Genomic DNA, 55,501 nt, shown 5'->3' with positions numbered 1-55,501 from the left:
CTGTTCGCGACCGGCAACGACGCCGCCAACCGCGAGGCGGTCGCCGCCGTCCACGCCGACAAGCTCGACCTGGTCGGCCTCGCGATCTACGGCCCCCGCGGCGACGTCGACAAGGTCGTCAAAGGCGCGGTCCTACACCCTTAGGCCGGCCCTTAGGCCGCACCCTTGGGCCGCGCCCGCACGTGCATCCGTTCCCCCTGTGGGCCGAACAGGCTCAGCACCTCGGCCGGCTGGTCGTGCGGGTTGGTGATCGCGTGCGGGGTCCGGGTGTCGAACTCGGCGACCTCGCCCTCCTCGATCGTCAGGTCGTGCTCGCCCAACTGCAGCCGCACGCGGCCGGAGAGGACGTAGAACCACTCGTACCCCTCATGGCGTTGCAGCTCTTGACCCTGGGGTGCGTAACGGGCCGGGATGATCTGTTTGTAGGCCTGCATGCCGCCGGGCCGCCGCGTCAACGGCAGCCAGGTGACCGGGCCGCGGCGGATCGGTCGGGCGTGCACCCGCGGGTCACCCGTCTCGGGCGCGCCGACCAACTCGTCGAGCGCCACCTGGTGGGCCCGGGCGAGCGGCAGCAACAGCTCCAGCGTCGGCCGCCGCTGCCCGGCCTCCAGGCGGGACAGGGTGCTGACCGAGATGCCGGTCGTCGCGGACAGCTCGGCCAGGGTGACGCCGCGCTGCCGGCGCAGCGCCCGCAGCCGTTCGCCGACATTGCGCGGGTCCATGCCGTCAAATTTGCCAGAGCGGCAACGAAAATTGCCACCGGCCGGGTCGGCGGGGCACCGTCGAAGGCATGGAAACCTATGACGTGATCATCATCGGCGGCGGCCCCGCCGGGCTGGCCGGCGCGCTCACCCTGACCCGCGCCCGCCGCCGCGTGTTGGTGGTCGACGACGGCACCCCACGCAACGCGGCCGCCGGCCACGTGCACAACTACCTCACCCGTGACGGCACGCCGCCCGCGGAACTGCTCGCCATCGGCCGCGCCGAGGTGGCGGGCTACGGCGGCGAATTCCTCGCGGGCACGGCCACCGCCGCCAAACCGTCCACCGCCGGCTTCACGGTGACGCTCGACGACGGCCGCGTGCTCGGCGCCCGCCGGCTGCTGGTGACCACCGGCCTGACCGACGAACTGCCCGACGTCCCCGGCCTGGCCGGCCGCCTCGGCGACGACGTGCTGCACTGCCCCTACTGCCACGGCTGGGAGGTCCGCGACCGGGCGATCGGCATCATCGCGACCAACCCGATGGTCGCTCACCAGGCCCTGCTCTGGCGCCAGTGGACGGCCGACCTCGTGGTCGTCCTCAATGGACAGCCGGCACCGGGCCCGGAGGAGGCCGCGCAACTGAAGGCCCGGGGTGTCCGCGTGATCGACGACCGGGTCACGCTGCTGGACTCCGACCGCACCGCCCACCTGGCCGGCGGCACCACGCTGACCCGAGACGCCTGGGTCGCGGCGACCCGGATGGCCGCCCGTGACGGCCTGCTGGCCGACCTCGGCGCCGAGATCGAGCCGGTGAAGATGGGCGACCACGTGATCGGCACGGCGGTCAAGGCCGACCCGAACGGCGCCACCACCGTCCCCGGCGTCTGGGTCGCCGGCAACATCTCCGACCTACGCGCCCAGGTCATCGTCAGCGCCGCCGAGGGCCTGACCGCCGGTGCGATGATCAACGCCGACCTCGCGATGGAGGACGCGCGCCTGGCCACCGGCTGAACTCCCCTCTCGCCGCACGCCACCCACGCGCCGCGTCACTGCCCGATCCTCGCCGGCCGGCGTCGCGCGGCCACGTCCCGACACCACCAGAGCTTGGCTCCCGCGGCCCGGCGCGGCCGCGGGTCGCTAGACCTTGGATCCCGCGGCCGGGGACTGGCGGTCACCGAGGTTGACTGCCACCCGGCGTTGCCGGCGCCGGCCCTGGGGAGCTGCGGCTGCGAAGCATGCCCAGATCTTCCCAGCCGTCGATCACGTCGCCGAACCCGCGGGCCCGCGCGAGCCGCTCGATGTCGGTGAACCACGCCGACGCCGGCTCGGCGATCAGCCGCTCAGCCGTCCACGGCGCGGGCAGCGGGTAACGGGACAGTTCCCAACGCAGGTACTTGTTGTAGGGCCGCACCCGCCCGTGCAGCGCGAACAGCGTCCACAGCAACCACGGCCCCGCCTCGGTCTCGTCGAGGCGCGCCAGGTCGTCGTGGCCGTCCCGCCGGCTCTTCGCGGCCCGGTAGACGAAGTTGATGTAGCCGTCGAGTTGCTCGCGCACGAACGCGTCGGCCTCGGCCGGCGCCAGCGTGGCCTGCGCGGCCACCAGCGCGGCGATCCGCCCATCGAGACGATCGAGCAGGACGACCGCGCCACGGTACGCGTACCGCGCCCACCGGTCCGACACGTCGGCCAGTTCGTCGACCGTCATGACGGCGGCGTCCAGCGAGGGCGTGAGCGAGGTGACCCACCGGCCGTCGCGCTCCCGCACCACCACGAACACGTCATGGTCGGAGTCCGGCCCGGCCGTCCCGCGCGCCCGCGACCCCGACAGGATCAGCCCCACCACGGCCGGGTCCGCGGTGGCGCGCGCGACCAGATCGTCGTAGCCGCTCACGGACGGTCCACCCGCGGCAACGTCGGCCAGCGCCAACTCGCCCAGTGCGGCCAGCTCTCGAACCCCTCCGGCGGGGCGGGCAGCGGCGCATAGCTGAGCTCCGCCTCCGTCGGCGGCTGGAACAGCGCCAGGAAGCGGTCGTGGTCGGCGTCGCTCATCGCGAAGGTGGACCCGGGTTCCTCCCGCCACCGCAGCTCGGCCCGCGCCCGCCGCTGCGCCTCACCCAGCTCGAGATACCGCAGCTCGAACCCCGCACCGGCGGCCTCGGCCACCGCCCGGATCGCGTAGCGCTCCTCGCTGGACCAGCACCCGAAATCCAGGATGACCGAGGCCCCGCTGCGCAGCACCTCGTACGCGGTCCAGATCATCCGCCCCTCGAGAATGTCGCGCCGCCCACCGGCATCGTTGTGCCCAAACAACGGCGCCATCCACTCGTCGGGGGTCAGGCGCAGCACGCGCCGCTCCTCGGCGATTCGCTTCGCCAGCGTCGTCTTCCCGGAACCCGGCAGCCCGACGGTCAACACCAGCGTCGGCACGGAACCCTCACAGCCGCCGTACGCGCAGCACGCACGTCAGCATCGGCAGGGTGAACTCGCCGGCGGCGGTCTCCGGCCGGCTCTTCAGGAAGGCGCGGATGCGGCCGAGCGTGGCCGCCCGTTCCGGTTCCGGCATGACCAGCATCCCCGCCCGCGTGGCCAGGGTGGCGACGAGCGAGTCGGCGGTGCGGCGCTGCCCGTGCGCGAACTCGGCCTGCTCCGGCGACCCGAACCGCGCCGGCCCGCCGTCCTTGGGCAGGTGCGCGGACGCCGTCTGCGCGCGCCAACTGACCGGCGTGTCGCGCGGGCCGATGGCCGCGCTCCCGCTGACCCTCGCCAGCTCGGCGACCCACTCGACCCGGTCGTCCAGCACGTTCCACAGCCCGGCCAGCACGCCGCCGGGTGCCAGCACCCGGGCGATCTCCGGCCCGGCGACGGCCATGTCGAACCAGTGCATCGCGTTGCCGGACACCACCGCGTCGACGGACGCTTCCGGCAGCGGGATCGCCTCGGCGCTGCCCGGCAACGCGCGCACGCCGGGCAGCGCCCGGCGCAGTTCGGCCAGCATCGCCGGGTCGGGCTCGACCGCGATGACGTCGGCGAGCCGGTCAACGGGCGACCGCCCGTCAACCCCTGGCTCGAGAAACCCGCCTACGAGCACGCCGCCCCCGGCGCCGGGATCGAGGAGTCCGTCGACCAGCGTGCCGGTGAGCTTGCCGGTTCCGGCGCCGAGGTCGAGAACCCGGGTTCCCGGGGCGGCGGCGAGCGCCCACCGGACCGCGGCCCGCGCGTAGTCGGGGCGGTGTTCGGCGTACGCGGTCGCCGCCGCGCCGAACGAGGAGGCGTGGATGTCGGCCGGTGTCATGCCTGGCAGCGTTTCACAGCCGGACCAGGTCGGCGATCTCCTCGGGCAGGCCCGGGGAGAAGAAGATGTGACCCATGCCGGGTACGACGTGCAGGCGCGCGCCCGGGATCGCGGCGGCCAGGGCCTGGCCGTGTGCGAGCGGGAAGACCGGGTCCTGGTCGCCGTGCAGGATCGTGGTCGGGGCGGTGATCGACGAGAGCGGAGCGCGCAGGTCGGCGCCGACGATCTGACAGGCCCGGTCGTGGTTGCCGGCCGCGGCCGGGTCGACGGCCCGCGACCAGGCCAGCTCGAGCATCGCGCGGGCGCCCGGCTCGTCGAACGGCCGGACCGTCCCGTTGAAGACCCGGAACAGGGCCACGTCGGACTCCACTCCGCGCGGCAGCCCGGCCGCCACGTGCGCGAGGAACGCCGGTGACGGCGGCGGCAGGTCATCGGGTGCGGGCGGCTCACCGGCGCGCGCCCGGGCCTGGGCCGGCCGCGGGTCGTAGCCCATCGGCGAGCTGCCGATCACGGTCAGCGACAGCACCCGGGCGGGCTCGTGCACCGCCAGCCACTGCCCGAGCATCCCGCCCATCGAGGCGCCGGCGACGTGCGCGGCGGGCAGCCCGTAGCCGTCGAGCACGGCCAGGCAGTCGCGGGCCAGGTCGCCCAGCGTGTAGGGATGTTCCTCGAAGTCGACGGTGCTCGACCGGCCGGTGTCGCGGTGGTCGAACCGGATCACCTGAGCGCCGCGGGCCACGAGCCGGTCGACCAGCGCGTCGGGACAGGTGATGCCCTGCGCGGCCGAACCCATGATCAGCAGAACCGGCGGGTCGTCCGGGTCGCCGGACCGTTCGGTCCACAGCCGCAACGGCCCCGACGGCACGAACCGCTCCCGTGTCTCCAGCATGCCGAGCACCGTAGGGCCCGATCCGCGGGCCGGCCACCGGATTTCGGCCGTACACCATAATGACAGTTATGGTGTACGGCCTTGGGCGCTGAATTAACGGATTACTGATAACGGCAATTCGATAATCCCGCGAGATGGGTGCCGAGGCGGGTGCGGGGAGGGATTTCGTCAGCCCAGGGCGAGGCTGCGCGGCGCCAACCGCTCCCGCTCACCGGGCCCGAACGACAGCCGTCCGGTGGCCTTGCGCAGGAACGTGGTCCGGTCCAGGCCGACCTCGGCCAGCCGGGCGTCGGCGTCCTCGTCCAGCAGCAGGTCGGTGAGCACCTCGGCGGTTGCCGGCGTCAGCCACGGCGGGCGGTCCAGCGCCGCGGCCAGGTCAAGCCCGTGGATGCCGACCTCGACGATCCGGGTGACCAGGAAGTCGGTCAGAGTCATCGCGTCGCCGTGCCGGGTGAGCACGACGCGGCCCGGGGCCTCCGCGGCACACAGGTCGGCCACGGACCGCCAGGTGCGGTCGAACTCCGCGAGCAGCGCGGTCGCCGACCCCGCACCGCTGGCGCGGGACAGGCCCAACGCCACCCGGGCGGCGTTGACCGGCGGTGAGAACCGCTCCCCGGCCCGGTAGTAGTCGACCGCGCTCACCGACGCGGCGACCGGCGCCGGTGCGGCGAGCATCCCCGGCACCCACGCGATGACCGTGACCACGTGCCCGAGCAGCCCCGCGACGTTCCACGGCGGGCACCCCGTCGGCCGTGCCCACTGCGCGTCAGCGAGCCCACCCAGCGAAGACGCCAGCCGCGCCGCCTCCGCGCGGAACGCGGCCAGCACCGTCAACCGGCGAGCACCTCGGCGAACCGTTCGGTGTCGATGTTGCCGCCCGACAGGATCACGCCCACCCGCCCGCGGACCTGGCCGGTCAGCACCGCCGCCAGCCCGGTCGCGCCACTGGGCTCCAGCACGATCTTGAGGCGGTCGAACGCGAACCGCATCGCCTCGCGGATCTGGTCGTCGGTGACCAGCACGATCTCGTCGACCAGCCGCCGGTTGACCGAGAAGGTCAGCTCGCCGGGGATGTCGGCGGCCTGCCCGTCGGCGATCGTGCGCGGCACCGGGATCCGGACCCGCTCGCCGGCGGCCAGGGACCGCCGGGTGTCGTCGCCGTCGACCGGCTCGACCCCGACGACGCGGATGTCCGGCCGCAGGCCCTTCGCCGCGGTCGCGGTGCCGGCGATCAGCCCACCGCCGCCGACCGGGGCCACCACCACGTCGAGGCCGTCGACCTCGTCGAGCAGTTCCAGCGCCGCCGTGCCCTGGCCGGCGATCACGTCGGGATGCTCGTACGGCGGGATGAGCGTCAACCCCCGCGACTGCGCGAGGGCCGCACCCAGCGCCACGCGGTCCCCGGTGTAGCGGTCGTAGGTCTGGATCTCGGCTCCGTAGCCGGCGACGGCGGCCCGCTTCGACGCGGGCGTGTCCGCCGGCATCAGGATCACCGCGCTGCTGCCGCGTTCGCGTGCCGCCAGCGCGACCGCCTGGGCGTGGTTGCCCGACGAGTAGGCCGCGATGCCCCGCGCCAGTTGCGCCGCCGTCAGCCGCGACACCGCGTTGTAGGCCCCGCGGAACTTGAACGCGCCGATCCGCTGCAGGTTCTCGCACTTGAGGAACACCTCGCCGCCGGCGCGGGCGTCGAGGGTGCGGGAGCGCATGACGGGCGTACGGTGCGCGACGCCCTCGATCCGGACCGCGGCGGCGCGCACGTCGTCGAGGCTGGGCGCGGGCGGTTCGGGTAGCGGCACGGCGGCGATCCTAAACGATCCGGTCCGCTCAGCGCCGCAGCAGTTCCACGGCCCGCGCGACCGTCGTGCGCAGGGCGGCCCGGGACTGGTCGGTGTCGTCAAGCACATCGAACGCGTGCTGGCCGTCCGGCACGTCGATGATCTCCAGGGGTGCCTTGGCGGCCGCGGTGATGAACTCGTCGACGAAGCCGGCCAGCAGCGGGCGCTCGCGGCCGACCCGGGTCAGCACGATCGCCGGCGCGTCAGCGCCGGCCGACGCGACCGCCTCGATCGGCGTGAACCGCGGGTCGAGGCGGAGCCGCTCCTGCTCCGGCAGGTGCGGTGCCGGCGAGGCCAGCAGCGGATAGCTCAGGAAGATGGCCCGGAGCCAGGCCGGGCGGTCGCGGAGCCAGTCGGCGCTGAGCAGGCCGCCGCCGGAGAACACCCAGTAGACGACCCGGTCGCCGTCGACGTCGGGGTGGGCGCGCAGCGTCTCGGCGGCGACCGCCACGTCGGCGGCGGCGCTGACCGCGTCGACGGTCGGGCCGTCGGGGGTGTCGACGACGTGCAGCCGGTGGTCGACGACCGCGGCCGCGACGCCGGCCTCGACGAGCAGGGCCGCGTAGCCGTGCTTGACCGGCCAGCCGCGCGGCGGGGTGCCCAGATCCGCGGGGATCGGCCCGCCGTGGATGAGCAGCACGACCGGGTGTGGCCCGGGACCGGCCGGCAGGTAGAGGTCGAGGTTGCCGGCCAGCGCGACCGGTTTCGGGAGATCGGGGTGATCGATCACGAATGGGAGCAGGAACCGCGGTATCTCGTTCACGCCCGGCAGTGTGCCCGCCGGCCGGCCCGGACGCGAGCGAGAATCGGTCGGTGGCCGACCTCGAACCCTTGCTGCGCGACCTGGCGCCACAGGTGCTGAGCGCGGTGCTGCGCCACTTCGGCGACTTCGACGCGGCCGAGGACGCCGTCCAGGAGGCGCTGCTCGCCGCCGCCACCCGGTGGCCCGCCGACGGGGTGCCCGACAACCCGCGCGGCTGGCTGGTCACGGTCGCGTCGCGGGCCCGGATCGCGGCCTGGCGCCGGGACACCGCCCGGGAGCGACGCGAGGAGACGGTCGCCCGGATGCCGGCGCCGGCGCCCGGGCCGGCCCGCGACGACACGCTGACCCTGCTGCTGCTCTGCTGCCATCCCGCGCTGACCCCGGCGTCGCAGGTGGCGTTGACGCTGCGGGCGGTCGGCGGGCTGACCACGGCCGAGATCGCCCGGGCGTTGCTGGTCCCGGAGGCCACGGTGGCGCAGCGGATCAGCCGCGCCAAGCAGAGCATCCGCGCGGCCGGCGCGCGGTTCACCCCGCCGCCACCCGAGGAGCGGCCGGCGCGGCTGGCGGCCGTACTCCACGTGCTGTATCTGGTCTTCAACGAGGGTTACACCGCCAGCTCCGGGGAGCGGCTGCACCGGGTCGAGCTGACCGCGGAGGCGATCCGGCTGGCGCGGCAGGTGCACGACCTGCTGCCCGGCGACGGTGAGGTGGCCGGGCTGCTCGCGCTGATGCTGCTGACCGATGCCCGCCGGCCGGCCCGCACCCGCGCCGACGGTGCGCTCGTGCCGCTGGCCGAGCAGGACCGCACGCTCTGGGACCGGGCCGCGATCGCCGAGGGGGTCGACCTGGTCAGCGCGGCGCTGACCAGCACCGCGGTCGGGCCCTACCAGCTCCAGGCGGCGATCGCCGCCGTGCACGACGAGGCGCCGGCCGCCGCCGACACGGACTGGCGGCAAATCCTTGGTTTGTACGACGCCCTCGACCGGATCGCGCCGGGGCCGATGGTGACGCTGAACCGGGTGGTGGCCGTGGCGATGGTGCACGGGCCGGCCGCGGGCATCGAGGCGCTGGAGGGCGCCGGGCCGATGCTGGAGGGCCATCACCGGGTGGCCGCGGTGCGGGCGCATCTGCTGGAGATGGCCGGTGACCGGGCGGGCGCGCGGGCGGCCTACGAGCAGGCGGCGCGGCAGACGCTCAGCGGGCCGGAACGTGCCTACCTGCGGGGGCGGGCGGATCAGACCTCGACGTAGCCGCCGGTGCGCCAGTAGAGGCCGGCCTCGCGGGCCATCAGCCCCGTGTCGATCAGGTAGCGGCGCAGCGAGACGTAGTCGGGCTCGTAGAACGCGCGCAGGGCGGCGTCGACCTCCTTCTCCGGGAACTTCTTCCCCGGCTCGAAGACGGTGACGATGTGCTCCAGCACGACCTGGCGTTTGGCGGCGCGCGCCGGGATGGAGGTGAGCCGGCCGTCGCGGAGGAACGCGCCCAGGATGCGCTCACGGCGTTGGTCGAGGTCCATCCGGCCACCGTATCCGCGCTCCATCGGCGTCGGCATCCTGGTTTTCTAGCGCTTGCCGATGAACGCCTCGATGCCGTCGAGCAGGCGCTGCAGGCCGAAGTCGAAGGCGCGGTCCGGGTCGCCGAGCCCGTAGGCCTCGCCGGCGGCGGCGCCGACCCGGGCCGCGAGGGGGAAGCGCTGCGGGTCGAACACCTTCTCCAGCAGCGGACCCTGCACCTCCCACCACTGGTCGTCGCTCATCCCGCTGCGGGCCGGCGCCTGGGCCGCTTCGACCGCCGCCTGCCCGGCGCCGGTGACGTACGCCAGCACCGCGGTCAGCAGCGTGTCGATGTCGACATCGGACAGCCCGGTGCCGTCGAGCGCGCCGAGTTCGTAGTCGTATTTGGCCAGCAGGTTGGGGCCCATCGGCGGCCGGGCGGTGCCGACCTGGAGCAGCCACGGGTGGGCCCGGTAGAGGGCCAGGTTGGCCCGGGCGACGTGTTCGAGCTTCGCCCGCCAGCCGCCGGGCAGGGCCGGCCGGTCGATCTCGCCGAGCACCTGGTCGATCATCAGGTCGACGAGTTCGCCCTTGCCGGGCACGTAGGTGTAGAGCGACATCGCGCCCACGCCGAGCCGCTCGGCGACGCGGCGCATGGACAGCGCGCCGAGCCCGTCGGTGTCGGCGATCTCGATGGCCGTGGCGACGATCCGGTCGACCGACAGGCCGCTGCGCCCCTCCCGGTCGGCGGCGCGCCAGAGCAGCGCCATGCTGCGCGTCGGGTCGCCGGTTCCGGTGTGTTCGACAGCCATCGTTGGCACCTCGTTCCGTACGGTGTACCGTACGCCGTACGGAGTGCTCCGTACAGCGTACCGATCATAAGGGGTGGCCCATGGAAGCGGTGACGGCGCACGGCCTGCGCCGGCGGTTCGGCACGGTTGACGCGCTCGCCGGCGTCGACCTGGCGGTGCCGGCGGGCTCGGTGCACGGGCTGCTCGGCCCGAACGGCGCGGGCAAGACCACGCTCGTGCGGATCCTGACCACGCTGCTGCGCCCGACCGGCGGCACGGCGGCGGTGGCCGGCTTCGACGTCGGCCGCGACCCCGACCGGGTCCGCGCCAGCATCGGCCTGGTCGGCCAGCACGCGGCCGTCGACGAGATCCTGTCCGGGCGGCAGAACCTGGAGATGTTCGGCCGCCTCCACCACCTGGGCGGGGCCGTCGCCCGGCAGCGGGCCGGCGCGTTGCTGGATCGGTTCGGCCTGGCCGACACCGGGTCGCGGCCGGTCAGCACCTACTCCGGCGGGATGCGGCGCCGGCTCGACCTGGCCGCCAGCCTGATCACGGCGCCGCCGGTGCTGTTCCTCGACGAGCCGACCACCGGCCTGGACCCGCGCAGCCGCACCGAGGTCTGGGACGCGGTGCGCGCCCTGGTCGCCGGCGGCACGACGGTGCTGCTCACCACGCAATACCTGGAGGAGGCCGACCGGCTCGCCGACCACGTCACGGTCATCGACCACGGTGCGGTGGTCGCCTCGGGCACCCCGTCGGCGCTGAAGGAACGGCTCGGCGGCGACCGGATCGACCTGGTCGTGCACGACGCGGCCGACGTGCCGGCCGCGGCGGCGCTGCTGGCCCGGATCACCGGGAACGCCCCGGACACGTCGGTGGACGACCGCCGCGTGGGCGTCGCGGTCGCCGACCGGATGGCCGCGCTGACCGCCGCCATACGCGCGCTGTCGGATGCTGATATCGCGGTCGAGGACGTGACCCTGCGCCGGCCCACCCTCGACGAGGTCTTCCTGCACCTGACCGACCGCGAGCGGGTGGCGGCGTGAACCGGCTGCGCTGGGCGCTCGCCGACGGCGCCACACTGACCCGCCGCGACCTCGACCACTGGGCCCGGCAGCCGGCCCAGGTCGTGATCGGCCTGCTGTTCCCGGTGATGATCATGCTGATGTTCGGCTACCTGCTGGGCGGCGGCATGACGGTGCCCGGCGGAGGCTCCTACCGCGAGTTCCTGATTCCCGGGACGCTGGCGCTGACCATGGTGTTCGGCCTGGAGGGCACCTTCCAGGCGATCAAGAACGACGTCGCGAAGGGCGTCACCGACCGGTTCCGCTCGATGCCGATGGCGTCGTCGGCGGTGGTCGTCGGCCGAAGCGTCGCCGACCTGCTCAACGCGGTGGTCTCGCTGGCCGCCCTGGTGCTGTGCGGGCTGGCGGTCGGCTGGCGCTGGCATTCCGGCCTGGCCGCGGCGCTGGCCGCCGTCGGCCTGCTGCTCCTGCTGCGGTTCGCGATGCTCTGGATCGGAATCTGGCTGGGCCTGGTCGTCCGTGGCGAAGGCGCGCTGGTGGCGGTGCAGATCGTGGTCTGGCCGCTGGGCTTCCTGTCCAGCACCTTCGCGGCGCCGTCGACCATGCCGGGCTGGCTCGGCGCGATCGCGTCCTGGAACCCGCTGTCGTCGACGGTCGGCGCGGCCCGGGAGCTGTTCGGCAACCCCGGCTGGGGCGGTTCGTCCTGGGTGGAGCAGCACGCGATCCTGCTGGCCGTCCTCTGGCCGGCCGCGCTGATCGCGATCTTCGCCCCGCTGTCGGTCCACCGCTACCGCGGCCTGGACCGCTAGGTCGCCGCGTCACCGGCATCCGTCCCTTCCTGGGCGCGGCGCGGCGTGCCGCGCCGCGGCGGTCGGGTCGGTAGCGTGCCTTCACCGTGGACACCGTTGCCGCCGAGACCCGGCCCTGCGCCCACTGTGGCCGCCCCGTCGCCCAGAACGTCGGTGCCGGGCGCCCCTTCCGCTACTGCCGCGACAACGACGGCGAGTGCCAGAAGGCGTCCCGCAACGCCCGGATGCGCCAGCGCGGCGCACCCGGGCTGACTGGTCAGATCGCCCGCACCTGGGAGGTCGTCGACCGGCTCGACCAGGTCGTCGAGACGCTCTCCGACGCGCTGCACGCCGAGTTGTCGCCGGCGGGGGTGGAGAGCCGGATCGCGCAGGTCCGCGCCGAGGCGGCCACCGCCGTCGCCGCCGCACAGACCGAGCGCGACGACGCCCGCCGGGCCGCCGAGCAGGCCGGCGCCGACGCCAACGCGGCCCGCCAGGACCGCGACGGTGCCCGCCGGGACGCGGCCGCCGCGCAGGCCACGGCCGAGGCCGCCCGCCGCCGGGCCGACGAGGCCAGCGCCGTCGCGCGGGAGGCCGAGCGGCTCCGCGACGCGGCACAGCAGGCGGCGTCGGCGGCCGCGGCGCTGCGCGCCCAGGCGGAGGCCGACCGCGACACCGCGCGCCGCGACGTGCGGGCGCTGCGTGGCGAGTTGGACGCGGCCGGCCGCCAGGTCGCCGACCTGACCCGGGACCGCGACACCGCCCGCGCCGACGCCCGCCGCGCCACCGACTCGGCCGCGGCGGCGCTCGAGCAGGCGGCCCGGTTCCAGGCCGAGGCCGAGAGCGCCAACCAGGCCGCCGCCGAGGCCCGCGCGGCGGCCACCGCCGCCGACCGGGAGCTGGCCGCGGAACGCGACCGGGCCAAAGACCGCGAGCAGGTGCTCGCCGCGGAGCGCGAGCGGGAGCGTGACCGGGCGAAGGAGCGCGAGCTGGCGCTGGGCGCCGAACTGCGGCAGGTGCGGGACGCCGCGGACATCGCACAGGCCGACCTGCGGGCCCGGCTCGCCGACGCCGCCGCCGAGCGCGACGCCGCCCGGGACCGGGCCACCCAGCTCGCCGCCCAGGTCGGCGACCTCGCCGCGGCCCTGGCCGCCCTCGGCGCGGCCCGCACGGCCGGCGCGGCCCGGACGGCCGGCGCGGACCGCCCGGCCGGCGCAGACCGGACGACCGGCTTGGACCGGACGACCGGCGCGGACCGAGCCGCCCCGCACACAGCGGACCTGCCGGCGCAGCCCATTGCGCGGTGAACGCGGTGACGCATCTCGCATCCACTGAACGGCCGTTTACCCCGGAACATCCCGGACAATCGGATCAATGAGCCGGAAAACTCGCGACGCGCGTCGCCGTGAAATCGCTCATGAACGCGCGTCTGCCGCTACGCTCTGACCGTTTACGACGACGTACCTTTGTAAGGAGCGGGACGCGCGTGGGCACCGGGAATCTTTCCGGGTTCGCCTGTCGTTGTTTCGTGTGGACGACAAGCAAGACGACCGAGGGGAAGAGCCGATCATGGGCGAGCGCATGCTGCGCGGCAGCCGTCTAGGCGCAGTCAGCTACGAATCCGACCGCAACACCGAGCTCGCCCCACGTCAGACCCGCGAGTACCTGTGCGCGAAGGGGCACCAGTTCGAGGTGCCGTTCGCAGTCGACGCCGAGGTCCCGATGACCTGGGAGTGCAAGTTCGACGGCAGCGTGGCACGGCTGGTCGACGGCAGCGAGCCGGAGCAGAAGAAGACCAAGCCCCCGCGTACCCACTGGGACATGCTCCTGGAGCGGCGTTCGATCGCCGAGCTCGAGGACATCCTGGCTGAGCGGCTCGAAGAGGTCCGAGCCCGGCGCGGCGGCAAGTAGACAAGCAGCAGCGAAAAGCTCCCGCACCCCGTTGAGGCGGTGCGGGAGCTTTTTCGTGTCTGTCTGTCAGCGGCGCGGGCCGTGCTCCACGATCTCGCCCTCGATGACCGGGCCGGGGCCGGGCTCGCCGGTGCTGGTCGGCGGCGTCGTCGTCGGGTGGATCCCCGGGCCGGGCTCCGCCGTGCCGGTCACGGTCGGGCCGGACGGCACCGGACCTGGGCCGGCGGTGCCACCGCCGTCTCCCTCGGGCGGCCGGGGCGCGCCCCGGCGCACCCGCACGCGGCGCGGACCGAACAGGTCACCGGCCGCGGCGGAGGAGATCCGCCGCTCGGTCGCCCGCCGGGCCACCACCCGGGCGATCTGCCGGCCCGGCGGCACCGCCAGCAGGATGCCGAGCGCGGCCGTCACGAGGCCCGGGATCGCCAGCAGCACACCGGCGCCGAGCCCCACCAGACCGTCGGTGACCTGGTTGCCCGGTGGCCGGCCGGCGTCAGCCGCGGCCCGGAAGCCCCGCCACGCCCGCATTCCCTCGCGGCGCAGCAGCAACACGCCCGCCGCCGAGGCGGCCAGCACCAGCAGCACCGTGAAACCGAAGCCGATCCAATGCGCGACCAGCACGAACACGGCGATCTCGACCACCGCGGTGATCAGGATCGCCAACGGCAGCCAGCGGGCCAGCCTTCCTCGTCGCATCAATCCAGCATGACACGCGTGCGCACGGGTGGCGTCAGGGTCGCGTCAGGGTTTGTCACTGGTGTCGCGGCGGCCGAACAGCGCGTCACGGCGGGACCGCAGGCCCCACACGGTGACCCGCATCAGCGCCTCGCGGACGATCGACGAGCTCATCTTGCTCGCGCCCCGTTCACGCTCGGCGAACGTGATCGGCACCTCGACGATCTTGAATCCGGCCTTGTGCGTACGCCACGTCAGCTCGACCTGGAACGAGTAGCCCTGCGAGGCCACCGTCTCGAAGTCGATCTTCTCCAGCACCGGGATCTTGTAGACCCGGTAGCCGCCGGTCGCGTCGCCGTGCGGCATGCCCAGCGCCAGGCGCACGTAGGTGTTGCCGACGCGGGAGATCAGGAAGCGGTGCCAGGGCCAGTTGACCACCTTGCCGCCCGGCGTCCACCGGGAGCCGATCACGGCGTCGGCGGTGCGGGCGGCGTCGAGCAGCACCGGAAGCTGCTCCGGGGCATGTGACCCGTCGGCGTCCATCTCGACGACGGCGTCGTAGCCGTGGTCGATCGCCCACCGGAAACCCTGCACGTAGGCGGCACCCAGGCCCTGCTTGCCGGGCCGGTGCAGGACGTGGACGTGGTGGTCCTCGTCGCTGATCCGGTCGGCGATCCCGCCGGTCCCGTCGGGGCTGTTGTCGTCGGCAACGAGGATCTCGGCCGCGGGCACCGCCCGCCGGATCCGCCCGACGATGATCTCGAGGTTGTCGGCCTCGTTGTAGGTGGGCACCACGACGAGCACCCGTCCCACGCCCGGGTAGCCCTCCGTCACGTCGCCAACCGGCGTGTTGCCCTCGCTCACCCTGACTCCGTTCGCGTCCCGTCGGCCTCGTCCGCCGCTGTCGTGGTCTGAGCTGTCCCTGGTGTACCCAGTTCTGCCCCGGTAGGTGTCACGTGCACGGGCCGGCGGCGCCGGATCACGGCCGCGGCGACCAACGTGGCCACCGCGAGGCCGGACAGCACCATCTCGGGCCAATACCCCAACTGCGTTGCAAGCGTACGCGTTGCGCGTGGAGTCATCTCGGCGACCAGGACACCCGGGGTGTTGAAGCCCGTTTCCTGACTCACCGACCCGTCGGCGCCCACGAACCCCGACACGCCGACCGTCGAGGCCATCAGCGCGTCACGGCCGTGCTCGACGGCCCGGAGCCGGACCATCGCGAGCTGCTGCCGTGCCTCGGACTCGTCGAACGTGGCGTTGTTGGTCTGCACCGCGAGGATCCCGGCGCCGCCGGTCACCGTATCGCGGACGATCCCGTCGTAGGCCACCTCGAAGCAGATCACGTCGCCGATCGTGGCCGGTCCCATGTCGAGCACGCCCGGGGTCTGGCCGGCGACGAAGTCGGACCGGACCCGGTCGACCTCCTTGCTGACCATCCGGGCGATGTCGCGCAGTGGGATGTATTCGGCGAACGGGACCGGGTGCCGCTTGACGTACATCCGCGACTCGTCGGGCCCCTGGCCGGGCAGCCAGACCACGCCGGCGTTGCGGACCTGGTTCTCGCCCGGACCGCGCAGCACCGCGCCGACCAGGATCGGCGCCTTGACCGAGTCGGCGGCACGGCTGATCTCGGCGGCCGCCTGCGGGTCGAGGAACGGGTCGACGTCGCTGGAGTTCTCCGGCCAGATCACCAGATCGGGCTGCTTCTCCTGCCCGGTGGTGACCCGCCCGGCCAGCTGGAGGGTCCCGTTGACGTGGTTGTCGAGCACGGCCCGGCGCTGCGCGTTGAAGTCCAGGCCCAGCCGCGGCACGTTGCCCTGCACGATCGCGACCCGCACCGGCGGCCCGCTGGCCGACCCGCCGACCGGCACCAGCAGCCCGGCGGCAGCGAGGGCGACCGCACCGGCACCGAGCAGAACGCTCGCGGGACTCAAGCGCGGCCGGATGGCCGGTGTGCCGCCACGCGGCCATGCCGCCGCGACGAGCAGGCCGCCCACCAGGGCGACGACGAAGGTGACCAGGGGCGCGCCGCCGAGGGCGGCGAAGCGCAGCGCGGGTGAGTCGCCCTGGCTGAAGGCGAGCCGGCCCCACGGGAACCCGCCGAACGGGAGCCGGTCGCGGGCGGCCTCCTGGCCGACCCAGAGCAGCGCGGTCAGCAGCGGCCAGGTCCAGCGGTGCCGGTCGACCAGCGGGCTCGCGTAGGCGGCCAGGGCGCCAAGCAGCGCGATGAACAGCGACTCGGCGACGAACAGCAGCACCCACGGCAGCACGCCGGTGTGCAGGTTGGTCCACTCCAGCAGTGGGCCGAAGAACACCAGCCCGGCGATCAGGCCGAGGCCCGCACCGGCCCTGACCCGGCGGCGGTGCACGGCGGCGGCCAGCAGGGCGACGGCGACCGGGGCCAGCCACCACAGGTCGTAGCGGGGGAACGCCAGCAGTTGCGCCAGACCGGCGGCGAGGGCCATCGGGACGGCGGCCCGGACCGGCAGCGGCCGGGGTGCCGGCGACGGCGCGGCGGTCTCCCGCTCCGCCTCGACCATGGTCACCATCGTTCACCCATGCGGGAAGGGTACGGCAGCCAACCACCAAGATCGCGAGCCGTCCGACAACAGAAATCGGGGCGTGACCTCGCGGTCACGCCCCGATGCTCCCAGGCCCTTCCCCGGCCGGTGTGGCAAAGGCTGTCCGCGTGACCTTCGTTCCGACCTGACGACGGTTGGCTACCCCCGCCGGGCCGTTGTCTACTGGCCGCACGTTCCCCCTTGCCCGTACACCGGTATCGGCGACCTGATCGTTCGTGGCGGCTCGGTGCGCCGCCCCGCGCCGGCCGTCCCTCGACCCGCTGGACCTGGCCGCCGCGGCAGCCGGATGGTCGCGGACCACCGGCCCCGCTCGGCCAGCGGGTGTGAGGAATGAGCGAACGACAGGCCACTTCCCGTGTAGGACTCAACGACGGTACGCGGCGCACCCCCGGCCCTGTCAACCGTTGTGTGACACCGGATTCAGGCCGCCCGGCGTGTCGCGTCGGCGTGTTGGGAATGGCCATTTGATCGGCGCCGACGGATGCCCGATCATGCCCCCCGCAGGTGCCGATCAAGCAACGCCCGGGCCGCGTTCGGATGGTCGGCGGCGAGCAGCCCGGCCGCCGCGAGCACATAGGACACGTCGACCACCGCCGTCGCGGCCCGCGGCACCGCCCACCCGCCCGCGTAGTCGGTCAGCACCGCTTCGAGCACCTCGGCGGCTTCGCCGGGCGTGGCGTGCCGCAACACCCCACCTGACCCGACCAGCATCCGCGCGTCGCGAAGATCACGCCCGGCCCGACCGGCCGGGCCCCGGGCGTGCCGCCGCACGGCCACGGTGGCGGCCAGCGCCGCGATCCGCCGGTCGACGGCCCGCTCAGCCTCATCAGACGGCACGAACCCGGGCGTCGCGGCCCGCGCCTCGGCCGCCGCCTCCAACGCCGCCAGGCCGAGCTCTGAGGCCGGCCTCCGCGTCGCCGCCGCAGGCCGCGGACCCGTCGCGGTGGCGGCGCCCGGCTTACCCGCCGCGGTGGCGGCGCCCGGCTTACCCGCCGCGGTGGCGGCGCCCGGCTTACCCGCCGCGGTGCGGTGACTCGGGCCGCCGGGCAGGCCCGGTTCGCCCGCCGCTGGCCGCGGACCCGTCGCGGTGGCGAGCCGGCCCGCCGCGCCCCGCGGCGTCAGCGCCGCGGCCGCCCCCGCCGACTCCGCGGACGTCGCGTCCAGGAGCCGCTCGGCGACCGCGGCGCGGATCACGTCGGGCGCGCTCCAGCGCATGCCCAGGTCACCCTCGACGGTTCGCGACCGCCACATCGTGCCGGCGACGTCGTCGGTGCGGCCGTCGGGGGTGAGCACCGAGTAGACGTCGGTGGTGGCCCCGCCGACGTCGACCACCAGCAGGTCGCCGCCGGTGTGGTCGGCCAGCGCCTCGACACCGGTCAGCACCGCGTCCGGGGTCGCCGCCCGGACCAGCGACGGGAACCGCCGGCCCCGGGACAGTCCCTTGCCACCGATCACGTGGGACAGGAACACGTCGCGGATCGCGGCCCGGGCCGGCGCCGGCTCGAGCACCCCGATCCGCGGCAGCACGTTGTCGGTCGCCGTGACCGGCACCCCGGCCGAACTCAGCACGGAAGCCAGCGACTCGCGGACCGAGGCGTTGCCGGCCAGCACGACCGGCACCCGCCAGCGGGCCCGCGCCAGCCGGCGGGCGTTGTGCTCGAGCACGGCCGCGTCACCGCCGTCGGTGCCGCCGACCAGCAGGACCACGTCGGGCAGTGCGGCCCGCAGCGGCGCCAGCGAACCCAGCGGCCCGGCCGACACGTGCACCACCCGGGCGCCGGCGGACAGCCCGACCCGGTGCCCGGCCTGCGCGGTGACCAGCGACTCGTAGCCGACCACGGCCAGCCGCAGGCCGCCGCCGGCCGACGAACACACGTACCAGGAGGACGGGGGAACGGTGACGCCGGTCGCGGCCGCTGCCGCGTCGAGGCCGTGCAGCACGTCGGAGCCCGCGGTGGTCGGGTGGTCGGCCGCCGCGACGACCGCACCGCCGTCGAGGTCGACGACCACCACCTTGGTGTAGGTCGACCCGACGTCGGCGCACAGCGCCAGGCTCACGGCTTCGGCGGGACGACCACCGTGCCGATCGCCGTCGTCGCCACCACCGGCGGTTCGAGCACCTCGGCCGCCGACGAGCCGTGCTGCGGCCGCGCCCGGCAGACCACCCGGCACTCGAACTCGATCACCCGGCTGCGGTTGCCGACGTCGACCACCCGGGCCTCCACGTCGAGGATGTCACCGGCCCGCACCGCCGCCCGGAACTGGATGTCCTGGTAGGACGCGAACAGCCCCTCGTCGCCGTCCATCCGGATGCACACCTCGGTGGCCACGTCACCGAACAGGCCGAGCACATAGGCGCCGTCGACCAGGTTGCCGCCGTAGTGGGCGTGCGAGTAGGGCACATACCGCCGGTGGGTGACCACGAGATCCTTCACGCCGCGACCTCCTTGTCGGCCAACAGCGCGTGCACCAGGTAGGAGGCCACCTCACCCGGTGTCGTACCCCGTCCGAAGATCCGGTCCACGCCCAGCTCCCCCGCCATCGTCTCGTCGAACCGCGGCCCACCGACCACCAGCAGCGGCCGCCTGCCGGCCGGCAGCGCCTCCCGGAAGGCCGCCGACATCTCCCGGGTGTTGTGCAGGTGCGCGTCGCGCTGGGTGACCACCTGCGAGACCAGCACCGCGTCGGCCCGCTCCCGCTGGGCGGCCGCGATCAGCTCCGGCACGGTCACCTGCGCGCCGAGGTTGGTCACCTTCAGCTCCCGGTAATATTCCAGCCCCTTCTCGCCCGCGATCCCCTTCACGTTGAGGATCGCGTCGATCCCGACCGTGTGGGCGTCATCGCCGATACAAGCACCGACCACCGACAGTTTCCGGCGCAGCCGCCGCTTCACCACGGCGTTGACCTCCTTGGCCGACAGGAGGGGATAGGACCGCTCGACCACCTCGACCTTGGACACGTCGACGAGGTGACCCACCCGGCCGTAGACGACGAAGAAGGTGAACCCGTCACCCATCTGCTTCGCGTGCACGAGCATCGCCGGGTCCATGCCCATCTTCGCGGCCAGCTGCAGCGCCGCGCCCTCGGCCCGCTTGTCGTGCGGGAGCGGCAGCGTGAACGACAGCTGCACCATCCCATCCCCGGTGGTGTCCCCGTACGGCCGTACGATCTCGCTCACTGCCCCGCCTCCAACAGCTCGGTGGCCGGGTTGAAGTAGCCGTCCGCGTGGCGCGCCACGCCGGACAACCCCTTGCCCCGGTCGGGCGGCCGTTTCATGATCCCGAAGGTGCCCTCCGCGATGGCGGTCAGCAGCGAATCCCCTTCGATCTTCGACAGCAGATCCACCGCCGAGGCCAGCACCTGGTTGGCCCGCTGCTGGATGAACCCGCCCGGCGCCGGCACGAAGTCCTCGTGCAGCCCACCGGCGGCGTTGAGCACGTAGCGCACGTTCTGCAGGGCGATGTCGCGGTCTGACAGCCACGGCGTCACGACCGCCTCGGTCATCATCCCGACCAGCAGGATGCCCTGCCCGGTCATCGTGCCGGCCAGGTTGAAGAAGCCGTCGAGCAGGTTGCCGCGGAACACGTCGCCGGTCATGTGCTTGGTCGGCGGCATCCACTTCAGCGGCGCGTCCGGGAACAGCTCACGGGCCAGCAGCGCGTGCGCCAACTCCAGCCGGAACGACTCCGGCACGTCCGGGTTGATCTCGAACGCGTGACCGAGCCCGAGCTGCCAGTCGGCCAGCCCCGCCTCGTGCGCGAAGAACTCGTTGAGCAGCTGCGAGACCGTCACCGTGTGGGCCTCGTCGACCGCGTCGGCGGTGGTCAGGTAGTTGTCCTCACCGGTATTGATGATGATCCCGGCCCGGGCGTGCACCTGCCGGGAGAACCGCTGGTCGACGAACGTGCGGATCGGGTTGATGTCGCGGAAAAGGATCCCGTACATCGAGTCGTTGAGCATCATGTCGAGCCGTTCCAGGCCCGCCAGCGTCGCCATCTCCGGCATGCACAGCCCGGACGCGTAGTTGGTCAACCGGACATACCGGCGAAGCTCCCGCGACGACTCGTCCAACGCCGCCCGCATCAACCGGAAGTTCTCCTGCGTGGCGTACGTACCCGCGAAACCCTCCCGGGTCGGCCCCTCCGGCACGTAGTCGAGCAGCGACTGCCCCGTCGACCGGATCACCGCGATCACGTCGGCACCGGCCCGGGCCGCCGCCTGCGCCTGCGGGATGTCCTCGTAGATGTCGCCGGTCGCCACGATCAGGTAGATCCACGGCCGCTGCTTCGGGTCGCCGAACTTCTTGATCAGCCGATCACGCTCGGCCCGGCGCCGGTCGATCGTGCGCAGGCCCGCGGCCGTCGCCCGCCGCGCCGCCTTGCGGGCCGCGGTCGCTTCCCTGCCATCGGGTACGCCGAACCGCACACTGCCCGCCGCCGCCTTCTGCGCCAGCAACGTCAGGTCGGCCGGGGTCAGGCCCTCCCGCGCGAGCGCGTCGAAGACAGGCAGCGCGACACCGTGCGCCAGGCCGACCTCGTCGACGACCGCGTCGACCAGCCGGTTGACCCACGGGATCCCGTCCGGGTCGGCACCGGTCACCCCGGCCAGCCGCAGCACCGCCCGCTCCACCGACACCGTCGTGTGGCTGCGGGCCAGGTCGACGACCGGCTGCCCGGCCCGGCGGGCCAGCTCCCGGGCCCGGGACACGAGCGCCGGGTCGAGATCCAGCTTCGCCATCCGCTCACTCACTCCTCGAAGATCGTCACTCCGCGCACGACGGTGCGCAGGCACCGCGGCAACGGCGTCGGGTCGTCGGGACCCCGCTCGTCGGGCACCTGGGACACCAGGTGCGGCAGGCCGCCGGCATGCCCGGCCGGCGTCTGCCAGACCGCGAACGTCGCCGGTGCGTCCTTGGCCAGCACACCCTCGCCGTCGCGGTGGATCGAGCGCCAGCCGCCCTTGGTGTGCGCGGCGAACGCCGACCGCAGGGCCATCCGGTGCGCCGGGTTGAAGTGCGACATCGCGGCCCGCACCGAGCCCCACGGGTCCATCGGCGTCACCGGCGCGTCCGAACCGAACGCCAGCGTCACACCGACACCGTGCAGGGCGCCCATCGGGTTGGCGTCCATCGAGCGGGCCACGCCCAGCCGCTGCGCGTACATCTGCCTCGGTCCGCCCCAGAGCCGGTCGAAGGCCGGCTGCATGCTCGCCGTGATGCCCATCTCGACGAACGCCGCGATCATCGGCTTGTCGACCAGCTCGGCGTGCTCGATCCGGTGCCGGGCCTGCCGGACCACGTCGACGCCGAGCACCTTCGCCGCGCCGGAGAAGCCCTCCAGCACCTCGGCCAGGGCCGCGTCGCCGATCGCGTGGAAGCCGCCCTGGGTGCCGTGCCGGGCGCAGTCGACGATGTGGTCGCGGGCCTGCTCGGCCGTGACGTAGGAGAAGCCACAACCACCACCACCCAGGAACGGTTCACGCAGGTACGCCGTGCGCGAGCCGAGCGCCCCGTCGGCGTAGAGGTCACCGCCCGCGCCGACCGCGCCGAGCTCCTTGGCCTTCGCGGCCGCCATCAGCTCGCCCCACCAGCCGAACACCTCGGGCAGGCCGTGCTCCGGGCCGGCCAGGGCGAGCAGGCCGGTGAAGTCGTCTTCGTCGGACGTGCCGGGGCCGCCGCACTCGTGCACCGCGCCGATGCCGAGCTGCCCGGCGCGGGTCAGCGCGGTCCGCTGCGCCGCTTTGCGCTGTGCGGCCGACAGCGAGCCGAGCGCGATCTCGCGTACCGCGTGATGGGCTTCCTCCCGCACCCAGCCGGTGTCGCTGAAACCGGGCTCACCCGCCGCCCGCGGCGCCGCCGCCAGCAGGGCGCTGGAGGCCAGGGCGCTGTGCACCGACGCCTGTGTCAGGTAGACGCGGCGGCCGCCGGCGACCCGGTCGAGCTCCGCGGCGGTCGGCGGGACCTGCTCCGGCCACTTCGACTCGTCCCAACCGTGGCCCATGATGATCGCGTCGGCCGGCTGCGTCGTCGCGTAGAGCGCCACCGCGTCGAGCAGCTCGCCCGCCGACGCCGCCGCGCTCAGGTCCAGGCCGGTCAGCACAAGCCCGGTGTCGGTGGCATGCACGTGTGCGTCGACGAACGCCGGCGTGACCAGCGCACCGCCGAGGTCGACGGTGACATCGGCGGCCGGCGCGTCGGCGTCGGGACCCAGCCAGGCGATCCGGCCCGCACGCACGAGCAGCGCGGTCGCCTGGGGCTCGGCCGGCGCGTAGAGCGCGCCGCCCGTGTAGAGCGTCGATTCCATGGGTTCAGTCTGCCCGCAGGCGTTGCTCGAAGAGGCTCCGAACGGCCGGCTCGGCGCGCAGCAGGTCGAGCGCGAACTCGGCGTGACCGGGCACGTACCCGTTGCCGACCAGCATCGTCACGTCGGCCGCGAGACCCTCGGCGCCCAGCGCCGCGGCGGCGAAACTGGTCGCCATCGAGAAGAAGATCACCGTGCCGCCCTCGTCGGTGGCCAGGATCGCACCGTGCTCGCAACCCGGCACGTCGACACAGACCACGGTGATGTCGGCCGGCTTGCCCAGCGCCCGGGTGACCGCCTCGGCCAGGGCGACCGGGTCGCGGGCGTCGGCGACCGCGACCTCGTCGGCGAGGCCGGCCGTCCGCAGCCGGTCGGCCTCGTCGTCGGTCGGCACGATCCCGACCGTGCGCCGCGCGCCGGCGCGCCGGGCGGCCGCGAGCGCGAGCGAACCGCTCTTGCCCGCACCGCCGAGCACCGCCACCGTGTCGCCGGCCGCATGCCCGGGGGCCGCCTTGCGGTCGGTGACCACCCTGCTGGTCAGCGCCGGCGCGCCGCAAACGTCGAGCACCGCGAGAGCGAGCCCGGCGGGAAGGTCTTCGGGGAGCTTCGCCACGATCGACCGGGCGAACAGGATCGCGTGCCCCTCGGCCGGCACCTGCTCGCTGCCACCGTCCCAGCCCTTGAGGCCGTCGGTGATCCGCAGCGGGGTCAGCGTCAGCGACACGAGCGTGGCGACGTGGTCACCGACCGCGAGTCGCAGCGGGGAGCCGGGGCCGACCTCCTCGACCACGCCGATCAGCATCCCGCCGGAGCCGGTCACCGGGTTGTGCATCTTGCCACGCTCTTCAACGATGCCGAGCACCTCGGCGCGCACCGCGTCGCCGTCACCGCCGTGTTTCTCCCGCAACTGTCGGTAGCTGGCGGCGTCGAGATTGAGTCTTTCCACCCGAATCCGCACCTCGTTCGCCCCGATTTCGGGACGATTGTCCACACGCCACGCTGCCTGCGGCAGGACGCCGGCCGGCTCGACGACGCGGTGCAGACCGACCGGTGAGGTCACGGGAGGACTCCTTGATCAAATCGGCGTGGCAGGAAAACTTACGGCAGAATAGTTTGTGGACGAAAGATTTTCCAGTAGCCTTCGCTCGCTGCGGTACACCCCCACCGCCGGAAAGAGGAGGAGCACGTGACGGTTGACCTCGGATCGCGTACCCCCGACGCGGCTCCCACCGGGACGGGCACCGGCCAGCCCTACGAATACCGGCGGCGGCCGCTCGTCGAACCCGACTGGACCCGTTTCCCCGGCTGGCGACACGTCACCCGGGACCAGTGGGAGTCCGCGCAGTGGCAACGGGTCAACTGCGTCAAGAACGTCAAGCAGCTGCAGGCCGTACTCGGTGATCTCGTCGGTGAGACCTTCTACAAGGACCTCATCGAGGACCAGAAGGCCCTCGCGACCATGTCGATGCTGGTCACGCCGCAGATGCTCAACACCATGATGTCCGGCGGCACGATGAGCACCGAGGCGTTCTACCTCGACCCGGTCCGCCGCTACATGATCCCGGTCGCCTCCGACCGGCGCACCGACTGGCCGTCACACCCCTACGCGTCGCGCGACTCGCTGCACGAGCACGACATGTGGGTCGCCGAGGGCCTCACCCACCGCTACCCGACCAAGGTGCTCGCCGAACTGCTGTCGACCTGCCCGCAGTACTGCGGCCACTGCACCCGGATGGACCTCGTCGGCAACTCCACACCGGCGGTCGAGAAGCTCAAGCTGACGTTGAAGCCGGTCGACCGCTATGCCGCGCATATCGACTATCTGAAGGCCCACCCCGGCGTGCGCGACGTGGTCGTCTCCGGCGGCGACGTGGCCAACGTGCCATGGCGCAACCTCGAGTCCTACCTGATGAGCCTGCTGTCGATCGAGACCGTGCGCGACATCCGGCTGGCCACCAAGGCGCTGATGGGCCTGCCCCAGCACTGGCTGCAGCCCGACGTGGTCGAGGGCCTGGAGCGGGTCGCCCGCACCGCCGCCCGGCGCGGCGTCAACCTGGCCATCCACACCCACGTCAACCACGCGCAGTCGCTGACACCGTTGGTGGCGCGGGCGGCACAGACCGCTCTAGAGGTCGGCGTCCGGGACGTGCGCAACCAGGGCGTGCTGATGCGCGGCGTCAACGCGACCACGGCCGACCTGCTCGACCTCTGTTTCGCACTGCAGGGCGAGGCCGGCATCCTGCCCTACTACTTCTACATGTGCGACATGATCCCCAACGCCGAACACTGGCGGGTCCCGGTCTGGCAGGCACACCAACTGCAGCACGACCTGATGGGCTATCTCCCGGGGTACGCGACCCCACGGATCGTGTGCGACGTGCCGTTCGTGGGCAAGCGCTGGGTGCACATGCTGACGGAGTACGACCGGGAGCGCGGCATCTCCTACTGGACGAAGAACTACCGCACCTCGATCGAGACCGCCGACGGCGAGGCGCTGACCAAGCGCTTCCCGTACTACGACCCGATCGACACGCTCCCCAAGTCCGGCCAGGACTGGTGGGCCACGCAGGCATGAAAGAAGGGCCCCCGGTTCGGGGGCCCTTCTCCTGTTTCCGGGTCTTGTGTCTCCAGGATCAGCTCAGCGCGTCCTTGATGTCGCGGCCGGCGTCCTTGACGTGCTCGCCCGCCTGCTTCGCCTGCGCGCTCGTCTGGTCGGCCTGACCCTCGGCCTGAAGCTGCTCGTCGTCGGTCGCGTCGCCGGCCCGCTCCTTGGCGCCGCCCTTGAGTTCCTCGACCTTGTTTCGCACCTTGTCGGTGAAGCTCATCGTCACTCCAGTTTGGTTCGCCGATCTGTTTCCATCGGACAACCAATAGATTCCCGAACCGGGCACGGGCGAAACCTCAGCTTTGTTGCGCGATGACCACCTCGGCCAGGCGCGGCAGAAAGAACTCCCAGCCCTCACGGTGACTACGCGCCTCGTCGCGGTCGATCCGGCTGCTCTGGTCGTAGTCACCCTGCGCCAGCCGCAACACCGCACCGGCGTCGACATTGACATCGACCCGCCGCGCCGGCAGCTCCGGGGCGTGGTCCCAGGCCCAGGAAAACCCGAACCGCCCGGTGGCCTGGTCGAGGTCGGTGACGACGCCACGCATGGTCTGGCCGAGCCTGTCGAAGTAGGCGACGTAGCGCCCACCGATCTCAGGCTCCACGGTCAACTCGGCGCCACCCCACCAACGCCGCACCGCGGCCGGGTCGAGGAACGCCCCCACAACCTCGCTGGGTGTCGCACCAGGCACCTCGACCGTGACCCGCAACCAAGGGTCCGTCGCAGTCGGCATCGAAACGTGCACGCCACTCCCCCGTCGTAGCCGTCGCCTTCAGTCTGTCAGCCGGCGCACACCCTGTAAGGCATCCTAGGATGGAAGGTGCGGAGGGCCGATACCGCCTCGGTACGGCAAACGTTGGGTGACGGGCCTTCCGCGAAGTATTCGATGGTCAGCACGGTCGCGGCCCACACGCGTCCGTGCCTCCAGTGGGCCGGGCCACGCCAGGCACGGCCTGGGCACCGGCAGGGCAAGCTGCCGCAGTGGCCTCGGGGGCGCCGCCTGCAATGGCGTGAGCCGCAGCAGGCGGCGCGGCCCGAGCGGCGTGAGCCGCAGGGGCGGCACGGCCCGCAGGTGCGGCCCCTCGCGGCGAGCCGCACGCGGCACCGCCAGGCTCAGCCGCAGCGGCCTCGGCCGCAGACGCGGCACTGCAGTGGGCCGCCTGCTTACGCGGGCACACCGCCCTTCCCCGGACCCGGACTACTTGGGCTGGGCCCGGCCGGAGAACCGCGGCCTAGACCCAAACAGGGCCTCCGCCGCATGACCGCGCCCGGTCAAGAAGCGCCGGCGACGTTGGCAGTGAAAAGGCCGGCGCCACACCGCCTATGGCGTCCTAGGATGATGTTAATAGGCGGCGGAGGGGGGCCGCCTTGGCGGCCGCCTCGGCTACCTCGGCGGCGGGGTCGCTGCCCCAGGTGATGCCGCCGCCGGCCCAGAGGTGTAGGCGGTCCGCGTCGGCCGCGGCCGTGCGGATGGTCAGGCCCAGGTCCAGGTCGCCGCCGGCGTCGATCCAGCCCAGTGCGCCCATGCTGGGGCCGCGGCCGACCGGTTCCAGGGCGGCGATCTGCTCCAGCGCTGCCAGTTTCGGTGCGCCGGTCACCGAGCCGCCGGGGCAGGTCGCGCGCAGCAGGTCGGCCAAGCCGATTCCGTCTGCCAACTCGGCCGAGACCACCGATTCGGCCTGCCACAGGTCGCTCCACGTGCGGATCGCGAACAGTTCGTCCACCCGTACGGAGCCGGTGCGAGCGACCCGGCCCAGGTCGTTGCGGGCGAGATCGACGATCATGATGTGTTCGGCCCGCTCCTTCGCCGACGCGAGCAGTTCCCGCCGGCCCTCGGCCGTCGCCTTGCGGGTGCCCTTGATCGGCTTGGTGGTGACCCGGCCGCCGGCGACCTTGATCAGGGTTTCCGGTGAGGCGCAGCCGATCGCCCAGCCGGCGCCGGTCAGCACGCCGCCGTAGTGCGCCCCGGGCAGCCCACCCAGCCTGGCCAGCGCGGGCAGCGGGTCCCCGACGTACGGCGCCGAGGCGTGGCCGACGACGTTGACCTGGTAGACGTCGCCGCGGCCGATCGCCTCGCGGGCCGCTGCCACCGCGGCCGCGTGCTCCGCCGGGGTCCAACTTGGCTCCCACTCCCCCAGCCGCCATTCGCGGGCGGCCGGCGACGAGCCTGGCGCGGGCTCACCTGTCCCAAAATGCTCATATACCACTGCGACCAGATCCGGCACAGCGGGTGCCGGCGTGGGCTTCGCCACAGGGCCGCGCTCGACCATGGCCGCCGCCCCCGCTGCGGAGATCAGAATGGCGGCGCCGCAGAGTGAGACGGACTCGCTTTTGGCTACGGAGCGTGACAGGCTTGGGGTTGAGAACGACCGCACGTTCAGTCCGTCAGCGGTGAGGAAATCTTCGAGATGCTGGGCCGGATCGCCACCCTCCGTGGAGCGCCACTCCATACGGGAGCGCTCTCTTATACGGAGAGTGCATGTGGCGCCTACGCCAGCAAAACCGGTAGCAGGATGTGGGAGCGTTTCCACGCCGATCGGTCCGAAGTTACTCATACGAAGGGTGGATTCTTCCGTGCCAGCGCCGTTAGTTGCTCGTACGCTCCCCGCCCAAGGGAGTAGCGTCCGCTACTGGTCATGTGAACCATGACACAGCACCCCCATCGTCCGGAGACCCAGATGTGCCAGCACCAACCGAATTGCCCCTCCGCCGAAGCCACCGATCGCGACGCCGCCACCACCGTCGCGTGCTTTCCGGAGCAGGGCTGGAGCCTGCTCTGCAACGGCGTGATCCTCTTCGAGGACACCGGTGAGCTGCTCCCCGACGGCCGCACCATCGCGCCCCACCGTGGCCCCGCCCGCCACGCCCTCGCGGCCTAGCCGCACAAAAGCCACAAGAGCCACAAAAGCCACCAGGGCCACAAGAGCCACGAGCACCACAAGCACCACAAGCACCACCCCGGAGCCACCAGCGGCAGCGCCCTAGAAGCCAGAGCCTAGGCCCCCCGCCCGAGGGGGAACCCAACGAGTTCCCCCTCGCGAGCGAGCACCCCCGAAGGCGAGACCGCGGCCTACTCGAACGCCTCCGGCGGCGGGCAGGCGCACACCAGGTTCCGGTCGCCGAAGGCACCGTCGATCCGGCGCACGGGCGACCAGTACTTGCCGACGCGCGACACCCCGAACGGATACGCCGCCACCGAGCGCGGGTAGGCGTGCTCCCACTCGTCACCGGTCACCATCGCCGCCGTGTGCGGCGCGTTGCCCAGCGGGTTGTCCTCGCGGGGCCACTCACCCGAACCGACCTTGGCGATCTCCTCGCGGATCGCGATCATCGCGTCGCAGAACCGGTCGAGCTCGGCCAGGTCTTCGCTCTCCGTCGGCTCGACCATGAGGGTCCCGGCCACCGGGAACGACATCGTCGGGGCGTGGAAGCCGTAGTCGATCAACCGCTTGGCCACGTCGTCTACCGAAACGCCGGTCGCCTTGGTCAGCGGGCGCAGGTCGAGGATGCACTCGTGGGCGACCAGGCCCTTGTTGCCGCTGTAGAGCACCGGGTAGTGCTCGCGCAGCCGCACCGCCACGTAGTTGGCCGCCAGCACCGCCGCGCCGGTCGCCCGGGTCAGCCCCTCGGCGCCCATCATCCGCAGGTAGGCCCACGGGATCGGCAGGATGCCGGCCGAACCGTGCCGGGCGCCCGACACCGCGACGCCGCCGGCGGTGCCGCCGGATCGCGCCGAGTGCGAGGTCCGCGACGCGGTCGCGCCCAGCGGGTCGCCGGGCAGGAAGGGCGCGAGATGACCGCGTACGCCGATCGGGCCGACGCCCGGGCCGCCGCCACCGTGCGGGATGCAGAACGTCTTGTGCAGGTTGAGGTGTGACACGTCGGCGCCGAAGCGCCCGGGCTTGGCGAAGCCGACCAGCGCGTTGAGGTTGGCGCCGTCGACGTAGACCTGGCCGCCGGCGTCGTGCACCTTGGCGCACAGCGAGGCGATGCCGGTCTCGTACACCCCGTGCGTCGACGGGTAGGTCACCATGATCGCCGCAAGGCGCGAAGCGTGCGCGGAGATCTTCGCGTCGAGGTCGACCAGGTCGACGTTGCCCTCGTCGTCGCAGGCGACCACGACGACCCGCATGCCGGCCATCACGGCGGACGCGGCGTTGGTGCCGTGCGCCGACGACGGGATCAGGCAGACGTCGCGCTCGAGGTCGCCGCGCGACCGGTGGTAGCCGCGGATCGCCAGCAGACCGGCCAGCTCACCCTGCGACCCGGCGTTGGGCTGCACCGACACGGCGTCGTAGCCGGTCACCTCGGCCAGCCACGACTCCAGCGACGTGATCAGCTCCCGGTAACCGGAGGTCTGGGCGGCCGGCGCGTGCGGGTGGATGTTGGCGAACTCGGGCCAGCTGATCGGCTCCATCTCGGTGGTCGCGTTGAGCTTCATCGTGCAGGAGCCCAGCGGGATCATGCCCCGGTCGAGCGCGTAGTCGAGGTCGGAGAGCCGCCGCAGGTAGCGCAGCATCGCCGTCTCCGAGCGGTGCGCGTGGAACACCGGGTGGGTCAGGAAGTCGGAGGTACGCGCGAGGGCGGACGGCAGGTCGGCGGAGACGGTGCCGGAGAACGCCGGCACCCCGAACGCCTCCCACACGATGGCCAGGTGAGCGCGGGTCGTGGTCTCGTCGCACGCGATGCCGACCCGGTCGGCGTCGACCTGCCGCAGGTTGACGCCCCGCGCCGCGGCCGCGGCGACCACGGCCGCCGCGCGCCCGGGCACGACGGCGGTCACCGTGTCGAAGAACGCCTCGTCGGGAACGGAGACCCCGCCCGCCCGCAGACCCGCCGCCAGCCGCGCGGCGTGTTCGTGCGCGTGCCGCGCGATCGAGCGCAGCCCGTCGGGACCGTGATAGACGGCGTACATGCTGGCGATGACGGCGAGCAGCACCTGCGCGGTGCAGATGTTGCTGGTCGCCTTCTCCCGCCGGATGTGCTGCTCGCGCGTCTGCAGCGCGAGCCGGTAGGCGGGCGCCCCGTCGGCGTCGCGGGAGACCCCGACCAGCCGGCCGGGCAGCATCCGCTCCAGACCCGCGCGGACCGCGAGGTAGCCGGCGTGCGGACCACCGAATCCCATGGGTACGCCGAACCGCTGCGTCGTGCCGGCCGCGATGTCGGCCCCGATCTCCCCCGGCGCCCGCAGCAGCGTCAGCGCCAGCAGGTCGGCCGCCACGGTGACCAGCGCACCGGCCTCGTGCGCCGCGGCCACCAGCGAAGCCTGGTCGCGGACGGCGCCGGACGCGCCCGGGTACTGCAGGTGCAGGCCGAAGAACTCCGCCGGCAACGCCGACGGCCCGGCCGACAGGTCGGTGACCTGAACGGTGATGCCGAGCGGCTCGGCCCGCCCCTCGATCACGGCGAGCGTCTGCGGCAGCGTGTCGGCGTCGACGACGTACACCGGCGATTTGGTCTTGGCGGCGCGCCGCGCCAGGGTCATCGCCTCGGCGGCCGCGGTGGCCTCGTCCAGCATCGACGCGTTGGCCGTGGTCAGCCCGGTCAGGTCGGAGACCATCGTCTGGAAGTTGAGCAGCGCCTCGAGCCGGCCCTGGCTGATCTCCGGCTGGTAGGGCGTGTAGGCCGTGTACCAGGCCGGGCTCTCCAGCACGTTGCGGCGGATCACGGCCGGGGTGTGTGTGCCGTAGTAGCCGTTGCCGATCATCGAGACGTTGACCGTGTTGCGGTCGGCCAGCCCGCGCAACTCGGCGATCACCTCGGCCTCGGAGGCCGCCGGCGGCAGGTTGAGCGTGCCGTGCCAGCGGATCACCTCGGGGATCGCGGCGTCCATCAACTCGTCGACCGTGCCGTAGCCGACCGTGTCGAGCATCCGGCGCTCGCTGTCGCGGTCAGGCCCGATGTGGCGATCTGCGAAGGAAGCGGTCATCGGCGGAACTCCTGGAGGGCGAGGGATCGAGGTCGAGGAGCAACCTCCCCCTCTGTCGGGCCCGGAACGGGTCCTCCAGAGTCGCCATGTCCGCGTGGTCCTTTTGCCTGAGAGGTTCCGGGGAGGATTTGCCCCTTCGGCGCCGCCCGGTCGGAACAACCGGCGATCTCTCCCACGCGGATGGTGTCGGCACCACCAACGGTACCAGTGTTGATGTTCGCAAGGGCTTCTCGCCTACGCTGTCGGCCGTGACCTACCTCGCCGCCGATGACCGTTACGACTCGATGACCTACCGCCGGGCCGGCCGCAGCGGGGTCCGGCTCCCCGCCGTCTCGCTGGGCCTCTGGCACAACTTCGGCCACGGGCGTCCCTTGGACACCCAGGCCGACATCCTGCGCCGCGCGTTCGACCTCGGGGTGACCCACTTCGACCTGGCCAACAACTACGGCCCGCCGCCCGGGTCGGCCGAGGAGAACTTCGGCCGGATCATGGCCCGCGACTTCCGCACCTACCGCGACGAGATGATCATCTCGACCAAGGCCGGCTACCTGATGTGGCCCGGGCCCTATGGCGAGTGGGGCTCGCGCAAATACCTGCTCTCGTCGCTGGACCAGTCGCTCAAGCGGATGGGCCTGGACTACGTGGACGTCTTCTACCACCACCGGCCCGACCCGGACACGCCGCTGGAGGAGACGATGGCGGCGCTGGACCACGCGGTCCGGTCCGGGCGCGCGCAATACGTCGCGATCTCCAACTACACCTCCGAGCAGACCGCTGCCGCGGCCAGGATCCTTGCTGACCTCGGTACGCCGTTGCTGCTGCACCAACCCTCGTACTCGATGCTCAACCGCTGGATCGAGCGCGACAACCTGCTCGACACCCTGGCCGAGGTCGGTGCCGGCTGCATCGCGTTCAGCCCGCTGCAGCAGGGCCTGCTGACCGACCGTTACCTGGGCGGCGTACCGGCCGACTCGCGGATCGCGACCGGCGGCTTCCTCAAGGAGAGCGCGCTCGACGAGGGCACGATGGCGGTCGTCCGCGAGCTCAACGAGATCGCCCGGGGCCGCGGCCAGACGCTCGCCCAGCTCGCGCTGGCGTGGGCGCTGCGCGACGAGCGGATGACCAGCCTGATCATCGGCGCCAGCAGCGTCAGGCAACTCGAGGACAACGTCGGCGCGCTCGACAACCTGGCGTTGTCGGCCGAGGACCTCAACGCCATCGACGGGGCGCTGGCGAACCCGATGTGACCGCGGGGTGGCGCCCGTGATCGACAATGGGGCGGTGGAGCCGTCGAACGCACCGCCGCCCCCGCGCCGCCGGCGTCGCTGGCTCCGGCCGCTGCTGATCACGGCGGCCGCCGTCGTGGTGGCCGTGCCGGCCGCGATCCTGGGCAGCGGGCTGTGGTTGCACGCGACCGCCCGCGGCCACGTCTATCCACTCGCGAGCGTGCCGGCCGCGCCGGTCGTGCTGGTGCTCGGCGCCCAGGTCTATCCCGACGGGACGCCGTCGCCGTTCCTGGCCGCCCGGCTCGACCTGGCCCGCCAGCTCTACGACGCCGGCACCGTGCGGGCCGTGCTGGTCTCCGGCGACCACGGCGCCTGGGCCTACGACGAGCCGGGCGCGATGAGCAAGTGGCTGGTCGACCGCGGCGTGCCCGCGCGCAAGGTGGTGCAGGACCATGCCGGGTTCGACACCTACGACTCGTGCGTGCGCGCGAAGAAGGTCTTCGGCGTCGGCAAGCTGATCGTGGTCACGCAGAGCTTCCACATCGACCGGGCCGTGGCGCTGTGCCGCGACGCCGGCATCGACGCGGTCGGGGTCGGCGACACGTCCGTCAAGCAGTTCAGGACGGCCTGGGATCGGGGCGCGTTCCGAGAGCGGCTGGCGGCGGTCAAGGCGGCGTGGGACGTGGCCACCGGGCGCGACCCGGTGTTCCTCGGGCCACGGGAGACCGGGATCGACGACGCGCTCGCGGGGTGATCCGCGCCCCCGCGGCGTGGCAGGATGCCCGGGTGCGCGCTCCCCTCCGTACCGTGGCCATCGTCGGTTTTGTTGCCTTTCTCGCCGGATGCGGCGGTCGGTCCGCTTCCCCGGCCGCGTTCAGCACGCCCGGCGCGAGCCCGTCGACCGCGGTCACCGGCGCCGACGCCCTCGGGCGCGGGCCGGCGCGGCCGACCCCGACGGCCACGCCCAGCCGCGCCCCCGCCGGCTGCAGCGGGCAACTACCGGCCGACAACGTCTGGCGGGCCGACGTCTCGAAGCTGCCGGTGCACCCGCGTTCGGCCGCGATGGTGGCCAGCATCGGGGCCGGCGCGGCGGTGCATCCCGACTTCGGGTCCGGCACCTACGAGGGCGCGCCGATCGGCATCCCGGTCACCACCGTGCCGGCCGGGCAGAAGAAGGTCACGGTCTCGTTCGAGTACGCGTCGGAGAGCGACAAGGGCCCCTACCCGATCCCGGCCAACGCGAAGATCGAGGGCGGCCCGCAGGCCGACGGCGACCGGCACGTGATCGCGTTCGACAGGTCGGCCTGCAAGGTCTACGAGCTGTTCTCCGCGTTCCCGCAGGGCGGCGGCTGGCGGGCCGGCTCCGGTGCGGTGTTCGACCTGCGCTCCGACAAGCTGCGCCCGGCCGGCTGGACCTCGGCCGACGCCTCCGGCCTGTCGATCTTCGCCGGCCTCGTCCGCTACGAGGAGGTGGCCGCCGGGCGGATCGACCACGCGATCCGGATCACCGTGCCGAAGACCCGCAGCGGCTACACCTGGCCGGCGACCCACTCGGCGTCGTCGGCGACCGACGCCGGGCTGCCGCAACTGGGCCAGCGACTGCGGCTCAAGGCGTCGGTCAACACCTCGTCGATGCCCAAGCAGGCCAGGATCGTCGCCGACGCGATGAAGCGCTACGGCGTGATCGTCGCCGACCACGGTTCGGCCTGGTTCATCTCCGGCGCGCCCGACGACCACTGGGACAACGACGCGCTGCGGGCGCTCAAGTCGTTGACCGGCAGCGACTTCGAGGTCGTCGACACCAGCGGCCTGGTCGTCAGCAAGACCTCCGGGGCGGTGAAGCGCCCGTAGGCCGCGGATCGGGGCGCACCGCCAAGCGGTCGACCCGGCACACGCTCGGCGCCGGGATCCACCACCTCTCCAGGCGGGCCGGGTCGGTCCAGGCCGCCCACACGGTCGCCCGCGACGCGCGGATCACCCGGGCCAGGGTCAGGCCGAGGTCGGGATTCCTGGTTGGTTCTCCTCGGCGCCGGTGACGAGGCTCTCCTGGCGGTCGGTGCGGTCCTCCCAGACGCGGCGCTGCTCGGCCAGCCAGTCGTCGAGCACCGCGAGGCGCTCGCGGTTGAGCACGCAGGTGCGCACCCGGCCGGACTTGAGCGTGCTGATCAGCCCGCTCGACTCCAGCGTGCGCACGTGCTTCATGAACGACGGCAGCGTCATCGGGAACTCGCGGGCCAGGTCACCCACGCTGGTGGGACCGCGACCGAGGCGCCGGATCACACCGCGTCGCGTCGGGTCGGCCAGCGCGACGAACACGTCGTCGAGCCCGGCCGAATACTGTGCCATGAGGCTAAGTATCGCGGGGTAGCGATACTTAGCGCAAGAGCTCAGCGTTGGCGATCAGCCGGCGCGGCGGCGGGCCCGGCGGGCGGCGAGTTCGTCGCCGGTCGGCTCGTCCGCGGGCTCGTCGGCCGGGGCCGGCTCGGCCGGCTCGGCGGGCAGGTGCGAGAGCGAACCCTGGATCTCCTTGAACGCACCGCCGATGGCGATGCCGAACACGCCCTGGCCGCCCTGGAGCAGGTCGACGACCTCTTCCGGCGACCGGCACTCGTAGACCGTGGTGCCGTCGGAGATCAGCGTGATGCCGGCGAGGTCGTCGACGCCGCGGGAGCGCAGCGTCTCGATCGCCTTGCGGATGTTCTGCAGCGAGACGCCGGCGTCGAGCAGGCGCTTGACCACCTTGAGGACGACCAGGTCGCGGAACGAGTAGAGGCGCTGCGTGCCGGAGCCGGACGCGTCGCGGACACTCGGCACGACCAGTGCCGTGCGGGCCCAGTAGTCGAGCTGGCGGTAGCTGATGCCGACCGCGTGGCAGGCGGTTACGCCTCGGTAGCCGACGGAGTCGTCGTCAGTGGGGACCGACGGAGCGTCGGTGTCGGATCTACCCGCAGGATCAGGATCACGTGGGTCGGGCATGTGGCTACCTCCCCGCCAGCGGGGTGCCGCGTCGTGCCGGGACGCGCACCCGTCAACAGCGCCAACCCTATAGCTCACATTGAGCGGGAGGGCGCAGGCTTTGCGCCGACACGCCGCGATCTGAGGACATCACCCGCCGCGCGCTCGCGGCCGAGCGTGGCTCAGCCCGCGAAGTCTTCCGGGCGGACCTGCTCGAGGAACTCCCGGAACTTCTCGACCTCGTCCTCCTGCTCGTCAGGAATGACGATGCCGGCCTCGGAGAGCACCTGCTCGGCGCAGCGGATGGGCGCGCCGACCCGCAGCGCCAGCGCGATCGAGTCGCTCGGGCGGGCGGAGACCCGCAGGTTGTTGTCGCCGATCAGCAGATCCGCGTAGAAGACGTTTTCCTTCAGCTCGACGATCTCCACGGCGTTGAGCGGCGCCTTCAGGGCAGCCAGCACGTCGCGGAGAAGATCATGGGTCAGCGGCCGGGCCGGCTTCACGCCCTGCTGCTCGTAGGCGATCGCCGTGGCCTCCACCGCACCGATCCAGATCGGCAGGTAGCGGTCGCCTTCGACCTCTCGGAGCAGCACAATCGGCTGGTTGCTGGGCAACTCGACCCGAACCCCGACCACGCTCAGCTCACGCACCGCGCCTCCGTGTCGTTGTCGTCATCCCAGCACCGTCGCCGGCCCCTTCCTTGCACGGTACACGCGCGGACGGAGCGCGTCCCGCACGCGCGGTCGGTGCCGAGAGGGGAACCGCCTTCGAGCCTACGTGATCTGGGTCGGTCGACGTCAGCCTGGGACCCGGCGTCAGCGACCCAGGGTGTCGCGCAGACCGGCCCGCACGAGCGCGGCACGCAGCTGCTGGGCCAGACCGGTCAGCTCCTGGGCGGCCGCGGCCGCCCGGGCCCGGGCGGCCGGGTCGTTCTGCCGGGCCAGCGGGCCGACCAGCTGCGCGAAGAGGCCAACATCACGGTCGGCGGCCGCCTTGTAGCCGCGCAGGTGGCGCACCTGGAGCCCGTAGGACGCCAGGCCGGCGACCGCGGCCGCGATCACCAGCGCGTCGGCGTCGTACCAGCCGGGGGTGCGCTGGGTCACCATCCCCAGCTCCTCCAGCTCGGCCAGGCTGGCCGGGTCGACGCCGGTGCGCTCGATCAGCTCGGCCCGCTGGACCAGCGCGTCGGCCGGCGGCGCGGCCGGCTCGTCGGGGACGGCGACCAGCACGGGACGGCGGGGCGCGACGTCGTCGCCGCGTTCCCACGCCTCCAGCTCGGAGCGGATCACCCGCAGCGGCAGGTAGCGGTCGCGTTGCGCGGTCAGCACGAAGCGCAGCCGGTCGACGTCGCGCCAGCTGTACTTGCGGTAGCCGGCCGGCGTGCGTTGTGGTTCGACCAGCCCCTCCGCCTCGAGGAAGCGCAGCTTGGAGATGGTGGTGTCGGGGAACTCCGGGCGCAGTTCGGCCAGGACCTCACCGATGCTCATGCGCGGTAACCTGCGCGGGTCGGCGCCGGCCGCCGCGCCCGGGGCACGTTCGGTCACGCGTCGCCTCCCGCGTCAGCCGCGCGCGGACTCCTCGTCAGGGCGGGGTCCGGCGATGAACACGAGCCGGAACTTGCCGATCTGCACCTCGTCGCCGTTGCTGAGCGTCGCCGCCTCGACCCGTTCGCGGTTGACGTAGGTGCCGTTGAGGCTGCCCACGTCGCGCACCGTGAAGGTGCCGCCGTCGCGGTGGAACTCGGCGTGGCGACGGGAGACCGTCACGTCGTCGAGGAAGATGTCACTGTCGGGGTGCCGGCCGCTCGTGGTCACGTCGTGGTCCAGCAGGAACCGGGCGCCCGCGTTGGGGCCGCGCCGGACGACCAGCAAGGCCATTCCCGGCGGCAGCGAGCCCGACATGCGGCCGGGCACGACGTCAGCGTCTGGGCCCTCCAGCACTTCGTCGAGCGAGCCCAGGTTGAGCGTCGACGTGACGTCGAGTGGGGGAAACTCGTCGTCGGGGCGCGTCATCGGTCCACCTCACGGATCTTTCGGCAGCGGCGCCGGACACCCCGGCCCCTTTGGGCAGCAACTTGAACAAGTCAAAAACAACCTCGCGAGCCTAGCCAGCCCCGAAATCCAGGGTCAACCAGACGCGCGGGCACTTCTGAACGCTCCGAAGGGCTGGATCAACCCTCGGTGATCTGACGGTACGCATCGGCGGTCAACAGGCTGTCGAGGGCCGCCGGGTCGCTCGGCTCGATCTCGACCAGCCAGCCCGCGCCGTATGGGTCTGAGTTGATCGTCTCCGGTTCGTCGACGAGCTTCTCGTTGCGTGCCACCACCGTCCCGGAAATCGGAGCGTAGATCTCCGAGACGCTCTTGGTGGACTCGACCTCCCCGAACGAGTCGCCCGCGGAAACCTGCGCGCCCTGCTCCGGAAGCTGGACGTAGACGATGTCGCCGAGCGCGTCCTGCGCGAAGTGGGTGATGCCCACCCGTGCGGGGCCGTCGCCGCCGCGTACCCATTCGTGCTCCGCGGTGTATCGCAGGTCGTCAGGAATCACTATCGGTTCCTTCGTCGTCGGTCAGCTCACCGGCTTGGCGTGCTTGAGATTGACAGGCTCGGCGATGGCCGTGACGTCGACCGTGTCGTGCTCGTCGACGATCACGTTACCGCCGTCGCCTTTGATCGACGGCACCAGCCCGTCCGGAATGTTGAGGGCGGTGCGCATCGTCGGCGGATCGCCGATGACGGTGATCGTGTAAGGGCCGGTCAGGCGCTTGCCGGACACCTCGAGACCGCCGTCGGCGTCGACGAAGTAGGTGCTCGCCACGATCCGCACGGTGGTGCCGTCGACGCCGGCGATCTGCATCGCCTCGGCGTCGGCGCCGCGCAGTTCCTGCACCGCGTTGAGGATGTCGGACGCCTCGATCGCCTTCGGCCCGGCGATGAACCGGATGGTCAGGCCCGGCCCGCGGGCCGCCGCGGTGCCGGCCAGGATGGCCAGCTCGTCGGCCCGCTTGCTGGCCTCCTCCAGCGCCGCCTGGCGGCCCTGCGCGCCGGACTGGAGCTGACGCTGGCTGTCCTCGAGGGACGCGATCTCGCGCTGCAGGCGGTCTTCCTGCCCCTGCAGGTCGGACTGCAGCCGCACCAGGTCGTCTTCGCGCATCGCGGCCAGGTCGGAGTCGACCGACTTGCCGCGCAACTGCACCGCGAGGGTGAAGCCGAGCAGGGCGAGCAACACGAGAATCACCACACCCGCGGTGCCGCGCCGCTTGCGCGCCGGACCCGCGGGCGCCGGGTCCGCGTCCGGTCCGGGTTCGCCTTCATCGGATACGGGCGGCGGGGTGACGGTGGCATCCTCGGAATGCTCGGGCCGGGGCAGGGCAACGGTCGCCTCGCCGGCGCCCCGCTCTGCCGCCTCCCGGGTCGTCTCCACGTCTTCCGGCCGCGCCACGCCTTCCGGCCGGGCCGGACCTTCCGGCTGCGCCTGGCGTTCTGGCCGCGCCAGGTCTTCCGGCTGCGCCTGGCGTTCTGGCCGCGCCAGGTCTTCCGGCCGCGCCAAGTCTTCCGGCCGCGCCAAGTCTTCCGGCCGCGCCTGGCGTTCTGGCCGCGCCAGGTCTTCCGGCCGCGCCAGGTCTTCCGGCCGCGCCAGGTCTTCCGATGCTGCCGGGTCCGGTCTTGGCTCCGGTTTCTGCGGGGATGGCTCCCCGGTTGTGCTCGGGGTGACCGGGGAGAGGCGCACCGTCGCCTCGTCCGGGCCTGGGTCCGGTGTCGGCGCCGGCCGGTTGGGGTTCGGGCGTCCCGGGTTGGGCCGGCGGGCCGGCTTCGTTGGCTCGGCGGGCCTGCCGCCGTCGCGGGGGTCGTCGGTCATCGTCGCTCCTCCCCGATCAGGCCCGGAACAGGTGTCGGCGGATGGCGGCCACATTGCCGAAGATGCGGACCCCGAGGACGACCACCACGCCGGTGGAGAGTTGCCCGCCCACGCCGAGCTGGTCGCCAAGGTAGACGATGAGCGCGGCGACCAGCACGTTCGAGATGAACGAGATGACGAACTGCTGGTCGTCGAAGATGCCGTCGAGCTTGGCCCGGACGCCGCCGAACACGGCGTCGAGCGCCGCTACCACCGCGATCGGCAGGTAGGGCTCGAGCCAACCGGGCACGGTCGGGCCGAACACGATGCCGAGGACGACACCCACGACGAGGGCGAGAACGGGGATCATCTAGCCGCCTCCGGACGGGCTCTGGGAGGTGACGCCGGGCGTGGGGGTGGCGCTGGCCGGCGTCGGACGGGTCGCGTAGTTGAGCTGCGGCTCGGTGGCCGCGGGCAGGTTGAGGTCGTCCTGGCGGTGGGTCTCGAAGCCGATGTGCTCGCTGTCGGCGACCCTGCGCATCAGCGCGGCCGCGGCGGTGTCGGCGAACTTGTCCTCGAGGTCGCCGGGCCCGATCACCCGGATCTCGTAGGGGCTGGTGACCGGCCGGAAGTCGACCAGGATCGCGCCGCCGGCCTTGCGGATCGTCGAGGTCGCGGTCAGCCGCTGGTCGTTGATCGCGATCGCCTCGGCGCCGGAGGCCCAGAGCGCGTTGGTGACCAGTTGCAGGTCACGGTCGAAGATCCGGTTGAGGTCGTTCTCGTCGGCCTTCTCGTCGGCGTCGGGCGCGTCGGCCAGCCGGACGATCAGCCCGTCGCCGGTGACCCGGCGCAGCCCGGTCGCGGCCTCGACGGCCCGGCGCTGTGCCGCCTCGCCGCTGCCCAGGGCGGCGTCGCGCTCGCGGGCCACCTCGTCGCGCAGTTGGTCGGCCTGGCCGCGCAGGTTGTCGGTGGCCTGCTGGCGCTGCTTGATCTGGGTGACCAGCTCGGCCCGGGCCTGGCTGCGGCGCGGTTCGTCGGCGACCGTCTGCCGGTAGGCGACGGCGAACAGCAGGCCGATCAGCCCGGCCACGACCACCGCCGCGACCCGGCGCGCGCCGTAGCGCCAGCCGGTCGGCGGGCCCTCCTTGGCGCGTCGGGCGGCCGCGTCCGCGTACCCCGGATCAAGGGGGTTGCTGAAGAGTTCGGAGAGGAAGTCGGGCGACATCCAGCGACGTTGGGCCGACCGGCCCCGCTCCTCCGCCGGCTCCGGTGCGGTCACGCCGGCTCCCGGCCGGCGCGGATCACCCGGACGGCCTGGCCGACGTAGAGGAAGCCGGCGATCCAGTAGAGGATGATGCCCCACCAGGCCAGCCCCCAGCCGATCGCGGCGGCGCCGGTCTCGATCGGCGGCGCGGCCCGGGCCAGCAGCAGCACCGGGAAGGCGGCGAGCAGGATGAAGGTGGCGGTCTTGCCGAGGTAGTGGACCTGCGGCGGGCCGAACCCGTTGCGGCGCAGCACGGCCAGGCAGACGACCATCATCAGCTCGCGGGCGACCAGCGCGGCGGTGAACTCCCAGGGCACGATCTCGCGGTACGTGAACGCGACCAGCACGGCCAGGATGTAGAGCCGGTCGGCGAGCGGGTCGAGCAACTCGCCGAGCCGGCTGACCTGGCCGAGCCGGCGGGCGACCCAGCCGTCGATCCAGTCGCTGCTGCCGCCGACGGCCAGCACGACCACGGCGGCGATGTCGTTGTGCGGGCCGAGCATCAGCCACATGAAGACCGGGACGCCGAGCAGCCGCAGGAAGCTGATCAGGTTGGGCAGCGTCAGAACACGGTCAGCTGCCACGGCAGGCGTACGCGACACCGCAGCCTCCTCCAGCGCGACGGGCCTCCCCCGGCACCGACTGCGCGGTGCCACCCACCACCGGCGGCCGCGAACGGACACGGACGGCGCGCGGGACCAACCCCCTGATCATTGGCGGTGCCACTATATCGGCCCTGTCATGACACGCCGAGCGGGCCGGGCCCGCGCTCAGCGTGCCAGCAGTTCGATGATCTCCGTGGTGATCTCTTTCGGTCGCTCGGCCGGCAGGATGTGGCCCGCGCCGGGCAGCTCGACCAGCTTGGCGCCGGCGATGCCGTCGGCCAGCATCCGGGCGATCATGTCGTAGCCGGGTGCGTCGCTGTCACCGACCGCTACCAGGGTCGGAGCCTGGATCAGGTGGAGCAGCGTCGATGGCCGGTCGGTGTCGTCGGGCAACTCGAACGACTCGGTGACGGTCTGGTTGGCCAGTGCCACCCGGGTCGCCGGTGCCATCTCGTCGGCGATCGCCCGCAGCTCGGGCGACCATTCGCGGACCGGGCCCCGGACCCACATGTCGAGGTTGAGCGCGAGCGCCCCGTCGATGTCACCGGCTTCCAGCAGCTCGCCCTCCGCGGCGCCGTAGGCGCGGACCTCGGGGCCCCAGTCCCAGCCGCTGACCGGGGCGGCGAGCAGGCCGAGGTGGGTGACCCGATCGGGCCAGCGGGTGGCGAACTCCAGGCTGACGTAGCCGCCGAGCGAGTTGCCGACCACCGCGGCCCGGTCGATGCCCAGCCCGTCGAGGAGCGCGGCCAGGTCGTCGCGGTGCCGGAAGCCGTCCGTCGGCGGCGGCGTGGCGCCGAACCCGCGCAGGTCGTAGCGGATGACGGTGTGTGTGGCGGTCAGGCCGCCGGCAACCAGGTCCCAGCTGCGGTGGTCGGCGACGCCGCTGTGCACGAGCACGACGGGCGGGCCGGAGCCTTCGACAACGGTGTTCATGCACTCCTCGATCGAGCGGCGACAGGTTTCCGCGCCCAGTAGACCGTGCCTGTCCACCGATTTTCGGGGCGGGCCCTGGCGCGTCTAGAGATCGAAGAGTTCGCGCAGGCTGGCCGAGATCTTGGCCATGCTGGCGCCGGTGAGCAGGCCGAGCCGCTCGGCACCGATCGAGGCCGGCAGCCGCCGCATGCGGTTGAGCACCACGACGCCGGAGATCGGGTCGGTCTCGGCCAGGGCGATGGCGAACGGCGGCAGGTCTTCGGCGTTGCCGCGCTGCCGGACGACCGGCGCGCAGAACGGGGCCGCGGCCGGGCGGTCGTTGTGGGCTTCCGAGGAGAGGACCACCACGCGGTAGCGCAGATCGGCGCGTTGGCCGATCGTCCACACCTCGCCCTGTTTCAACGCGTGCTCACCCACCAATCACCGCCGATCGTACGGGTCGTCACGCGTGATCGGTGCGCGCCGCCATCGGTATTTCGAGCGCGACCACGCCGCGCATGTCGAGCCAGGCCCGGTCCGGGGTACGCACGAGGCGCATGGTGACTTCCTCGCAAATCGGGCAGCGGACGACCAGGCCCGGCGCGTGGTCGTACACGCGCATCTGGGCGACCATCCCGTGCGTGCCGCAGTGGGCGCAGGTGCCCTGCGCCATCGAGAGGTCGACCGCGAAAATGTCCATGAACGGGCCGGCGAGGGCGTTGCCGTCGGTGTAGTCGTCGATCATCACTGTCTCCCTAGGGCCCGTTGAGTCTCTCAGGGGCCCGCTGAGTCGCCTCAGGGCCCGCTGGGCCCGAAGCGTTCGGTTTTGACCTTGCGCGCCGCGTGGCCCTGCGCGACCAGGATGTTGGCCACCGCCTCGACGAACCCGGTCGGGCCGCAGACGAAGCACGCCGGCATCAGGTCCGGCGGCCAGCTGTGCGTGGCGACCGCGGCCAGCCCGAGGCGACCGACCTGGCCACGCCATTCGGGCGGCGCTTCGCGCGTGTACGCGTACGCGATGTCAAGGCCCATGTCGTCTCTGAGCCTGGTTCTGAGCTCGTCGGCGTAGATCGCGTCGGCGGGCGTGCGCACCGAGTAGATCAACCGGAACGGCACCCGGCTGCCGGCCGCGGCCCGGGCCCGGATCATGGCCATCAGCGGCACGAGGCCGGAGCCGCCGCCGATCAGGACGACCGGGTCGGTGTCGGTGTCGCGCCAGACGAACCAGCCCCCGATCGGCCCGCGGATCTCGATCGGGTCGCCGATGTTCATACCTTCGAGCAGATATGGGGACACCTCCCCGTCGGGCACCCGCTGCACGGTCAGCTCGACCCGGTTGCCGTCGACGGAGTTGGCGATCGAGTAGGAGCGCTCGGTCGAGTAGCCGTCTTCGGCCGTCAACTTGACGTCGACGTGCTGCCCCGGCAGGTGCCCGGGCCAGTCGGGCACCTGGAAGATCAAGGTGCTCGCGGAGTCGGTCTCGCGCCGGTAGCCGGTCAGGGTGGCGACGTGCCACTCCAGCCGGTTGGTGCTCAGTCGCCTTGGTACCGCTGCTCGCGCCATGGGTCCCCGTAATCGTGGTAGCCGGCGGTCTCCCAGAAGCCCGGCTCGTCGGCGAGCATCAGCTCGAGGCCGTGCACCCACTTGGCGGACTTCCAGAAGTAGAGATGTGGAACCAGCAGCCGGGCGGGCCCGCCATGCTGCGGCTGGAGCGGCTCACCGTCGTACTCGTAGGCGATCCAGGCCTGCCCGTTGAGCAGGTCCTCCAGCGGCACGTTGGTGGTGTAGCCCCCGTAGGAGTGCGCCATCACGTAGTCGGCGGCGGTCTCGACGTCGTCGAGCAACGTCTGGACGGCCACGCCCTTCCAGTGCGTACCGAGCTTCGACCACTTGGTCACGCAGTGGATATCGGTGGTGATGTCGTCGGCCGGTAGCGAGGTCAACTCCTGCCAGCTCCACTGTTTCCGCTGCCCGGTCTCGGTGGAGACGTAGAACTGCCACCCCTCGAGGTCAATCCGAGGGGTCGGCCCGGCGGACAGCACCGGAAAGTCATGAGTCAGGTATTGGCCTGGCGGCAACTTGGCGTCACCCGACCGCCGACGGCCGAAGAAGCCCGGCGAAACGATGCCCATCCCCAATGTCATACCAGCCTGGAGATCGCCGCGACACAAACTACGGCGAGCCGGTCCGGTAATTCCCGCCCAACTCCCTTTGGCGGGTCTCAACCGCGATGGCCATTGGCCGCGCGGAGGCTCGCGCTCGAATCTTCGGCCTGGATCCGGCGCACGCCCTCGCATCTCCGACTCCAGCCAGCCGGTAGGCCTCTCATCTGCTGAGGGTTATCCCCGGGATGTCCGACTCCCGTTTGTCCCGCCCACGGGCGACGCCGCCGGCCGCCTCGGCGCCGTGGGCGCCGCCGCTTGTCTCCGCCCATGGCGGACTCGGCGGCGGCGGCCTTTCGCGGGGTGGGACCGACGCTCGTCCGGCCTGCGGCCGATGTCGTCGGCGGCCTCTTCGCCGGGTGGGCACTGCCGCTTGTCTCGCCCATTGCCGACTCGTCGTCGCGGCCTCGGCGCGGAGGTGAGCGCCGCCGCAAGTCCCGCCCGCGGCCGGTGTCGTCGGCGGCCTCTTCGCCGGGTGGGCCCCGCCGCTTGTCCGGCCCACGGCCGACTCGTCGTTCCGTGGCCTCGGCGCGGTGGGCGCCGCCGCTTCGCCGACCGTGGGCCGACTCGCGTCGGCCGAATCTTCGCGGATTGGGCGCTGCCGCTTATCCGGCCCACGGCCGACTCGTCGTTCCGTGGCCCCGGCACGCGGTGGGCACCGCGGGGTTCGGGCCGGCCGCCCGACGGCCGGCCCGGGCGACTCGGCCGGGCTCAGTCGTGAGTAGCGGCACTTCCCCTAATGCGTCCTAGGATGGAGTCGACCTCGGCGCCCGAGCCTGGCGGCGGCAAGGTGGCGGCTTTCGAGTACGGCCGCGCGGGGTATTCCGCCTTCGCGTCGTGCGCGGCACCCCGGCACGCCGGCACGCCAATGTCGACGGCGCCTCACAGCGAGCCACCGCCGCAACCTGAGGTCAGCTGGACGGAGACGGCGCCCACACCCCGAGGCCACAACCACGACCGTCGCGGCATCCGACACGGCCGGGCACCGCGCGACCGGAACCCCGAGGCAACGGGCCCGAAACGGTGACGCCGAGCGGACGGCGACCGCGCAGACGTGCGGCAGTGAGCATGACCCGCGCCGGAGGGAGCGGGATCAGGTTCGGTGGGCCCGGTTGGGTCAGCGGAGGCGGGAGAGGTGGCGCATCTTGTTCATGGCGTCCAGGGCGGCGACCTTGTAGGCCTCGGCCAGCGTCGGGTAGTTGAAGACCGCGTCGACGAGGTAGTCGACCGTGCCGTTGCAGCCCATGACGGCCTGGCCGATGTGGACGAGTTCGGTGGCGCCCGTGCCGAAGATGTGGACGCCCAGGAGGCGGCCGTCGTCGGAGCCGACGAGGAGCTTGAGCATGCCGTAGGAGTCGCCGATGATCTGGCCGCGCGCCAACTCGCGGTAGCGGGCGATGCCTACTTCGAAGGGAACCCTGGCTTCGGTGAGGTCGTCTTCGGTGCGGCCGATGAAGCTGATCTCGGGGATCGTGTAGATGCCGATCGGCTGCAGCGCGGGCATCGCGCGGACCGGCTCGTCGCAGGCGTGGTGTGCCGCCAAACGGCCCTGCTCCATCGACGTGGAGGCCAGGGCCGGGAAGCCGATCACGTCGCCGACCGCGTAGATGTGTGGCACCGAGGTCCGGAAGTTTTCGTCGACCGCGAGGCGCCCGCGGGCGTCGGCGGATAGGCCGGCGGCCTGGAGTGCCAGGTCGGGGGCGGTGCCCTGGCGGCCGGCGGAATACATCACGGTGTCGGCGGCGATCTTCTTGCCGCTCTCCAGGACGGCCATTGCACCCTCGGCGTAGCGCTCGACGGACGCGACCGACTCGCCGAAGCGGAAGGTGACCGCGAGGTCGCGAAGGTGGTATTTCAACGCCTCGATCACCTCGAGGTCGCAGAACTCGAGCATCCGGTCGCGGCGCTCGACAACCGTGACCTTGGTGCCGAGCGCGGCGAACATCGACGCGTACTCGATGCCGATCACCCCGGCGCCGACGACCACCATGGACCGAGGCACCCGCTCCAGGTTGATGATCCCGTCGGAGTCGATGATCGTGCGCTCGTCGAAGTCGACCGACGACGGCCGCGCCGGGCGGGTGCCGGAGGCGATGACGACCTTGGCCGCGCTGGCCCGCGACTCCCGGCCCCGGGCGTCGGTCACGTTCAGGGTGTTGGCGTCGGCGAACGTGCCGAAGCCGCTCAGCAGCGACACCCGGTTGCGGGTGAGCTGGTTGCGGATCACGTCGACCTCACGGCCGATGACATGCTGCGTGCGGGCCGCGAGATCCGCGACGGTGATGTCTTCCTTGAGCCGGTAGCTCTGCCCGTACATCTCCCGTTGGTTGAGCCCCGTCAGATAGAGCACCGCTTCCCGCAACGTTTTCGACGGAATCGTGCCGGTGTTGATGCACACCCCGCCGATCATGTTGTCGCGTTCGACTATCCCGACCCGCCGGCCCAACTTCGCCGCCGCGATCGCCGCCTTCTGTCCGCCAGGCCCCGACCCCAGCACGAGCACGTCAAAGTCGTACATGCGGCCAGTCTGACAGTCTCACGTCAAGTTTTGGGATCTCGATTTTCGCCCGTGGACAGCAGGCGGCTGACGCCGGACCCGTTCTCCGGCGCGCGAGGCCCGGCGCGTCGACGATCAGACGTATAGGCGGCTGACGGTTTCGGCTACGCAGACCGGCTTCTCGCCCGCATCGGACTCCACCGTGACGCGGGCGACCAGCTGGACGCCACCGGCGACCGGGTCGACGCTGGCGATTTCGGCGCGGACGCGGATCGAGGTGCCGACGCGGACCGGGGCCGGGAAGCGGACTTTGTTGAGGCCGTAGTTGACGCCCATCCGGGTGCCCTTGACCGTGTAAAGGGCTCCCACCAGTGCTGGCAGCAGCGACAAGGTCAGGAAGCCGTGCGCCACGGGGCCACCGAACGGGCCCGCCGCGGCGCGTTCGGGGTCGACGTGGATCCACTGGTGGTCGTCGGTGGCGTCGGCGAAGAGGTTGACCCTCGCCTGGTCGATGGGGTGCCACTCGCCGGGCCCCAGGGTTTCGCCGACCGCGGCGGTCAGCTCCTCGACGGATGCGAACTCGCGCTTCATGCCAGGTGTCCTCCGATCTCGGTGTAGCCGCGGAGCAGGTCGCGGGAAATGATCAGGCGTTGCATCTCGTCGGTGCCCTCGAAGATGCGCAGGAGGCGGACCTGCCGGTACCAGCGTTCGATCGGCAGCTCGCGGGTGTAGCCCATGCCGCCGTGGATCTGGAGCACGCGGTCGACGACGTCGTTGACCATGCGGGCGCCGTAGAGCTTGGACATCGACGACGCGTGGCGCGCGTCGAGGCCCTGGTCGACCGTCCACGCGGCCCGCAGGATGAGCCACCGCGCGGCCTCGAGCTCGGTCTCCGAGTCGGCGATCATCCACTGGATCGCCTGGTTGCTCGACAGTGGGCGGCCGAAGGTCTCGCGGGTGTTGGCGTGCTCGATCGCCATCCGCAGGGCGCGCTCGGCGGTGCCGATGGCGTGGGAGGGGATGATGTAGCGGCCCTTGCCGATCCACTGCATGCCCAGCGCGAAGCCCTGGCCGACCTCGCCGAGCACGTTGCGGGCCGGGACACGGACCGAATCGAAGACCAGGGAGGCGGGGCCGCCCTCGCCCATCGTCGGGATGAACTCCGACCGCCAGCCCATCGACCGGTCGACGAGGAACGCCGTGCTGCCGCCGTTGCGGACGTCCCGCTCAGGATCGGAGACCGCCACCACGATGGCGAAGTCGGCGTCGTTGCCGTTGGTGATGAAGGTCTTCTCGCCGTCGAGGATCCAGTCGTCGCCGTCGCGGCGTGCGGTCATCCGGATGTTGGCCGCGTCGGAGCCGGCGCCCGGCTCGGTGATGGCGAAGCACGAGATGCGCTCGCCCTCGATGGTCGGCAGCAGGAACTCGGCCTTCTGCTCCTCGTTGGCGAAGAACAGGATGTTGTCGGCCTCGCCGCCGAACCGGAACGGCACCCACGAGCGGCCGATCTCGGTCCAGATCAGGGACTGCATGACGGCTGGCAGGTCCATGCCGCCGTAGGCCTCCGGGGTCGCGAGACCCCAGAAGCCGAACGCCCGTGCCTTGCCCTGCAGCTCGCGCAGCTCGTCGAGGCGCAGCCCGGGCTCGTGGGCGCGTTCGCGGCGCAACACCTCCTGCTCGAGCGGCATGACCTCTTTGCGGATGAAGGCTCGGGCGGTCTCCCGGATCGCCTTCTCCTCGTCACCAAGCGAAAAGTCCACGATGGTCCTCCCCAGACCGGCGGTGTTAGCGGGCGCCGCCGTTGACGTAGAGCGTCTGGCCGCTGACGTAGGACGCGTCGTCGCTGGCCAGGAACGCGATGACGGCGGCGACCTCGTCGGGCTGGCCGACCCGGCGCAGCGGGGTGTTGTCGGCCACCATCTTCTGGTGGTCTTCGGGCGCGGCGCCGACCCTGGTCGCGGTCGCGGCCGTCATCGCGGTGGCGATGTAGCCGGGCGCGACGGCGTTGACGTTGATGTTGAACGGGCCGAGCTCGATCGCCAGCGTCGCGGTCAAGCCCTGCACGCCCGCCTTCGCGGCGGCGTAGTTGACCTGGCCCCGGTTGCCAAGCGCCGACCGGCTGCTCAGGTTGACGATCTTGCCGTAGCGGGCCGTCACCATCGGCTTCTGCGCCGCCTGGCAGCACAGGAACATGCTGGTCAGGTTGGTGGTGATGACGGCGTCCCACTCGGCGGCCGGCATCTTGAACAGCAGGTTGTCGCGGGTGATGCCGGCGTTGTTGATCAGGATGTCGAGCCGGCCGTGCTCGGCCACGACGGCGTCGACCATCGCGGTGACGGCCTCGGCGTCGGTCACGTCGCAGCCGTAGGCCGTGGCCACGCCGCCGGCGGCCTTGATCTCGTCGGCCGCCGCGGCGCTGCGGTCGGCGTCGAGGTCGACCACCGCGACCCGGGCACCCTCGCTGGCCAGCCGGCGCGCTGTGGCGGCGCCGATCCCCTGGGCCGCGCCGGTCACGATCGCGACCCGATCGGCGAACCTGTCACTCATCTGGAAATCTCCCTGCTCAGGTTGTTGGTTCAGCGTTCGACGAGCACCGCGGTGCCCTGGCCGACGCCGACGCACATGGTGGCCAGGCCACGCCGGGCGCCGGTGCGGCGCATGCGGTGCAGCAGCGTGGTGATGATGCGGGCGCCGGAGCAGCCCAGCGGGTGACCGATCGCGATCGCGCCGCCGGACGGGTTGACCCGCTGCTCGTCGAGGCCCAACTCGTCGACCACGGCGAGCGTCTGGGCGGCGAACGCCTCGTTGAGCTCGGCGGTCTCGATGTCGTCGAGCTTCCAGCCGCGCCGGTCGAGGACCCGGCGGGTGGCCGGGACGGGGCCGATGCCCATCACGTCGGGGTGCACGCCCGCGCTGGCACCGCCGACCCATCTGCCGAGCGGCTCGACGCCCAGCTCGCCCAGCGCGTCTTCGCTGACCAGAACCAGCGCGGCCGCCCCGTCGTTGAGCGGCGACGAGTTGCCGGCGGTGACCGTGCCATCGGCCCGGAACACCGGTTTGAGCGCGCCCAACTTGGCCAGCGTCGTGTCGGCCCGGATGCCCTCGTCGACCTCGACCGTGGCGCCGTCGGGGCGGGTCACCGGCAGCAACTCGGCCGCGAAGTCGCCCGCCGCGGTCGCCGCCGCGGCGGCCTGGTGGCTGCGCAGCGCGAACGCGTCCTGCCGCTCCCGCGAGATGTCGTAGCGGCGGGCCACCTCCTCCGCGGTCTCGCCCATGCTCAGCACACCGTGCAGGTCACGCATCCGCGGGTTGACCAGCCGCCAGCCGAGCCGCGTGTCGACGATCTCCATGCCGCGCGGCAGCCCCTCCTCGGGCCGCGGCAGCACGAACGGCGCCCGGCTCATCGACTCGGACCCGCCGGCCACCACGATGTCGGCGTCACCCGCGGCGATCGCCCGCGCGGCGCTGGTCACCGCCTCCATCCCGGACGCGCACAGCCGGTTGAGCGTCGCGCCCGGCACCGTCTCGGGCAAGCCCGCGAGCAGCACCGCCATCCGGGCGACGTTGCGGTTGTCTTCGCCCGCCTGGTTGGCCGCGCCCCAGTAGACGTCGTCGACCCGCGCCGGGTCGAGCCCGGGCAGGTCGGCGAGGACCCCCGACAGCGCCCGCGCGGCGAGATCATCCGCGCGGACCGCCGACAGCGCGCCCTTGAGGCGTCCGATGGGGGTACGCCGTGCCGCGGCGAAGTAGACCGGTCGCATCGTGTGTGCCTGACCTCTCCTGGCTCAGAAGGCGGCGACGCCGGTGAGCGCCCGCCCGATGAGGAGTTGCTGTATCTCGCTGGTGCCCTCGTAGAGCGTGGTGACCCGGGCGTCGCGCAGATATTTGCCGACCGGGTATTCGTCGATGTAGCCGTAGCCGCCGAACACCTGGACCGCGCTCTCGGCGGCGCGGACCGCGGCCTCGCTGGCGAACAGCTTGGCCATCGACGCCTCGGTGCCGAACGGCTGGCCGCGGTCGATCAGGTCGGCGACCCGCCAGACGAGCAGCCGGGCGGCCGCCGTGTCGACGGCGATCTGGGCCAGGTGCCGCTGCACGAGTTGGTGACCGGCGATCGGCTTGCCGAACTGGGTGCGCTCGCCGGCATAACGCACCGACGCGTCGAGGCAGGCCTGCGCGAGCCCGACGCAGCCGGCCGCGAGCGACATCCGGCCCTTGTCGAGAGTGGACATAGCGATCTTGAAGCCGTGGCCCTCGGCGCCGAGCCGCGCCGCGTCGCCGACGCGTACGCCGTCAAAGGTCAGCTCTGCCGTTGCCTGGCCCCGCAGGCCCAGCTTGCCGCGCACCTCGCGGCGGGTCAGGCCTGGCGTGTCGGTCTCGACCAGGAACGCGGTGACGCCGCGCGGACCGGCCCCACCGGTGCGGGCGAAGACCAGCGCGACGTCGGCCCAGGTGCCGTTGGTGATGAACATCTTGGAGCCGCTGAGCAGCCAGTCGTCGCCGTCGCGGACGGCCTTGGTGGTCAGGTTGGCCGCGTCGGAGCCGGTGCCGGGCTCGGTCAGCGCGAAGCAGCCCAGCGCTTCGCCGGAACACAGCCGGGGCAGCCACGTCGCGCGCTGGCTGTCGGACCCGTGTGCCGCGATCGTCTTGGCGACCAGGCCCAACGAGACCGACACGATGCCGCGCACCGCGGAGTCGCCCCGGCCGAGCTCTTCGAGCACCAGGCAGTAGGTCAGGTGGTCGCCGCCGGAACCACCGGCCTCCTCCGGGATGGTCAGACCGAGGAAGCCCAGGTCACCGAGGCGTTTGACGATCGAACGGTCAACCGCCTCGCGCCTGTCCCACTCGGCGGCGTGCGGCGTGACCTCGCGCGCGACGAAGTCGGCGGCGAGCGAACGACTCGCTTCGTGCTCCGGTGACAGGATGAGGTCCACGCAGATAAACTAACGGTGGTAGTTTTAGCTTGTCCACCCCGACACGAAGAGATGTGCGTCAACCGGAGAGGAGTGCCGACGATGCCCCGACCGCGCCAGGCGCTGCTCACCCGGCAGCGCATCGTCGACACGGCGGCCGAGCTGATCGACGCCGAAGGGCTCGAGGCGGTGTCGACCCGGCGGCTCGCGGCGCAGCTGGGCGTGCGCGGCCCGTCGCTCTACAACCACTTCCCCAACAAGGACGCGATCCTCGGCGCGGTCGCCGACGCGATCACGGCCGACGTCGACATCGGTTGTTTCGCCACCCACGAGTGGCCCGAGGCGCTGCTCATCTGGGGCCGGTCCTACCGGGCCGCCCTGGCCGCGCACCCGCACATCGTTCCCTACCTCGCCCGCGGTCCGGGCCGGCGACCGCGCGCTCTGGCCATGGCCGACGCGGTCTACGGCGGCCTCGTGCGGGCCGGCTGGCCACCGGCGCGCGCGACCCACATCGGCGCGCTGATGCGCTACCTGGTGGCCGGTTCCGCGCTCGGCTCGTTCGCCCGCGGCTTCGCCTCCGACCCGGCGATCTACGTGTCGTCCGACTACCCCCACCTCGGGCAGGCCCACCGGCTCGCCGCCCATCAGCGCGAGGTCGACGAGGGCGCCTTCGAGCTTGGGCTGGAAGCCGTCATCAAGGGCCTCCGGATCACGTATGAAGAGGTGGTCGGTGACGCGCCGCACCGATTCCACGGCACTGCCCGCTCCGCCCCCACCGGGAGGTAAACGCATGGACCAGACCGACGCCGGCCGGGCCGCCGCGAAGGTGGCCGACCGCGACCGTCTCTACATCGACGGCGACTGGGTGACGCCACTCGACGCCCTCCCGATGCCGGTGCAGGACCCGGCGACCGAAGAGGTCGTCGCGCACGTCCCGGCCGCCGGCAGCGCCGACGTCGACCGCGCGGTGGCCGCCGCGCGGGCCGCGTTCGGCCGGTGGGCCGGGCTGTCCCCCGCCGCCCGCGCCGACCACCTCGACCGGCTGCTCGCGGCACTCACCGCGCGGGCCGGGCAGATCGCCGCGACCGTCTCCATCGAGGTCGGCACCCCGTTCAAGGTCTCTCAGCGGGTGCAGGCCGGCTTGCCGCAGTTCGTGCTGCGCGACTACGCGGCACTGGCCCGCGAGCCGATCGAGCCGGAGACGATCGGCAACTCGCTGGTCTTCCGCGAGCCGGCGGGCGTGGTCGGCGCGATCACGCCGTGGAACTACCCGCTGCACCAGGTGGTCGCCAAGGTCGGCGCCGCACTCGCCGCCGGCTGCACGGTGGTGCTCAAGCCGGCCGAGTTGACGCCGCTGACGGCCTACCTGCTGTTCGACGCGATCGACGAGGCCGGCCTGCCGCACGGCGTGGTCAACCTGGTCACCGGTTCGGGTCCGGTCGCCGGGTCGGCCCTGGCCGCACACCCCGACGTCGACGTCGTCTCGTTCACCGGCTCGGCGGCCACGGGCGCGGCGATCACCCGGATGGCCGCCGACCGCATCGCCCGCGTGACGCTGGAGCTGGGCGGCAAGTCGGCCAACGTGATCCTGCCCGACGCCGATCTGGCCAAGGCGGTCAAGGTCGGCGTCGGCAACGCGTTCCTCAACGCCGGCCAGACCTGCACGGCGTGGACCCGCATGCTCGTCCACCGCTCCCTCTACGAGGAGGCCGTCGAACTGGCCGCGGCGGCGTCGTCGGGCTACGTGACCGGCGATCCGTTCGACCCGGCCACCCGGCTCGGCCCGCTGGTGTCCGAGCGCCAGCGCGACCGGGTCCGCACCTACATCGACAAGGGCCTGGCCGACGGCGCCCGGCTGGTCTCCGGCGGTCCCGACGCGGCGGTGCCGGCCCGCGGCTTCTTCGTCGCGCCGACCGTCTTCGCCGACGTCGACCCCGACGACACGATCGCCCAGGAGGAGATCTTCGGCCCGGTCCTGTCGATCATCCCGTTCTCCGACGACGACCAGGCGGTCGAGATCGCCAACAACTCCCGCTACGGTCTTGCCGGCGCGGTCTGGTCCGGCGACGAGGAGCGGGCCCTCGCGGTCGCCCGCAGGCTGCGCACCGGTGCGGTCGACATCAACGGCGGCGCGTTCAACCCACGGGCTCCGTTCGGCGGCTACAAGCAGTCCGGCGTCGGCCGCGAGCTCGGCGCGCACGGCCTGGCCGAGTTCCTCGAGACGAAGGCCATTCAACGATGAAGGCATTGATCGTTTCGGCTACGAAGGAGCAGCCGCACGTCGCCGACGTGGTGTTGCCGCCGGTCGGGCCGGGCGAGGTGCGCGTGCGTATCCGGGCCGCCGGCGTCTGCCACTCCGACCTGTCGATGGTCAATGGCACGCTGGCGCCGTCCTACCCGCTGATCCTCGGCCACGAGGCCGCCGGCGTGGTGGTCGAAGTAGGCCCGGAAGGCCCCGGCGGCCGCGTCGACGTGGGCGACCAGGTGGTCCTCAACTGGGCGCCCCCATGCCGCGAATGCTGGCACTGCACCCACGGCGAGCCGTGGCTGTGCGCCGAGGGCGGTCGCCCGTCGGCGCCGCGCGGCCGGCTGGCGTCCGGCGAGGCGACGCACGTGACGCTCGGCCTCGGCGCGCTGGCCGAGGAGGTCGTCGTCCCGAGCCACGCGGTCATCCCGGTCCCCGCCGACCTGCCAGCGGATGTCGCCGCGCTGCTGGGCTGCGCGGTCCTGACGGCGACCGGCGCCGTCAACCGCACGGCCGCGGTCCACGCCGGCGAGTCGGTCGTCGTGATCGGCCTCGGCGGCGTCGGTCTGGCCACCCTGAACGCGGCGCGGGCGGCGGGCGCCGACCCGGTGATCGGCGTCGACCTGAGCGAGGCCAAGCGCGACCTGGCACTCGCCGCTGGTGCCAGTCACTTCCTGGTCTCCGACGACGGCATGCCCAAGGCGGTCCGCGGCCTGACCGGCGGCCGCGGCGCCGACCACGCGATCGAGTGCGTCGGCCGCTCCGCGACGATCGGCGCCGCGTGGCGCGCGACCCGCCGCGGCGGCCAGGTCACGGTGGTCGGCATGGGCGCCCGCGACGACCTGGTCAGCCTCGGCGCGCTCGACATCTTCCACTCCGCGCGCACGCTGCGGTCGTCGGTCTACGGGTCGTCCGATCCGGACCGGGACCTGCCCGCGCTGGCCGCCGCTGTCGGCGACGGCTCGCTCGACCTGACACCGCTGATCACCGACCGCATCCCGCTGGAGGCAGCCCCGGACGCTTTCACCCGCATGTCCCGCGGCGAGGGCGCGCGCTCCGTCGTCCTCTTCGACTGACCTCAACCAACGGCCTGCCCGCCTGTCGGGCGGCGGCAGATCGCGCGTTCAGGCCAGCGGTACGGCCAATCGCGGACCGCACGGCGTAGGCGGGATGGGCATGACATCACGCGGCGGGGCGCGAGCCGGGCGTCAAGATCGACCGGCTGTTCACCGGCACGATCGCGACGTCGGCGCAGCAGCGGGCACTGGTCGACGGCATCGTGCGACTGGCGCACACGCTCGGC

59 protein-coding genes, 1 pseudogene and 1 riboswitch (1 of these 61 cut by a window edge) are annotated in these 55,501 nt (G+C 72.5%); of the genes and pseudogenes, 15 read left to right on the top strand and 45 right to left on the bottom strand.

From position 1 onward, the window contains the following. Nucleotides 1–144, top strand: the final stretch of a protein-coding gene (locus tag AB0J74_RS26205) for a DUF2000 domain-containing protein (RefSeq protein WP_363452355.1). It extends 267 nt beyond the left edge of the window; the window shows 144 of its 411 coding nt (coding positions 268–411); its start codon lies off the left edge, out of view; the stop codon is at nt 142–144. An 8-nt stretch (nt 145–152) separates the two neighbouring features. Here the strand turns inward: AB0J74_RS26205 and AB0J74_RS26200 are convergent, their stop codons facing one another. Then, nucleotides 153–722 carry a helix-turn-helix domain-containing protein gene (locus AB0J74_RS26200; protein WP_363452353.1) on the bottom strand — a complete coding sequence of 190 codons (570 nt, stop codon included), beginning with the start codon at nt 720–722 and terminating at the stop codon, nt 153–155. A gap of 68 nt (nt 723–790) precedes the next feature. On the opposite strand from AB0J74_RS26200, the gene AB0J74_RS26195 reads away from it, so the two are divergent. Next, complete coding sequence (locus tag AB0J74_RS26195; RefSeq protein WP_363452351.1) at nt 791–1,714, top strand: NAD(P)/FAD-dependent oxidoreductase; 924 nt, start codon at nt 791–793, stop codon at nt 1,712–1,714. Nucleotides 1,715–1,874: 160 nt separating this feature from the next. Here AB0J74_RS26195 and AB0J74_RS26190 read toward each other — a convergent pair whose 3' ends face one another. The 7 genes from AB0J74_RS26190 to AB0J74_RS26160 form a co-directional block, all read right to left on the bottom strand. Further along, complete coding sequence (locus AB0J74_RS26190) at nt 1,875–2,594, bottom strand: nucleotidyltransferase domain-containing protein (protein ID WP_363452349.1); 720 nt, start codon at nt 2,592–2,594, stop codon at nt 1,875–1,877. Next, complete coding sequence (locus AB0J74_RS26185; protein ID WP_363452347.1) at nt 2,591–3,130, bottom strand: ATP-binding protein; 540 nt, start codon at nt 3,128–3,130, stop codon at nt 2,591–2,593. Before AB0J74_RS26185 ends, AB0J74_RS26190 begins: the two co-directional genes overlap by 4 nt. A gap of 7 nt (nt 3,131–3,137) precedes the next feature. Further along, nucleotides 3,138–3,995, bottom strand: a complete 858-nt coding sequence (locus AB0J74_RS26180; RefSeq protein WP_363452345.1) for a class I SAM-dependent methyltransferase — start codon at nt 3,993–3,995, stop codon at nt 3,138–3,140. 13 nt (nt 3,996–4,008) lie between these two features. Next, the gene (locus AB0J74_RS26175) at nt 4,009–4,884 is read right to left on the bottom strand and encodes an alpha/beta fold hydrolase (protein WP_363452343.1); all 876 of its coding nucleotides are present in this window, start codon (nt 4,882–4,884) and stop codon (nt 4,009–4,011) included. 168 nt (nt 4,885–5,052) lie between these two features. After that, on the bottom strand, nt 5,053–5,712 hold the full coding sequence (locus AB0J74_RS26170; protein ID WP_363452710.1) for a maleylpyruvate isomerase N-terminal domain-containing protein: 660 nt from the start codon (nt 5,710–5,712) through the stop codon (nt 5,053–5,055). Between the two features lie 2 nt (nt 5,713–5,714). Then, nucleotides 5,715–6,680 (bottom strand): pyridoxal-phosphate dependent enzyme, encoded by a 966-nt coding sequence (locus AB0J74_RS26165; protein WP_363452341.1) that lies wholly within the window; start codon nt 6,678–6,680, stop codon nt 5,715–5,717. Between the two features lie 28 nt (nt 6,681–6,708). Then, on the bottom strand, nt 6,709–7,482 hold the full coding sequence (locus tag AB0J74_RS26160; protein ID WP_363452339.1) for a hypothetical protein: 774 nt from the start codon (nt 7,480–7,482) through the stop codon (nt 6,709–6,711). A gap of 50 nt (nt 7,483–7,532) precedes the next feature. Here AB0J74_RS26160 and AB0J74_RS26155 point away from each other — a divergent pair, with 50 nt between their 5' ends. Further along, on the top strand, nt 7,533–8,732 hold the full coding sequence (locus AB0J74_RS26155; protein WP_363452337.1) for a sigma-70 family RNA polymerase sigma factor: 1,200 nt from the start codon (nt 7,533–7,535) through the stop codon (nt 8,730–8,732). Here the strand turns inward: AB0J74_RS26155 and AB0J74_RS26150 are convergent. Together AB0J74_RS26150 and AB0J74_RS26145 are read right to left on the bottom strand one after the other, a co-directional pair. Then, the gene (locus AB0J74_RS26150) at nt 8,717–8,998 is read right to left on the bottom strand and encodes a DUF2087 domain-containing protein (protein WP_363452335.1); all 282 of its coding nucleotides are present in this window, start codon (nt 8,996–8,998) and stop codon (nt 8,717–8,719) included. The genes AB0J74_RS26155 and AB0J74_RS26150 overlap by 16 nt on opposite strands. A gap of 45 nt (nt 8,999–9,043) precedes the next feature. After that, nucleotides 9,044–9,787, bottom strand: a complete 744-nt coding sequence (locus AB0J74_RS26145) for a TetR/AcrR family transcriptional regulator (protein ID WP_363452333.1) — start codon at nt 9,785–9,787, stop codon at nt 9,044–9,046. Between the two features lie 80 nt (nt 9,788–9,867). On the opposite strand from AB0J74_RS26145, the gene AB0J74_RS26140 reads away from it, so the two are divergent. The 4 genes from AB0J74_RS26140 (at nt 9,868) to AB0J74_RS26125 (ending at nt 13,490) form a co-directional block, all read left to right on the top strand. Then, nucleotides 9,868–10,812 carry an ATP-binding cassette domain-containing protein gene (locus tag AB0J74_RS26140; RefSeq protein ID WP_363452331.1) on the top strand — a complete coding sequence of 315 codons (945 nt, stop codon included), beginning with the start codon at nt 9,868–9,870 and terminating at the stop codon, nt 10,810–10,812. Continuing rightward, nucleotides 10,809–11,600, top strand: coding sequence for an ABC transporter permease (locus tag AB0J74_RS26135; protein WP_363452329.1), 792 nt, complete (start codon nt 10,809–10,811; stop codon nt 11,598–11,600). Before AB0J74_RS26140 ends, AB0J74_RS26135 begins: the two co-directional genes overlap by 4 nt. A gap of 86 nt (nt 11,601–11,686) precedes the next feature. Then, on the top strand, nt 11,687–12,886 hold the full coding sequence (locus AB0J74_RS26130; RefSeq protein ID WP_363452327.1) for a hypothetical protein: 1,200 nt from the start codon (nt 11,687–11,689) through the stop codon (nt 12,884–12,886). Between the two features lie 262 nt (nt 12,887–13,148). Continuing rightward, nucleotides 13,149–13,490, top strand: coding sequence for an RNA polymerase-binding protein RbpA (locus tag AB0J74_RS26125; protein ID WP_116076937.1), 342 nt, complete (start codon nt 13,149–13,151; stop codon nt 13,488–13,490). A gap of 246 nt (nt 13,491–13,736) precedes the next feature. Here the strand turns inward: AB0J74_RS26125 and AB0J74_RS26120 are convergent. The 9 genes and pseudogenes from AB0J74_RS26120 to AB0J74_RS26080 all read right to left on the bottom strand — a co-directional run. Beyond that, nucleotides 13,737–14,183, bottom strand: a pseudogene (locus AB0J74_RS26120) (FxsA family protein); the annotation flags it as partial. A gap of 45 nt (nt 14,184–14,228) precedes the next feature. Continuing rightward, on the bottom strand, nt 14,229–15,026 hold the full coding sequence (locus tag AB0J74_RS26115) for a polyprenol monophosphomannose synthase (RefSeq protein WP_363452324.1): 798 nt from the start codon (nt 15,024–15,026) through the stop codon (nt 14,229–14,231). After that, nucleotides 15,023–16,705, bottom strand: a complete 1,683-nt coding sequence (gene lnt / locus AB0J74_RS26110) for an apolipoprotein N-acyltransferase (protein ID WP_363452322.1) — start codon at nt 16,703–16,705, stop codon at nt 15,023–15,025. Before lnt ends, AB0J74_RS26115 begins: the two co-directional genes overlap by 4 nt. A gap of 531 nt (nt 16,706–17,236) precedes the next feature. Then, nucleotides 17,237–18,805: a glutamate mutase L gene (locus tag AB0J74_RS26105; protein ID WP_363452320.1), complete on the bottom strand. Its 1,569-nt coding sequence runs from the start codon at nt 18,803–18,805 to the stop codon at nt 17,237–17,239. Beyond that, entirely contained in the window at nt 18,802–19,182 is a 381-nt protein-coding gene (locus AB0J74_RS26100) for a hotdog fold domain-containing protein (RefSeq protein ID WP_363452318.1), read from the bottom strand. Before AB0J74_RS26100 ends, AB0J74_RS26105 begins: the two co-directional genes overlap by 4 nt. Beyond that, complete coding sequence (locus tag AB0J74_RS26095; protein WP_363452316.1) at nt 19,179–19,925, bottom strand: OAM dimerization domain-containing protein; 747 nt, start codon at nt 19,923–19,925, stop codon at nt 19,179–19,181. Before AB0J74_RS26095 ends, AB0J74_RS26100 begins: the two co-directional genes overlap by 4 nt. Then, nucleotides 19,922–21,484, bottom strand: coding sequence for a lysine 5,6-aminomutase subunit alpha (locus AB0J74_RS26090; protein ID WP_363452314.1), 1,563 nt, complete (start codon nt 21,482–21,484; stop codon nt 19,922–19,924). Before AB0J74_RS26090 ends, AB0J74_RS26095 begins: the two co-directional genes overlap by 4 nt. An 8-nt stretch (nt 21,485–21,492) precedes the next feature. Continuing rightward, the gene (locus tag AB0J74_RS26085; protein WP_363452312.1) at nt 21,493–23,049 is read right to left on the bottom strand and encodes an amidohydrolase family protein; all 1,557 of its coding nucleotides are present in this window, start codon (nt 23,047–23,049) and stop codon (nt 21,493–21,495) included. A 4-nt stretch (nt 23,050–23,053) separates the two neighbouring features. Continuing rightward, on the bottom strand, nt 23,054–24,106 hold the full coding sequence (locus AB0J74_RS26080) for an L-erythro-3,5-diaminohexanoate dehydrogenase (RefSeq protein WP_363452310.1): 1,053 nt from the start codon (nt 24,104–24,106) through the stop codon (nt 23,054–23,056). Between the two features lie 126 nt (nt 24,107–24,232). Here AB0J74_RS26080 and AB0J74_RS26075 point away from each other — a divergent pair, with 126 nt between their 5' ends. After that, complete coding sequence (locus AB0J74_RS26075) at nt 24,233–25,621, top strand: lysine 2,3-aminomutase (protein WP_363452308.1); 1,389 nt, start codon at nt 24,233–24,235, stop codon at nt 25,619–25,621. A gap of 58 nt (nt 25,622–25,679) precedes the next feature. Here the strand turns inward: AB0J74_RS26075 and AB0J74_RS26070 are convergent, their stop codons facing one another. The 3 genes from AB0J74_RS26070 to AB0J74_RS26060 form a co-directional block, all read right to left on the bottom strand. Then, a complete protein-coding gene (locus AB0J74_RS26070; protein WP_363452306.1) occupies nt 25,680–25,871 on the bottom strand; it encodes a CsbD family protein in 192 nt (63 codons plus the stop codon). A 76-nt stretch (nt 25,872–25,947) separates the two neighbouring features. Then, a complete protein-coding gene (locus AB0J74_RS26065; RefSeq protein ID WP_363452304.1) occupies nt 25,948–26,385 on the bottom strand; it encodes an SRPBCC domain-containing protein in 438 nt (145 codons plus the stop codon). Between the two features lie 598 nt (nt 26,386–26,983). Then, nucleotides 26,984–28,207, bottom strand: a complete 1,224-nt coding sequence (locus AB0J74_RS26060) for a chorismate-binding protein (RefSeq protein WP_363452302.1) — start codon at nt 28,205–28,207, stop codon at nt 26,984–26,986. A gap of 123 nt (nt 28,208–28,330) precedes the next feature. On the opposite strand from AB0J74_RS26060, the gene AB0J74_RS26055 reads away from it, so the two are divergent. Further along, nucleotides 28,331–28,531, top strand: a complete 201-nt coding sequence (locus tag AB0J74_RS26055; protein WP_363452708.1) for a DUF5999 family protein — start codon at nt 28,331–28,333, stop codon at nt 28,529–28,531. Nucleotides 28,532–28,722: 191 nt separating this feature from the next. On the opposite strand, the gene gcvP is transcribed toward AB0J74_RS26055, so the two are convergent. Next, nucleotides 28,723–31,581, bottom strand: coding sequence for an aminomethyl-transferring glycine dehydrogenase (gene gcvP / locus AB0J74_RS26050; protein WP_363452300.1), 2,859 nt, complete (start codon nt 31,579–31,581; stop codon nt 28,723–28,725). A gap of 85 nt (nt 31,582–31,666) precedes the next feature. Further along, a riboswitch (glycine riboswitch) is annotated at nt 31,667–31,766 on the bottom strand. Between the two features lie 63 nt (nt 31,767–31,829). On the opposite strand from gcvP, the gene mgrA reads away from it, so the two are divergent. The 3 genes from mgrA (at nt 31,830) to AB0J74_RS26035 (ending at nt 34,658) form a co-directional block, all read left to right on the top strand. Next, nucleotides 31,830–32,828 (top strand): L-glyceraldehyde 3-phosphate reductase, encoded by a 999-nt coding sequence (gene mgrA / locus AB0J74_RS26045; RefSeq protein ID WP_363452298.1) that lies wholly within the window; start codon nt 31,830–31,832, stop codon nt 32,826–32,828. Between the two features lie 94 nt (nt 32,829–32,922). Continuing rightward, nucleotides 32,923–33,561, top strand: a complete 639-nt coding sequence (locus tag AB0J74_RS26040) for an ElyC/SanA/YdcF family protein (RefSeq protein ID WP_363452706.1) — start codon at nt 32,923–32,925, stop codon at nt 33,559–33,561. A gap of 32 nt (nt 33,562–33,593) precedes the next feature. Continuing rightward, complete coding sequence (locus AB0J74_RS26035; RefSeq protein ID WP_363452296.1) at nt 33,594–34,658, top strand: hypothetical protein; 1,065 nt, start codon at nt 33,594–33,596, stop codon at nt 34,656–34,658. On the opposite strand, the gene AB0J74_RS26030 is transcribed toward AB0J74_RS26035, so the two are convergent. From AB0J74_RS26030 to AB0J74_RS25925, 22 genes are all read right to left on the bottom strand, one after another. Beyond that, the gene (locus AB0J74_RS26030; RefSeq protein ID WP_363452294.1) at nt 34,624–34,785 is read right to left on the bottom strand and encodes an SRPBCC domain-containing protein; all 162 of its coding nucleotides are present in this window, start codon (nt 34,783–34,785) and stop codon (nt 34,624–34,626) included. The two genes, AB0J74_RS26035 and AB0J74_RS26030, sit on opposite strands and share 35 nt — an antisense overlap. Nucleotides 34,786–34,796: 11 nt before the next feature. After that, nucleotides 34,797–35,153 carry a metalloregulator ArsR/SmtB family transcription factor gene (locus tag AB0J74_RS26025; RefSeq protein ID WP_363452292.1) on the bottom strand — a complete coding sequence of 119 codons (357 nt, stop codon included), beginning with the start codon at nt 35,151–35,153 and terminating at the stop codon, nt 34,797–34,799. A gap of 54 nt (nt 35,154–35,207) precedes the next feature. Continuing rightward, entirely contained in the window at nt 35,208–35,783 is a 576-nt protein-coding gene (locus AB0J74_RS26020) for a MerR family transcriptional regulator (RefSeq protein ID WP_363452290.1), read from the bottom strand. A gap of 161 nt (nt 35,784–35,944) precedes the next feature. After that, the gene (locus AB0J74_RS26015) at nt 35,945–36,412 is read right to left on the bottom strand and encodes a bifunctional nuclease family protein (protein WP_363452288.1); all 468 of its coding nucleotides are present in this window, start codon (nt 36,410–36,412) and stop codon (nt 35,945–35,947) included. A gap of 165 nt (nt 36,413–36,577) precedes the next feature. Beyond that, entirely contained in the window at nt 36,578–37,249 is a 672-nt protein-coding gene (locus tag AB0J74_RS26010) for a MerR family transcriptional regulator (protein WP_363452286.1), read from the bottom strand. Nucleotides 37,250–37,321: 72 nt separating this feature from the next. Continuing rightward, nucleotides 37,322–37,774: an FHA domain-containing protein gene (locus tag AB0J74_RS26005; protein ID WP_089243529.1), complete on the bottom strand. Its 453-nt coding sequence runs from the start codon at nt 37,772–37,774 to the stop codon at nt 37,322–37,324. 158 nt (nt 37,775–37,932) lie between these two features. Continuing rightward, the gene (gcvH, locus tag AB0J74_RS26000) at nt 37,933–38,310 is read right to left on the bottom strand and encodes a glycine cleavage system protein GcvH (protein ID WP_363452284.1); all 378 of its coding nucleotides are present in this window, start codon (nt 38,308–38,310) and stop codon (nt 37,933–37,935) included. Nucleotides 38,311–38,331: 21 nt separating this feature from the next. Further along, a complete protein-coding gene (locus AB0J74_RS25995; protein ID WP_363452704.1) occupies nt 38,332–39,132 on the bottom strand; it encodes a DUF881 domain-containing protein in 801 nt (266 codons plus the stop codon). A 505-nt stretch (nt 39,133–39,637) separates the two neighbouring features. Next, on the bottom strand, nt 39,638–39,970 hold the full coding sequence (locus AB0J74_RS25990; RefSeq protein WP_116072392.1) for a small basic family protein: 333 nt from the start codon (nt 39,968–39,970) through the stop codon (nt 39,638–39,640). Continuing rightward, a complete protein-coding gene (locus AB0J74_RS25985) occupies nt 39,971–40,825 on the bottom strand; it encodes a DUF881 domain-containing protein (protein ID WP_363452702.1) in 855 nt (284 codons plus the stop codon). Nucleotides 40,826–40,875: 50 nt separating this feature from the next. After that, nucleotides 40,876–41,466: a CDP-alcohol phosphatidyltransferase family protein gene (locus AB0J74_RS25980; RefSeq protein WP_363452281.1), complete on the bottom strand. Its 591-nt coding sequence runs from the start codon at nt 41,464–41,466 to the stop codon at nt 40,876–40,878. A 168-nt stretch (nt 41,467–41,634) separates the two neighbouring features. Beyond that, nucleotides 41,635–42,402, bottom strand: a complete 768-nt coding sequence (locus tag AB0J74_RS25975; RefSeq protein ID WP_363452279.1) for an alpha/beta hydrolase — start codon at nt 42,400–42,402, stop codon at nt 41,635–41,637. Nucleotides 42,403–42,486: 84 nt separating this feature from the next. Next, nucleotides 42,487–42,819 carry a type II toxin-antitoxin system PemK/MazF family toxin gene (locus AB0J74_RS25970; RefSeq protein ID WP_363452278.1) on the bottom strand — a complete coding sequence of 111 codons (333 nt, stop codon included), beginning with the start codon at nt 42,817–42,819 and terminating at the stop codon, nt 42,487–42,489. A gap of 25 nt (nt 42,820–42,844) precedes the next feature. After that, a complete protein-coding gene (locus AB0J74_RS25965; protein WP_363452277.1) occupies nt 42,845–43,126 on the bottom strand; it encodes a DUF6510 family protein in 282 nt (93 codons plus the stop codon). Nucleotides 43,127–43,176: 50 nt separating this feature from the next. Further along, complete coding sequence (locus AB0J74_RS25960; RefSeq protein ID WP_363452274.1) at nt 43,177–43,944, bottom strand: ferredoxin reductase; 768 nt, start codon at nt 43,942–43,944, stop codon at nt 43,177–43,179. Continuing rightward, nucleotides 43,914–44,513 (bottom strand): sulfite oxidase-like oxidoreductase, encoded by a 600-nt coding sequence (locus tag AB0J74_RS25955; RefSeq protein ID WP_363452271.1) that lies wholly within the window; start codon nt 44,511–44,513, stop codon nt 43,914–43,916. Before AB0J74_RS25955 ends, AB0J74_RS25960 begins: the two co-directional genes overlap by 31 nt. A gap of 1,147 nt (nt 44,514–45,660) precedes the next feature. Then, entirely contained in the window at nt 45,661–47,061 is a 1,401-nt protein-coding gene (gene sthA, locus AB0J74_RS25950; protein ID WP_363452269.1) for a Si-specific NAD(P)(+) transhydrogenase, read from the bottom strand. Between the two features lie 114 nt (nt 47,062–47,175). After that, complete coding sequence (locus AB0J74_RS25945) at nt 47,176–47,631, bottom strand: MaoC family dehydratase (RefSeq protein ID WP_363452266.1); 456 nt, start codon at nt 47,629–47,631, stop codon at nt 47,176–47,178. Then, a complete protein-coding gene (locus AB0J74_RS25940; protein ID WP_363452264.1) occupies nt 47,628–48,800 on the bottom strand; it encodes an acyl-CoA dehydrogenase family protein in 1,173 nt (390 codons plus the stop codon). Before AB0J74_RS25940 ends, AB0J74_RS25945 begins: the two co-directional genes overlap by 4 nt. A gap of 25 nt (nt 48,801–48,825) precedes the next feature. Next, entirely contained in the window at nt 48,826–49,587 is a 762-nt protein-coding gene (gene fabG / locus AB0J74_RS25935) for a 3-oxoacyl-ACP reductase FabG (RefSeq protein ID WP_363452262.1), read from the bottom strand. 29 nt (nt 49,588–49,616) lie between these two features. Further along, entirely contained in the window at nt 49,617–50,801 is a 1,185-nt protein-coding gene (locus AB0J74_RS25930) for an acetyl-CoA C-acyltransferase (RefSeq protein ID WP_363452260.1), read from the bottom strand. 24 nt (nt 50,802–50,825) lie between these two features. Beyond that, a complete protein-coding gene (locus AB0J74_RS25925) occupies nt 50,826–51,974 on the bottom strand; it encodes an acyl-CoA dehydrogenase family protein (RefSeq protein ID WP_363452258.1) in 1,149 nt (382 codons plus the stop codon). Between the two features lie 81 nt (nt 51,975–52,055). On the opposite strand from AB0J74_RS25925, the gene AB0J74_RS25920 reads away from it, so the two are divergent. From AB0J74_RS25920 to AB0J74_RS25910, 3 genes are read left to right on the top strand one after another with little or no spacing between them, the layout of a single operon-like run. Beyond that, on the top strand, nt 52,056–52,739 hold the full coding sequence (locus AB0J74_RS25920) for a TetR family transcriptional regulator (RefSeq protein ID WP_363452256.1): 684 nt from the start codon (nt 52,056–52,058) through the stop codon (nt 52,737–52,739). A 4-nt stretch (nt 52,740–52,743) separates the two neighbouring features. Next, nucleotides 52,744–54,195: an aldehyde dehydrogenase family protein gene (locus tag AB0J74_RS25915; RefSeq protein ID WP_363452254.1), complete on the top strand. Its 1,452-nt coding sequence runs from the start codon at nt 52,744–52,746 to the stop codon at nt 54,193–54,195. Then, nucleotides 54,192–55,274 (top strand): alcohol dehydrogenase catalytic domain-containing protein, encoded by a 1,083-nt coding sequence (locus AB0J74_RS25910; RefSeq protein WP_363452252.1) that lies wholly within the window; start codon nt 54,192–54,194, stop codon nt 55,272–55,274. Before AB0J74_RS25915 ends, AB0J74_RS25910 begins: the two co-directional genes overlap by 4 nt. Nucleotides 55,275–55,501 lie beyond the last annotated feature (227 nt).

Origin of the sequence: Asanoa sp. NPDC049573 (assembly GCF_040676615.1) — a bacterium.
GTDB lineage: Bacteria > Actinomycetota > Actinomycetes > Mycobacteriales > Micromonosporaceae > Asanoa.
The sequence above is the reverse complement of the archived record's forward strand: the minus strand, read 5'-3'. Positions and strand labels throughout refer to the sequence as shown.

Coding starts and splice junctions, on each gene's coding strand:
- AB0J74_RS26005 (WP_089243529.1), bottom strand. CDS start 37,774: ATGACGCGCCCCGACGACGAGTTTCCCCCACTCGACGTCACGTCGACG.
- AB0J74_RS25945 (WP_363452266.1), bottom strand. CDS start 47,631: ATGAAGCGCGAGTTCGCATCCGTCGAGGAGCTGACCGCCGCGGTCGGC.
- AB0J74_RS26200 (WP_363452353.1), bottom strand. CDS start 722: ATGGACCCGCGCAATGTCGGCGAACGGCTGCGGGCGCTGCGCCGGCAG.
- AB0J74_RS26055 (WP_363452708.1), top strand. CDS start 28,331: ATGTGCCAGCACCAACCGAATTGCCCCTCCGCCGAAGCCACCGATCGC.
- AB0J74_RS25910 (WP_363452252.1), top strand. CDS start 54,192: ATGAAGGCATTGATCGTTTCGGCTACGAAGGAGCAGCCGCACGTCGCC.
- AB0J74_RS26195 (WP_363452351.1), top strand. CDS start 791: ATGGAAACCTATGACGTGATCATCATCGGCGGCGGCCCCGCCGGGCTG.
- AB0J74_RS25930 (WP_363452260.1), bottom strand. CDS start 50,801: ATGCGACCGGTCTACTTCGCCGCGGCACGGCGTACCCCCATCGGACGC.
- AB0J74_RS25960 (WP_363452274.1), bottom strand. CDS start 43,944: ATGGCGCGAGCAGCGGTACCAAGGCGACTGAGCACCAACCGGCTGGAG.
- AB0J74_RS26025 (WP_363452292.1), bottom strand. CDS start 35,153: ATGGCACAGTATTCGGCCGGGCTCGACGACGTGTTCGTCGCGCTGGCC.
- AB0J74_RS25985 (WP_363452702.1), bottom strand. CDS start 40,825: ATGTCGCCCGACTTCCTCTCCGAACTCTTCAGCAACCCCCTTGATCCG.
- AB0J74_RS26020 (WP_363452290.1), bottom strand. CDS start 35,783: ATGCCCGACCCACGTGATCCTGATCCTGCGGGTAGATCCGACACCGAC.
- AB0J74_RS25975 (WP_363452279.1), bottom strand. CDS start 42,402: ATGAACACCGTTGTCGAAGGCTCCGGCCCGCCCGTCGTGCTCGTGCAC.
- sthA (WP_363452269.1), bottom strand. CDS start 47,061: ATGTACGACTTTGACGTGCTCGTGCTGGGGTCGGGGCCTGGCGGACAG.
- AB0J74_RS25915 (WP_363452254.1), top strand. CDS start 52,744: ATGGACCAGACCGACGCCGGCCGGGCCGCCGCGAAGGTGGCCGACCGC.
- AB0J74_RS26010 (WP_363452286.1), bottom strand. CDS start 37,249: ATGAGCATCGGTGAGGTCCTGGCCGAACTGCGCCCGGAGTTCCCCGAC.
- AB0J74_RS26125 (WP_116076937.1), top strand. CDS start 13,149: ATGGGCGAGCGCATGCTGCGCGGCAGCCGTCTAGGCGCAGTCAGCTAC.
- AB0J74_RS26180 (WP_363452345.1), bottom strand. CDS start 3,995: ATGACACCGGCCGACATCCACGCCTCCTCGTTCGGCGCGGCGGCGACC.
- AB0J74_RS26145 (WP_363452333.1), bottom strand. CDS start 9,787: ATGGCTGTCGAACACACCGGAACCGGCGACCCGACGCGCAGCATGGCG.
- AB0J74_RS25990 (WP_116072392.1), bottom strand. CDS start 39,970: ATGATCCCCGTTCTCGCCCTCGTCGTGGGTGTCGTCCTCGGCATCGTG.
- AB0J74_RS26070 (WP_363452306.1), bottom strand. CDS start 25,871: ATGAGCTTCACCGACAAGGTGCGAAACAAGGTCGAGGAACTCAAGGGC.
- gcvP (WP_363452300.1), bottom strand. CDS start 31,581: ATGACCGCTTCCTTCGCAGATCGCCACATCGGGCCTGACCGCGACAGC.
- AB0J74_RS26085 (WP_363452312.1), bottom strand. CDS start 23,049: ATGGAATCGACGCTCTACACGGGCGGCGCGCTCTACGCGCCGGCCGAG.
- fabG (WP_363452262.1), bottom strand. CDS start 49,587: ATGAGTGACAGGTTCGCCGATCGGGTCGCGATCGTGACCGGCGCGGCC.
- AB0J74_RS26090 (WP_363452314.1), bottom strand. CDS start 21,484: ATGGCGAAGCTGGATCTCGACCCGGCGCTCGTGTCCCGGGCCCGGGAG.
- AB0J74_RS26150 (WP_363452335.1), bottom strand. CDS start 8,998: ATGGACCTCGACCAACGCCGTGAGCGCATCCTGGGCGCGTTCCTCCGC.
- AB0J74_RS26140 (WP_363452331.1), top strand. CDS start 9,868: ATGGAAGCGGTGACGGCGCACGGCCTGCGCCGGCGGTTCGGCACGGTT.
- lnt (WP_363452322.1), bottom strand. CDS start 16,705: ATGGTCGAGGCGGAGCGGGAGACCGCCGCGCCGTCGCCGGCACCCCGG.
- AB0J74_RS25920 (WP_363452256.1), top strand. CDS start 52,056: ATGCCCCGACCGCGCCAGGCGCTGCTCACCCGGCAGCGCATCGTCGAC.
- AB0J74_RS26175 (WP_363452343.1), bottom strand. CDS start 4,884: ATGCTGGAGACACGGGAGCGGTTCGTGCCGTCGGGGCCGTTGCGGCTG.
- AB0J74_RS26060 (WP_363452302.1), bottom strand. CDS start 28,207: ATGAGTAACTTCGGACCGATCGGCGTGGAAACGCTCCCACATCCTGCT.
- AB0J74_RS26065 (WP_363452304.1), bottom strand. CDS start 26,385: ATGCCGACTGCGACGGACCCTTGGTTGCGGGTCACGGTCGAGGTGCCT.
- AB0J74_RS25955 (WP_363452271.1), bottom strand. CDS start 44,513: ATGGGCATCGTTTCGCCGGGCTTCTTCGGCCGTCGGCGGTCGGGTGAC.
- AB0J74_RS25965 (WP_363452277.1), bottom strand. CDS start 43,126: ATGATCGACGACTACACCGACGGCAACGCCCTCGCCGGCCCGTTCATG.